At 60.3% G+C, this 56,727-nt stretch carries 53 protein-coding genes (1 of these 53 running past the window's edge); 18 read left to right on the top strand and 35 right to left on the bottom strand.

Annotated features, from left to right (window positions below):
• The 3 genes from clpB to rluD form a co-directional block, all read right to left on the bottom strand.
• Positions 1–1,172: the start of an ATP-dependent chaperone ClpB gene (clpB, locus tag HX814_RS19005; protein ID WP_003215904.1), read on the bottom strand. It extends 1,393 nt beyond the left edge of the window; the window shows 1,172 of its 2,565 coding nt (coding positions 1–1,172); it begins with the start codon at positions 1,170–1,172; its stop codon lies beyond the left edge, outside the window.
• Between the two features lie 151 nt (positions 1,173–1,323).
• Positions 1,324–2,049, bottom strand: a complete 726-nt coding sequence (gene pgeF / locus HX814_RS19000; protein ID WP_134327335.1) for a peptidoglycan editing factor PgeF — start codon at positions 2,047–2,049, stop codon at positions 1,324–1,326.
• Positions 2,046–3,008 (bottom strand): 23S rRNA pseudouridine(1911/1915/1917) synthase RluD, encoded by a 963-nt coding sequence (gene rluD, locus HX814_RS18995; RefSeq protein WP_003215899.1) that lies wholly within the window; start codon positions 3,006–3,008, stop codon positions 2,046–2,048. Before rluD ends, pgeF begins: the two co-directional genes overlap by 4 nt.
• 149 nt (positions 3,009–3,157) lie before the next feature.
• Between rluD and HX814_RS18990 the strand changes: the two genes are divergently transcribed.
• Together HX814_RS18990 and HX814_RS18985 are read left to right on the top strand one after the other, a co-directional pair.
• Positions 3,158–4,183, top strand: coding sequence for an outer membrane protein assembly factor BamD (locus HX814_RS18990; protein WP_008432851.1), 1,026 nt, complete (start codon positions 3,158–3,160; stop codon positions 4,181–4,183).
• 126 nt (positions 4,184–4,309) lie between these two features.
• Positions 4,310–4,543 carry a PP0621 family protein gene (locus HX814_RS18985; protein ID WP_026078011.1) on the top strand — a complete coding sequence of 78 codons (234 nt, stop codon included), beginning with the start codon at positions 4,310–4,312 and terminating at the stop codon, positions 4,541–4,543.
• Here the strand turns inward: HX814_RS18985 and thiO are convergent.
• The 5 genes from thiO to pilV all read right to left on the bottom strand — a co-directional run bounded on the left by thiO (position 4,530) and on the right by pilV (position 7,831).
• Positions 4,530–5,639 (bottom strand): glycine oxidase ThiO, encoded by a 1,110-nt coding sequence (thiO, locus tag HX814_RS18980; RefSeq protein ID WP_008432849.1) that lies wholly within the window; start codon positions 5,637–5,639, stop codon positions 4,530–4,532. The two genes, HX814_RS18985 and thiO, sit on opposite strands and share 14 nt — an antisense overlap.
• A gap of 62 nt (positions 5,640–5,701) precedes the next feature.
• Positions 5,702–6,103, bottom strand: a complete 402-nt coding sequence (locus HX814_RS18975) for a type IV pilin protein (protein ID WP_003215892.1) — start codon at positions 6,101–6,103, stop codon at positions 5,702–5,704.
• Between the two features lie 12 nt (positions 6,104–6,115).
• Entirely contained in the window at positions 6,116–6,643 is a 528-nt protein-coding gene (locus HX814_RS18970) for a PilX N-terminal domain-containing pilus assembly protein (RefSeq protein ID WP_087695242.1), read from the bottom strand.
• Positions 6,644–6,650: 7 nt separating this feature from the next.
• Complete coding sequence (locus HX814_RS18965; protein WP_177008711.1) at positions 6,651–7,358, bottom strand: PilW family protein; 708 nt, start codon at positions 7,356–7,358, stop codon at positions 6,651–6,653.
• Positions 7,355–7,831 carry a type IV pilus modification protein PilV gene (gene pilV, locus HX814_RS18960; RefSeq protein ID WP_177008710.1) on the bottom strand — a complete coding sequence of 159 codons (477 nt, stop codon included), beginning with the start codon at positions 7,829–7,831 and terminating at the stop codon, positions 7,355–7,357. Before pilV ends, HX814_RS18965 begins: the two co-directional genes overlap by 4 nt.
• 218 nt (positions 7,832–8,049) lie before the next feature.
• Here pilV and HX814_RS18955 point away from each other — a divergent pair, with 218 nt between their 5' ends.
• Positions 8,050–8,631 carry a GspH/FimT family pseudopilin gene (locus HX814_RS18955; RefSeq protein WP_177008709.1) on the top strand — a complete coding sequence of 194 codons (582 nt, stop codon included), beginning with the start codon at positions 8,050–8,052 and terminating at the stop codon, positions 8,629–8,631.
• Here HX814_RS18955 and ispH read toward each other — a convergent pair.
• The 6 genes from ispH to murJ form a co-directional block, all read right to left on the bottom strand.
• Positions 8,585–9,532 (bottom strand): 4-hydroxy-3-methylbut-2-enyl diphosphate reductase, encoded by a 948-nt coding sequence (ispH, locus tag HX814_RS18950; RefSeq protein ID WP_003215881.1) that lies wholly within the window; start codon positions 9,530–9,532, stop codon positions 8,585–8,587. The two genes, HX814_RS18955 and ispH, sit on opposite strands and share 47 nt — an antisense overlap.
• Before the next feature lie 116 nt (positions 9,533–9,648).
• Positions 9,649–10,086, bottom strand: a complete 438-nt coding sequence (fkpB, locus tag HX814_RS18945; RefSeq protein ID WP_003215879.1) for an FKBP-type peptidyl-prolyl cis-trans isomerase — start codon at positions 10,084–10,086, stop codon at positions 9,649–9,651.
• Between the two features lie 7 nt (positions 10,087–10,093).
• The gene (lspA, locus tag HX814_RS18940; protein WP_003215877.1) at positions 10,094–10,603 is read right to left on the bottom strand and encodes a signal peptidase II; all 510 of its coding nucleotides are present in this window, start codon (positions 10,601–10,603) and stop codon (positions 10,094–10,096) included.
• Positions 10,596–13,427 (bottom strand): isoleucine--tRNA ligase, encoded by a 2,832-nt coding sequence (gene ileS / locus HX814_RS18935; protein ID WP_008432838.1) that lies wholly within the window; start codon positions 13,425–13,427, stop codon positions 10,596–10,598. The genes lspA and ileS overlap by 8 nt, the downstream gene beginning before the upstream one ends.
• Before the next feature lie 13 nt (positions 13,428–13,440).
• Positions 13,441–14,379: a bifunctional riboflavin kinase/FAD synthetase gene (gene ribF, locus HX814_RS18930; RefSeq protein WP_003215874.1), complete on the bottom strand. Its 939-nt coding sequence runs from the start codon at positions 14,377–14,379 to the stop codon at positions 13,441–13,443.
• Between the two features lie 118 nt (positions 14,380–14,497).
• Positions 14,498–16,036: a murein biosynthesis integral membrane protein MurJ gene (murJ, locus tag HX814_RS18925; RefSeq protein WP_008432837.1), complete on the bottom strand. Its 1,539-nt coding sequence runs from the start codon at positions 16,034–16,036 to the stop codon at positions 14,498–14,500.
• Positions 16,037–16,290: 254 nt separating this feature from the next.
• Here murJ and rpsT point away from each other — a divergent pair, with 254 nt between their 5' ends.
• Positions 16,291–16,569, top strand: coding sequence for a 30S ribosomal protein S20 (rpsT, locus tag HX814_RS18920; protein ID WP_003215870.1), 279 nt, complete (start codon positions 16,291–16,293; stop codon positions 16,567–16,569).
• A gap of 100 nt (positions 16,570–16,669) precedes the next feature.
• Here rpsT and HX814_RS18915 read toward each other — a convergent pair whose 3' ends face one another.
• The 5 genes from HX814_RS18915 to rplU form a co-directional block, all read right to left on the bottom strand.
• The gene (locus HX814_RS18915; RefSeq protein ID WP_008432835.1) at positions 16,670–17,134 is read right to left on the bottom strand and encodes a CreA family protein; all 465 of its coding nucleotides are present in this window, start codon (positions 17,132–17,134) and stop codon (positions 16,670–16,672) included.
• A gap of 18 nt (positions 17,135–17,152) precedes the next feature.
• Positions 17,153–18,271 carry a glutamate 5-kinase gene (proB, locus tag HX814_RS18910; protein WP_017477809.1) on the bottom strand — a complete coding sequence of 373 codons (1,119 nt, stop codon included), beginning with the start codon at positions 18,269–18,271 and terminating at the stop codon, positions 17,153–17,155.
• Positions 18,272–18,394: 123 nt separating this feature from the next.
• On the bottom strand, positions 18,395–19,618 hold the full coding sequence (gene cgtA / locus HX814_RS18905) for an Obg family GTPase CgtA (RefSeq protein ID WP_003215864.1): 1,224 nt from the start codon (positions 19,616–19,618) through the stop codon (positions 18,395–18,397).
• A 193-nt stretch (positions 19,619–19,811) separates the two neighbouring features.
• Complete coding sequence (gene rpmA / locus HX814_RS18900; protein ID WP_003215862.1) at positions 19,812–20,087, bottom strand: 50S ribosomal protein L27; 276 nt, start codon at positions 20,085–20,087, stop codon at positions 19,812–19,814.
• Between the two features lie 34 nt (positions 20,088–20,121).
• Positions 20,122–20,436, bottom strand: coding sequence for a 50S ribosomal protein L21 (rplU, locus tag HX814_RS18895; protein WP_003176051.1), 315 nt, complete (start codon positions 20,434–20,436; stop codon positions 20,122–20,124).
• A 239-nt stretch (positions 20,437–20,675) separates the two neighbouring features.
• Here rplU and HX814_RS18890 point away from each other — a divergent pair, with 239 nt between their 5' ends.
• The 3 genes from HX814_RS18890 to HX814_RS18880 all read left to right on the top strand — a co-directional run bounded on the left by HX814_RS18890 (position 20,676) and on the right by HX814_RS18880 (position 22,628).
• Positions 20,676–21,644 (top strand): polyprenyl synthetase family protein, encoded by a 969-nt coding sequence (locus HX814_RS18890; protein ID WP_003215860.1) that lies wholly within the window; start codon positions 20,676–20,678, stop codon positions 21,642–21,644.
• A gap of 187 nt (positions 21,645–21,831) precedes the next feature.
• On the top strand, positions 21,832–22,173 hold the full coding sequence (locus HX814_RS18885; RefSeq protein WP_003215858.1) for a zinc ribbon domain-containing protein YjdM: 342 nt from the start codon (positions 21,832–21,834) through the stop codon (positions 22,171–22,173).
• 197 nt (positions 22,174–22,370) lie between these two features.
• Positions 22,371–22,628: a hypothetical protein gene (locus HX814_RS18880; protein ID WP_003215856.1), complete on the top strand. Its 258-nt coding sequence runs from the start codon at positions 22,371–22,373 to the stop codon at positions 22,626–22,628.
• Positions 22,629–22,682: 54 nt separating this feature from the next.
• Here the strand turns inward: HX814_RS18880 and HX814_RS18875 are convergent, their stop codons facing one another.
• Complete coding sequence (locus HX814_RS18875) at positions 22,683–23,300, bottom strand: FKBP-type peptidyl-prolyl cis-trans isomerase (protein WP_003215854.1); 618 nt, start codon at positions 23,298–23,300, stop codon at positions 22,683–22,685.
• Positions 23,301–23,413: 113 nt separating this feature from the next.
• Positions 23,414–23,902 (bottom strand): TIGR00645 family protein, encoded by a 489-nt coding sequence (locus tag HX814_RS18870; protein ID WP_003215853.1) that lies wholly within the window; start codon positions 23,900–23,902, stop codon positions 23,414–23,416.
• A gap of 166 nt (positions 23,903–24,068) precedes the next feature.
• On the opposite strand from HX814_RS18870, the gene HX814_RS18865 reads away from it, so the two are divergent.
• Entirely contained in the window at positions 24,069–25,904 is a 1,836-nt protein-coding gene (locus HX814_RS18865) for a hypothetical protein (protein ID WP_177008708.1), read from the top strand.
• Between the two features lie 51 nt (positions 25,905–25,955).
• Here HX814_RS18865 and HX814_RS18860 read toward each other — a convergent pair whose 3' ends face one another.
• Positions 25,956–26,282, bottom strand: a complete 327-nt coding sequence (locus tag HX814_RS18860) for a hypothetical protein (RefSeq protein ID WP_003215849.1) — start codon at positions 26,280–26,282, stop codon at positions 25,956–25,958.
• A gap of 200 nt (positions 26,283–26,482) precedes the next feature.
• Positions 26,483–28,921, bottom strand: a complete 2,439-nt coding sequence (locus HX814_RS18855) for a Lon protease family protein (RefSeq protein ID WP_003215847.1) — start codon at positions 28,919–28,921, stop codon at positions 26,483–26,485.
• Between the two features lie 267 nt (positions 28,922–29,188).
• Here HX814_RS18855 and HX814_RS18850 point away from each other — a divergent pair, with 267 nt between their 5' ends.
• From HX814_RS18850 to HX814_RS18835, 4 genes are all read left to right on the top strand, one after another.
• Positions 29,189–29,677 carry a DUF3015 domain-containing protein gene (locus HX814_RS18850; RefSeq protein WP_003215845.1) on the top strand — a complete coding sequence of 163 codons (489 nt, stop codon included), beginning with the start codon at positions 29,189–29,191 and terminating at the stop codon, positions 29,675–29,677.
• A 94-nt stretch (positions 29,678–29,771) separates the two neighbouring features.
• Positions 29,772–31,625 (top strand): DUF4105 domain-containing protein, encoded by a 1,854-nt coding sequence (locus tag HX814_RS18845; RefSeq protein WP_087695249.1) that lies wholly within the window; start codon positions 29,772–29,774, stop codon positions 31,623–31,625.
• 389 nt (positions 31,626–32,014) lie between these two features.
• A complete protein-coding gene (locus tag HX814_RS18840; protein ID WP_003215838.1) occupies positions 32,015–32,371 on the top strand; it encodes a hypothetical protein in 357 nt (118 codons plus the stop codon).
• A gap of 70 nt (positions 32,372–32,441) precedes the next feature.
• Complete coding sequence (locus HX814_RS18835) at positions 32,442–32,939, top strand: GreA/GreB family elongation factor (protein WP_003215837.1); 498 nt, start codon at positions 32,442–32,444, stop codon at positions 32,937–32,939.
• Here HX814_RS18835 and gdhA read toward each other — a convergent pair.
• Both gdhA and ettA read right to left on the bottom strand, forming a co-directional pair.
• The gene (gene gdhA, locus HX814_RS18830) at positions 32,936–34,273 is read right to left on the bottom strand and encodes an NADP-specific glutamate dehydrogenase (RefSeq protein ID WP_003215835.1); all 1,338 of its coding nucleotides are present in this window, start codon (positions 34,271–34,273) and stop codon (positions 32,936–32,938) included. The two genes, HX814_RS18835 and gdhA, sit on opposite strands and share 4 nt — an antisense overlap.
• A gap of 349 nt (positions 34,274–34,622) precedes the next feature.
• Positions 34,623–36,287 (bottom strand): energy-dependent translational throttle protein EttA, encoded by a 1,665-nt coding sequence (gene ettA, locus HX814_RS18825; RefSeq protein WP_003215833.1) that lies wholly within the window; start codon positions 36,285–36,287, stop codon positions 34,623–34,625.
• Positions 36,288–36,572: 285 nt separating this feature from the next.
• On the opposite strand from ettA, the gene HX814_RS18820 reads away from it, so the two are divergent.
• Both HX814_RS18820 and glyA read left to right on the top strand, forming a co-directional pair.
• Positions 36,573–40,424, top strand: coding sequence for a bifunctional diguanylate cyclase/phosphodiesterase (locus HX814_RS18820; RefSeq protein WP_102369934.1), 3,852 nt, complete (start codon positions 36,573–36,575; stop codon positions 40,422–40,424).
• A gap of 241 nt (positions 40,425–40,665) precedes the next feature.
• Positions 40,666–41,919: a serine hydroxymethyltransferase gene (gene glyA, locus HX814_RS18815; RefSeq protein WP_008432824.1), complete on the top strand. Its 1,254-nt coding sequence runs from the start codon at positions 40,666–40,668 to the stop codon at positions 41,917–41,919.
• Between the two features lie 197 nt (positions 41,920–42,116).
• Here glyA and yjiA read toward each other — a convergent pair whose 3' ends face one another.
• The 3 genes from yjiA to HX814_RS18800 form a co-directional block, all read right to left on the bottom strand.
• Positions 42,117–43,076: a GTPase gene (gene yjiA / locus HX814_RS18810; protein ID WP_003215828.1), complete on the bottom strand. Its 960-nt coding sequence runs from the start codon at positions 43,074–43,076 to the stop codon at positions 42,117–42,119.
• A 147-nt stretch (positions 43,077–43,223) separates the two neighbouring features.
• Complete coding sequence (locus tag HX814_RS18805; RefSeq protein WP_003176208.1) at positions 43,224–43,421, bottom strand: YbdD/YjiX family protein; 198 nt, start codon at positions 43,419–43,421, stop codon at positions 43,224–43,226.
• Between the two features lie 15 nt (positions 43,422–43,436).
• Positions 43,437–45,503 (bottom strand): carbon starvation CstA family protein, encoded by a 2,067-nt coding sequence (locus HX814_RS18800; protein ID WP_003215826.1) that lies wholly within the window; start codon positions 45,501–45,503, stop codon positions 43,437–43,439.
• Between the two features lie 173 nt (positions 45,504–45,676).
• Here HX814_RS18800 and HX814_RS18795 point away from each other — a divergent pair, with 173 nt between their 5' ends.
• Complete coding sequence (locus tag HX814_RS18795; protein ID WP_102369935.1) at positions 45,677–46,045, top strand: PilZ domain-containing protein; 369 nt, start codon at positions 45,677–45,679, stop codon at positions 46,043–46,045.
• A gap of 115 nt (positions 46,046–46,160) precedes the next feature.
• Here HX814_RS18795 and radA read toward each other — a convergent pair whose 3' ends face one another.
• The 3 genes from radA to katB form a co-directional block, all read right to left on the bottom strand.
• The gene (gene radA, locus HX814_RS18790; RefSeq protein ID WP_003215821.1) at positions 46,161–47,528 is read right to left on the bottom strand and encodes a DNA repair protein RadA; all 1,368 of its coding nucleotides are present in this window, start codon (positions 47,526–47,528) and stop codon (positions 46,161–46,163) included.
• A 35-nt stretch (positions 47,529–47,563) separates the two neighbouring features.
• Positions 47,564–48,103, bottom strand: coding sequence for an ankyrin repeat domain-containing protein (locus tag HX814_RS18785; protein ID WP_177008707.1), 540 nt, complete (start codon positions 48,101–48,103; stop codon positions 47,564–47,566).
• Between the two features lie 92 nt (positions 48,104–48,195).
• Positions 48,196–49,737, bottom strand: coding sequence for a catalase KatB (gene katB / locus HX814_RS18780; RefSeq protein ID WP_177008706.1), 1,542 nt, complete (start codon positions 49,735–49,737; stop codon positions 48,196–48,198).
• A 286-nt stretch (positions 49,738–50,023) separates the two neighbouring features.
• On the opposite strand from katB, the gene mscL reads away from it, so the two are divergent.
• Entirely contained in the window at positions 50,024–50,440 is a 417-nt protein-coding gene (gene mscL / locus HX814_RS18775; protein ID WP_003215816.1) for a large-conductance mechanosensitive channel protein MscL, read from the top strand.
• 40 nt (positions 50,441–50,480) lie between these two features.
• Here mscL and HX814_RS18770 read toward each other — a convergent pair whose 3' ends face one another.
• The gene (locus HX814_RS18770; RefSeq protein ID WP_177008705.1) at positions 50,481–51,257 is read right to left on the bottom strand and encodes a ferredoxin--NADP reductase; all 777 of its coding nucleotides are present in this window, start codon (positions 51,255–51,257) and stop codon (positions 50,481–50,483) included.
• Positions 51,258–51,662: 405 nt separating this feature from the next.
• Here HX814_RS18770 and HX814_RS18765 point away from each other — a divergent pair, with 405 nt between their 5' ends.
• Together HX814_RS18765 and HX814_RS18760 are read left to right on the top strand one after the other, a co-directional pair.
• Complete coding sequence (locus HX814_RS18765; RefSeq protein WP_003215813.1) at positions 51,663–52,373, top strand: LuxR family transcriptional regulator; 711 nt, start codon at positions 51,663–51,665, stop codon at positions 52,371–52,373.
• A gap of 128 nt (positions 52,374–52,501) precedes the next feature.
• Positions 52,502–53,626, top strand: coding sequence for a methyltransferase (locus HX814_RS18760; RefSeq protein WP_177008704.1), 1,125 nt, complete (start codon positions 52,502–52,504; stop codon positions 53,624–53,626).
• Positions 53,627–53,667: 41 nt separating this feature from the next.
• Here the strand turns inward: HX814_RS18760 and HX814_RS18755 are convergent, their stop codons facing one another.
• From HX814_RS18755 to HX814_RS18745, 3 genes are read right to left on the bottom strand one after another with little or no spacing between them, the layout of a single operon-like run.
• The gene (locus HX814_RS18755; RefSeq protein ID WP_003215809.1) at positions 53,668–53,835 is read right to left on the bottom strand and encodes a DUF2474 domain-containing protein; all 168 of its coding nucleotides are present in this window, start codon (positions 53,833–53,835) and stop codon (positions 53,668–53,670) included.
• A gap of 12 nt (positions 53,836–53,847) precedes the next feature.
• On the bottom strand, positions 53,848–54,855 hold the full coding sequence (gene cydB, locus HX814_RS18750) for a cytochrome d ubiquinol oxidase subunit II (RefSeq protein WP_008432810.1): 1,008 nt from the start codon (positions 54,853–54,855) through the stop codon (positions 53,848–53,850).
• Positions 54,856–54,858: 3 nt separating this feature from the next.
• On the bottom strand, positions 54,859–56,298 hold the full coding sequence (locus HX814_RS18745) for a cytochrome ubiquinol oxidase subunit I (RefSeq protein ID WP_008432808.1): 1,440 nt from the start codon (positions 56,296–56,298) through the stop codon (positions 54,859–54,861).
• Positions 56,299–56,727: the final 429 nt, after the last annotated feature.

Here is a 56,727-nt window from a genome sequence, read left to right as displayed (position 1 = left end):
ATGGCCTTGTCCGGCAACTGCCGATCAGTGATGTAGCGATGGCTCAATTTCGCCGCCGCGATGATCGCACCGTCGGTGATCGCGACTTTATGGTGGACCTCATACCGCTCTTTCAAGCCACGCAGGATCGCGATGGTGTCTTCTTCGCTCGGTTCTTCCACCAATACTTTCTGGAAGCGACGCTCAAGGGCCGCGTCCTTCTCGATGTACTGGCGGTATTCGTTCAGCGTGGTCGCACCCACGCAATGCAACTCGCCCCGCGCCAGTGCCGGCTTGAGCATGTTGCCCGCGTCCATCGAGCCTTCGCCTTTACCGGCGCCGACCATGGTGTGCAGTTCGTCGATAAACAGAATGATCTGCCCTTCCTGCTTCGACAGTTCGTTCAGCAGGGATTTGAGGCGCTCTTCGAACTCGCCACGGAACTTGGCGCCGGCAATCAGCGACCCCATGTCCAGGGATAGCAGGCGCTTGCCTTTAAGGCCGTCCGGCACTTCACCATTAATGATGCGCTGGGCCAGGCCTTCGGCAATCGCGGTTTTACCCACGCCAGGTTCGCCGATCAGCACCGGGTTGTTCTTGGTGCGACGCTGCAGGACCTGGATGGTGCGACGAATTTCGTCGTCACGACCGATCACCGGGTCAAGCTTGCCTTCTTCGGCGCGCTTGGTCAGGTCGACGGTGTATTTGTCCAGGGCCTGGCGGGACTCCTCGTGGTTAGGGTCATTTACCGCCTCGCCGCCGCGCAGGTTGTTGATGGCGTTTTCCAGGGCTTTTTTGCTCACGCCCTGGCCCAGCAACAATTTGCCGAGTTTGCTGTTGTCGTCCATCGCGGCGAGCAGCACCACTTCACTGGAGATGAACTGGTCACCCTTTTGCTGCGCCAGTCGATCCGCCTGGTTAAGCAGACGCGCCAGATCCTGGGACATGTTCACGTCGCCAGTCGGGTTTTGGATTTTCGGCAGTTGGTCGAGCTCTTTGCTCAACTCCTTGCGCAGGCTGTTGACGTCGAAGCCCACCTGCATCAGCAAGGGTTTGATAGAACCGCCTTGCTGCTCCAGGAGCGCTTGCATCAAGTGCGCAGGCTCGATGGCCGGATGATCCAGGCCAACCGCCAAAGATTGGGCGTCAGATAAAGCCAACTGCAATTTGCTGGTTAAACGATCAATACGCATTAGTCACCTTCCTTTTGAGCAGGCCGGAGCTATGAACAAACACATCCTGAATGAAGAAACCTGCCAGATACCCTTATAGATGGGGTGGATTCTGGAAGATTCAAGCGGGCGACCGCTGACTTGCGTCAGGATTGACCCAAGTCAAAGGAGTCTAGCGTTCAAGCCAGACAAGGGAGGCGAACCGACCGGTGCGCGGGCTGCGACGGTAGGAATAGAAGCGGGGATCCGTCACGGTGCACAAGCCACCACCGTACACGGCAGTGACGCCGCGGGCGGCAAGCCGCAGGCGAGCCAGTTGGTAAATGTCGGCCATGAACTTGCCCGGGTTCTGACTGGGCACGAACGCCTCAATCGTTTCCGGAAGTTGCTGCATAAAGGCTTCACGCACTTCCGGGCCAACTTCAAAGGCTTGCGGACCGATGGCCGGCCCCAGCCACACCAGTACGTCGGCAGGCTCGGTATCCAGGCTTTCAACGGTCGCTTCCAATACGCCAGCGGCCAGGCCACGCCAGCCGGCATGGGCTGCCGCGACGCGGGTACCGGCGCGATTGCAAAACAAGGCAGGCAGGCAATCAGCCGTCATCGAAGTGCAGGCGATGCCGGGAGTGCTGGTCCAACTGCCATCGGCTTCGGCAGTCCGGCCGGGATCCGCCTCAACGACAACCACACCGTGAACCTGGCGCAACCAGGCGGGCTGGATATTGAAGGCAGCGCAGAGACGACGGCGATTTTCGAGCACGGCTTCGAGGCTGTCCTCGACATGATCGCCGAGATTTAGGCTGTCGAACGGCGCCACGCTGACGCCGCCCGCACGGGTGGTAACGCAGGCTTTCACCCCGGCCGGCGCGGGCCAGTCAGGAATCAGCCAGTCACTCATCCGATAAACGCCTCGCGATCCTGCTTGAGCAGCGACAACAACCAGACAAAATCGTCTGGGAGTGGCGATTCCCAGCTCATCCGTTTACCGCTCGTCGGATGATCCAGCTCCAGGAAGCGTGCATGCAGCGCCTGGCGCGGGAAGGTTTTCAGCGAATCAACCATGGTTGCACTGGCCGCCGGCGGAATGCGGAAGCGCCCACCGTAGGCCGGATCTCCGACCAACGGGAAGTTGATGTGCGCCATGTGCACCCGAATCTGGTGGGTACGACCGGTTTCCAGCTTTACCCGCACGTGAGTGTGGGAGCGGAAACGCTCAAGCACGCGGTAGTGGCTGACGGCTTGCTTGCCGCCTTCCATCACCGCCATGCGCTGGCGCTGCTGGCCGTGGCGGCCGATCGGGGCATTGATTTTGCCACCGGCGGTTACCACGCCGATCACGATGCATTCGTAGATCCGGCTGACGCTGCGGCTCTGCAGTTGTGTGACCAGCTGCGTCTGCGCCTGAATGGTCTTGGCTACCACCATGAGGCCGGTGGTGTCCTTGTCCAGGCGGTGCACGATGCCGCAGCGCGGGACATTGATGATGTCCGGCACGTGGTGCAACAAGGCATTGAGCAGCGTGCCATCAGCGTGCCCGGCGGCCGGGTGAACCACCAGGCCGGCAGGTTTGTTGATCACCAGGATGTCGTCGTCTTCATAGACGATGTCCAGTTCAATGTCCTGGGCGATCCATTCTCCCTGGGCTTCCTGCTCGGCAGTCAGCTCAAGAATCGCACCACCATGGACTATGTCTCGCGGGCGGATAACCGCTCCATCCACAGTCAGGCGGCCGTCTTTGATCCAGGCGGAAAGGCGCGAGCGCGAGTGCTCAGCGAATAATTGTGCGGCGACTTGATCGAGGCGTTGGCCGCCCAATTCGGACGGCACCTCTGCGCGAAGTTCAATTTTATCGGACATGCTCAGACTAGGCGTGGCACAGCCTTTGGTTTCGGCTGCGCGCTTGTGGTTAAATACGGCGTCTTTTGCCCCGAGGCTTTCCAAGGGGCGCTCATCATAACAGGACGGCCCCGCCCAAGACAGCGGCCGTCATAGGGACGCAAGCCGCCATGCAAGTGAAACACCTGCTGCTGATCGCCATCCTCGCCATGACTGCTGCTTGCTCGTCAACAAAGGAAGTCGTCGACGAAAACCTGAGCGAGGTCGAGCTGTACCAACAAGCTCAGACCGACCTGAACAACCACAGCTACACCAGCGCCACGGCAAAACTGAAGGCACTGGAGTCGCGGTATCCGTTCGGGCGTTACGCCGACCAGGCCCAGCTCGAGCTGATCTACGCCAACTACAAGAACGCCGAGCCGGAAGCTGCCAAGTCCGCCGCCGAGCGTTTTATCCGCCTGCACCCTCAGCACCCGAACGTGGACTACGCCTACTACCTCAAGGGCCTGACCTCGTTTGACCAGGACGTTGGCCTGCTGGCGCGCTTCCTGCCGCTGGACATGACCAAGCGTGACCCGGGCGCTGCCCGCGACTCCTACAACGAGTTCGCCCAGCTCACCAGCCGCTACCCCAACAGCCGCTACGCGCCGGACGCCAAGCAGCGCATGATCTACCTGCGCAACCTGCTGGCTTCCTACGAAATCCACGTAGCCCACTACTACCTGACCCGTCAGGCGTACGTTGCTGCCGCCAACCGTGGCCGTTACGTAGTGGAAAACTTCCAGGAAACCCCATCGGTGGGTGACGGCCTGGCCGTGATGACCGAGGCTTACCAGCGCCTGCACCTGGACGCCCTGGCGGCCACCAGCCTGGAAACCCTGAAGCTCAACTACCCGGACCACCCAAGCCTGAAGGACGGCCAGTTCGTACCGCAGGTTGCCGAAGCCGACAACCGCTCGTGGTTGAGCAAGTACACCCTGGGCCTGATCGAGTCCCGTCCACCGCTGCCGCCGGGCGAAACCCGCGCCAACCAGGACATCATCAAGCAGTACCAGGACGCCAAGGATTCGATTCCATCGGACCTCAAGCCGCGTGACGAAAACGGCGACATCATCGAAGAGCAAGGGCCTCAAGCCCTGGGCAATAACGAAGATCGCTCGTGGTTCAGCTACATGACTTTCGGTATCTTTGACTGATTGTTCGCCGCGATGCGAAAAGGGAGCTCTTCGGAGCTCCCTTTTTTATTGCGCTGCATAATTGCGCTGTGCGCCCATCACGTCCTTGGCTAAACTGCGGGATTCCTTGTCGAGAAGCTGCCCACCATGGTTCGTCTACTGTTCTGGATCGCCGTTATTGCTGCCGCGGTATGGTTTTGGCGCAAATTCAAAAGTCCGGCCGCCAAACAGCAGCGGCCCAGCGAACAGGGCCCGATCCAGATGGTTCGTTGCGCCCACTGTGGCCTTCACCTGCCACAGGATCGAGCCTTGAGCCTGCGCCAGGAATGGTATTGCACCCAGGCGCATCTGGAGCAAGGGCCGAAATCTATCCAGCGTTGACTCGGCCTGCCGGCGCATACGGGGCCGGATCAATGATCGGCTCATGTCCCAGCAACAAATCGGCAAACAGTTGGCAGGACGCCGGCGCCAGCACCAGGCCATTGCGGTAATGCCCGCAGTTGAGCCACAGCCCGTCGAAACCTGGCACCTTGCCAATATACGGAATGCCCTCCGGCGAGCCGGGCCGCAAACCGGCCCAATGCCCCACCACTTCGGCATCGGCCAGGGCCGGAATCAACTCGACGGCAGAGGCTTTCAGGCTTTCCAGTGCAGAGTCGGTGGGCGTCTTGTCGAACCCCTCGTGCTCCAGCGTGCTACCAATCAGAATGTGCCCATCCCGCCGAGGAATCGCATAACGCCCCTTGGCCAGGACCATGCACGACAAGAAGTCCGACGCACACTTGTACAAGATCATCTGCCCCTTGACCGGCTCCACGGGCAACTCAAGCCCCAGGCGGCCCAGCAACTCACCGCTCCAGGCGCCGGCGGCCAGCACTACCTGATCGCCATGGATCGGCCCGAGCGCCGTATTCACCCCAACAACCTTGCCGCCCTGCTGAATAAACCCATCAACCGCACACTGCTCGTGAATCGTCACGCCCGGCAGGGCCAACAAGGCCGCCTTGAGGGATTTGACCAACCGCGGATTACGCACATTGGCCACATCCGCCATATAGATCGCCTGGGAAAACCCGGCACCCAGCACCGGCACAGCGTCATGGGCAGCTGAAACATCCACCTTGCTCAGCGGGCGCCCTTCGCGGGCTGCCCAGGCAAGCGCCTCGGTTTCATCATCCAGGTCCAGCCAATACAGGCCGGTGGTGTGAACTTCCGGGTCAATGCCAGTAGCCGCGAACAGACGCTCTGCCAGTTGCGGGTAAAAATCCTGGGACCAGTGCGCCAGGGCCGTCACGGCCGGGCTGTAGCGCCACGGGTAGAGCGGGGAGACAATGCCGCCGCCGGCCCAGGAAGACTCCTGACCGACCGCCGAACGATCCAGCAACACAACCGCTTGCCCTTGGGTCGCCAGGTTGAACGCCGTCAACAACCCGATTACCCCACCACCCACAACCACTACTTGCTGTTGCTTAGCCATTGTTCGATCCAGCCGATAAAAAGAAAAAGGCACGCCCGGCGCCCAATCGTCCAGCTTCCTCATCATTGCCCCCAGCACGCCTTGCGCGTCATATCAGGCGCGGCTCCCGGATTGCTTCGCGCACCGGTACTGCTCAGACTGAAGGCGGCACAGGGATCGCCCGCCATCACCGAGTCAATTGCCGGCGTGGCAAGCAGAACGAAATCCTGAGGGTTCAATGCAGGGGTGATTCTATAGCGATCATTGCCGGCGATGACGCCAGTCGCATCAATAAAAGTGCCGTTCCTCGCGTAATAGCGCTCAAGGTACTGTGCCTGCTCACTCAGCAACCCGGCAATTTCCGCGCGATAGACCTTTTTCATATGGCTGAGATACCCGGGATAGGCGACGCCCGCCAGGAGTCCGACGATCGCCACGGCGATCAGTAATTCGATCAGGGTGAAGCCTGTGCAATCCTTGCCCATCGTGCTGCTCACCTATTGAAGTTGTCGCCACATGATTCGTCGAAAACGCTCGCCGGGCCCACTGCCCACACGGGCATACACAGACTCCAGGACGGAGCGTGAGTGCCCACTGACGCCCACTGATGTCACGCGATAGACCGTGGCCTGGGCCTCTGCCGGGAGCTGAGCCAAACCCGTTCCCGGCCCCAGGTTTTGAATACCGTAGACGCCATCTTTCATCCCTATCCAGGTCACAGTCGATACGGGATTCGTCCCCGGCCCCACTACCGAAACCGATTCGGCAGGTGGCGCGCACGCAGCCGTCGAGTGGCAAGGGCGCAGGGCGAAACCTGACGCCTGCACCAAAGACTCGCCAAGCCTGAGGCCGCTTTCGGCCTGCTGAAACGACTGGTTGCGCTGCCGAAGGCTGCCGGTAATTTTTTCTTGCGAGATTGCTCCCTGCATCGAAGACAATCCGAGGAGTGCCAACAGCAGCAGGAATACCAGGCTGATCAGCAAAACCATGCCTGCCTGCCTCGAACGGGAGAGGTAATAACCCATGGGCACGCTACTCCAGGCGATTACGTAGTGCCGCGACCACGCTGTAGGCCTGGTCTTTCACCAACCCATTTGGATCCTGAAGTGTCAGCAGAATCCGCACGCTGCGGATGAGCGACTCATCGCCGGGGTTGGGGTCATATCGGCTGACAACCGTTGAGCCAAGCTTGTCGGCCACGCCGAAACTGATATCGAATGCCCCCACGTTATCCACCAGCACCGCTTTGCTCGGGGCCGCCAGCGTACTGAACTTCAGCTGTCCGCCCTCAAAGGTGTAGGTCAGCTTGCGCAGTGGGAAGTGGATTTGCCCGGGCGTCGCTGCCGGCGGGCTTCCAACATAGGCGTGGGCAGAGCCGGTGCAATCGGAAAGCACCGTCCAGTCCGGCTTGCTGCCACCCTCCCCGACGTCGGCGGTCACCAGCGTCAGGGACCGGGAACTGCCGGTGGTACTCCATCCAATGGGACGATCAAAACCTGCGGGAGCGTTGCTGATTGATGCAGCGGACAAGCAGCCAAACATGCCCGCCTGGCGTATTTCCTGAATCAGCTTGCCAAGGGCGAACCGTGCATCATCCTGCAACAGCGAAGCCGCACTCTGGCTGGCATAAGTGGTTCGGGAGCTGAGTGCAATCTGGGTCACCCCCAGGATCAACATCAGGCTGAGGGCCAATGCCAGCAGCATCTCCACCAGGCTGAAACCGCACACTGGACCTCTCATGGCAACACCCTCGGGTCGACTGCAACCCGGCTGGTCAGGGTGAATGTTTCCCGGGTGCCTTGAGCCTTCGCTCCACGGGAGTCGTCCCAACTGATGCTGATGGTCACTTCTCGCTGATTGACCGCAACCGCCCCCTTGGCGCTTTCCCCGGCGAACCCGACGATATTCGCTTCAAAGTCGTGCAGGTCCAGATCACGCACACTCGCGACCGAGGTGCTGGAGGGCGCGCGTTCACCCTGGCCCCAGGAGTAATCAGCACCCGAATTGGCGCGGATCCGGTCGAGCATGTCGTAGGCAATGAAACTGGCCTGACTGGTCATCCTGGAACTGTCGGTATATTTCAATGCATTGAGCTGAATGACTGCCGCCCCTAGCAGGCCGACAGCGAGGATCAGCACAGATACCAGGACCTCGATCAGCGTCATTCCGGCCTGGGTCGGTTGCGGGTGGGGCGTTACGGGGAAAGCGTTCATTACCATCGCCATCCATGTCGAAGGTCATCAGAAAGCAGCGCAAACCTGCTGTGCGACGCAAGACTAGCGCCGGTATTGCCTGAGCGCTGCCCCCCGGAACAAAGCGAAATACTTTGGACAGAATGGCCACCATTCGACCCGTCGGACTGGGCGCTATAACTATGTCTGCCATCCGGCACCGACTGAAAAAGCACACCGCGTCCACGGAGGGACGGCCCATGAAACAACGAGGTTTCTCGCTGATTGAACTGATACTCGGCCTGTTCCTGAGCGGCATCCTGGCCAATCTGGCAGTGCCGAGCCTCAAGGGACTGCTCGAGTCGCAACGACGCCAGAGCGCCGCCGAATCCCTTGCCGGCGGACTGCGTCATGCCCGCACAGAAGCCATCGCACGCAATCGCACGGTGGTTATCCATGCATTGGACGATGACTGGAGCCGGGGTTGGAGGGTGATACTGGACCTGAACGGTCGCGGCCATCTGGACGACAAAAACCCGGTGCTGCTGGAGCGCCAGGACAGTGGGCAGATACCGATTGTGGGGAATACGCCGGTGAGAACCCAGATACGCTTCAGCAGCCTGGGTGAACCGCTGCTGTCAGCAGGGGCATTCAGCGCCGGCACCGTCCACGTGTGTGCGACGGACCAGCAACTGAGCCTGTATCAAATAGTGCTGGCCGCCAGCGGGCGTATCAGCCTGCGCAGTAACAAGACCGAGCAGGCTTTGTGCCGGGGCTATGCCGGCACTCTGGGCCTCAGAGCAGCGAACGAACCCGCAGCTCCTTGGGCATGGAGAAAGTGATGTTCTCTTCACGGCCAGCCAGTTCATCAGCGCCCGTGGCGCCCCAGGCCTGCAGTTGCTGAATAACGCCACGCACCAGGACTTCCGGGGCCGAGGCTCCGGCAGTGATGCCAATGCGTTCGACACCGTCGAACCAGCTGCGCTGCATGTCTTCGGCACCATCGATCAGGTAGGCCGGGGTGGCCATGCGCTCGGCCAGTTCGCGCAGGCGGTTGGAGTTGGAGCTGTTGGGGCTCCCCACCACCAGCACAACATCGCATTCGTCGGCCAATTGCTTGACCGCATCCTGGCGGTTCTGAGTGGCGTAGCAGATGTCATCCTTGCGTGGGCCGCCGATGGCCGGGAAGCGCGAGCGCAAGGCATCGATGACGCGGCTGGTGTCGTCCATGGACAAGGTGGTCTGGGTAACGAAAGCCAGCTTTTCAGGGTTGTGCACCTGCAATGCAGCGACGTCTTTTTCGTCTTCCACCAGGTAGATCGCCCCACCATTGCTGCCATCGTACTGGCCCATGGTGCCTTCGACTTCCGGGTGACCGGCGTGGCCGATCAGGATGCATTCACGACCATCACGGCTGTAGCGCGCGACCTCGATATGCACCTTGGTCACCAGCGGGCAGGTGGCGTCGAACACTTTCAGGCCACGGCCTGCTGCTTCGGTGCGTACCGCCTGGGAAACGCCGTGAGCGCTGAAGATGACGATAACGTCGTCCGGCACCTGGTCCAGTTCTTCAACGAAGATGGCCCCGCGGCTGCGCAGGTCTTCGACCACAAACTTGTTGTGGACGACTTCATGGCGCACGTAAATCGGCGGCCCGAAAACTTCCAGGGCGCGGTTGACGATTTCAATCGCCCGGTCCACGCCGGCGCAGAAGCCACGGGGGTTGGCGAGTTTGATTTGCATGCTGTGCCTCGTGTCTTGCCCTGTAGGATCGAGCTTGTGTGGCGAGGGCGCTTGCTCCCGCTGGGCTGCGAAGCAGTCCCAACAAGCTCGCCCCTGCAGTAGGCCGATTTCGTTAGTTACAGCGCTTTAACGTCGATGATTTCAACATCAAAGGTCAAGGTTTTCCCGGCCAACGGGTGGTTGAAGTCGATGGTCACTTGCGCGTCATCAAAGGCTTTCACCACACCCGGCAGCTCGGTATTCGCCGCATCGTTGAAGATCACCAGCAAGCCTTCCGACAGCTCCATGTCCTGGAACTGCGAACGCGGGATGATCTGCACGTTTTGCGGGTTGGGCTGGCCAAAGGCGTTTTCCGGCAGGATCTGCAGGTTGCGCTTGTCGCCGGCCTTGAAACCGAACAGTGCCGCTTCGAAACCCGGCAGCAGGTTGCCGTCGCCGACCTTGAAGGTCGCCGGGGCCTTGTCGAACGTGCTGTCGACCGTGTCGCCATTCTCCAGGCGCAATGCGAAATGCAAGGTGACTTCCGTGTTCTGGCCAATGCGTTGCTCAGCCAATACCTGTTCAGTCATGAACGGTCTCTCCGGTTTTCTTGCTTTTGAACATATCCAACGCCAGCATGATTGCACCGACGGTGATGGCGCTGTCGGCAAAGTTGAACGCCGGGAAGTACCAGCGGTTCTGCCAATGCACCAGAATAAAGTCGATCACATGGCCCAGGGCAATGCGGTCGTACAGGTTGCCCAATGCGCCACCCAGCACCAGCGCCAACGCAACGGCCAGCCAGGTGTCGTTACGCCCCAGGCGCTTGAGCCAGACTACCAGCACGGCACTGACCACCACGGCGATCAGGGCAAACAGCCAGCGCTGCCAGCCGGAGCTGTCAGCCAGGAAGCTGAACGCAGCGCCGGTGTTGTAGGCCAGGGTCCAGCTGAAGTAGTCGGGAATCACCACGATCTGCTGGTACATCTCCAGGGCGCCTTCGAAGTGAGCCTTGCTGAGCTGGTCAATGACCAGCACCAGCACGCTCAACACGAGCAAGCCCAGGCGTCCAAAACGACTGGCTTCAGGCATAGTGACGAACCTCGCCAGCGCCAGAGATGTTGTCGACACAGCGACCGCAGATTTCCGGATGCTCGGGGTTCACGCCGACATCTTCACGGCAGTGCCAGCAACGGGCGCACTTGGCGAAGGACGACTTGACCACCTTGAGCTTGAGACCCGGGACTTCGGTCGCGACTGCGTCTGCAGGCGCCTGGGCAAACGGCGCCAGGCTGGCGGTCGAGGTGATCAGGACGAAGCGCAGTTCGTTGCTCAGCTTGGCCAGGTCGGCAGTCAGGCCTTCTTCGGCAAACAGCGTAACTTCGGCCTGCAGGTTGCCGCCAACGGCCTTCGCCGCGCGCTGCACTTCCAGCTCCTTGTTCACGGCAACCTTGACGGCCATTACGCCTTCCCAGTACTCGCGGCCCAGCTCGAAGTCGGCCGGCAATTCGGTCAGGCCTTCGTACCAGGTGTTAAGCATCACGGACTCGTTCCGCTCGCCCGGCAGGTATTCCCACAGTTCGTCGGCGGTGAATGCCAGGATCGGGGCGATCCAGCGCACCAGCGCTTCAGAGATGTGGTACAGCGCGGTCTGCGCCGAACGGCGGGCCTTGCTGTTGGCGCCGGTGGTGTACTGGCGGTCCTTGATGATGTCGAGGTAGAAACCACCCAGCTCCTGCACGCAGAAGTTGTGGATCTTCGAGTAGACGTTCCAGAAGCGGTATTCGCCGTAGTGCTCTTGCAGCTCGCGCTGCAGCAACAGGGTACGGTCCACAGCCCAACGGTCCAGGGCGAGCATTTCCTCGGCCGGCAGGATGTCGGTGGCCGGGTTGAAACCGGTCAGGTTCGACAGCATGAAGCGTGCGGTATTACGGATCCGGCGGTAGGCATCGGCGCTGCGCTGCAGGATCTGCTCGGAAACGGCCATCTCGCCCGAATAATCGGTAGAGGCAACCCACAGGCGCATGATGTCGGCGCCCAGGGTGTCGTTGACCTTTTGCGGCGCGATCACGTTGCCCAGGGACTTGGACATCTTGCGACCGTTCTCGTCGACGGTGAAACCGTGGGTCAGCAGCTCGCGGTACGGGGCGTGATCGTCGATCGCGCAACCGGTCAGCAACGAGGAGTGGAACCAGCCACGGTGTTGGTCCGAACCTTCCAGGTACAGGTCGGCACGCGGGCCGGTCTCATGGCCCATCGGGTGCGAGCCGCGCAGTACGTGCCAGTGGGTGGTACCCGAGTCGAACCAGACGTCGAGGGTGTCGCTGATCTTGTCGTACAGCGGCGCTTCGTCGCCCAGCAGCTCGGCGGCGTCCAGCTTGAACCAGGCTTCGATGCCCTCTTGTTCAACGCGCTGGGCAACCTCTTCCATCAGCTCGACGGTACGTGGGTGCAACTCGCCGCTTTCCTTGTTCAGGAAGAACGGAATCGGCACGCCCCAGTTGCGCTGGCGGGAGATGCACCAGTCCGGACGGTTGGCGATCATCGAGTGCAGGCGCGCCTGGCCCCACGCCGGAACGAACTTGGTGTCTTCGATCGCCTTGATCGCACGCTTGCGCAGGGTTTCGCCGCTGGTCGGCTCTTTGTCCATACCGATAAACCACTGCGCAGTGGCGCGGTAGATCAGCGGGGTCTTGTGACGCCAGCAGTGCATGTAGCTGTGGGTGATGGTTTCGGTGTGCAGCAGCGCACCGACTTCCGCCAGCTTGTCGACGATCGCCGGGTTGGCCTTGAAGATGAACTGGCCACCGAAGAATTCCAGGGACGGCACGTACACGCCGTTGCTTTGCACGGGATTGATGATGTCGTCGTTGACCAGGCCGTACTGCTTGCAGATCACGAAGTCGTCTACGCCATAGGCAGGCGAGCAGTGAACCACGCCGGTGCCGGCGCCCAGTTCAACGTACTCGGCCAGGTAGATTGGCGACAGACGGTCGTAGAACGGGTGACGGAAGTTGATCAGTTCCAGCGCGGACCCGGTAGTGGTCGCGATCACCGAGCCTTGCAGGTTATAGCGGGCCAGGCACGCCTCCACCAGCTCTTCAGCCAGCACCAGCAGTTTGTCACCGACGTCCACCAGGGCGTAGGTGAATTCCGGGTGCACGTTCAGCGCCTGGTTGGCCGGGATGGTCCACGGGGTGGTGGTCCAGATCACGATGGAGGCTGGCTTGGCCAGGCTCGCCAGACCGAAGGCTTGCGCCAGTTTGGCTTCGTCGGCGATCGGGAAGGCCACGTCGATGGTCGAGGACTTCTTGTCTTCGTACTCGACTTCGGCTTCAGCCAGGGCCGAGCCGCAATCGAAGCACCAGTTCACGGGCTTGAGGCCCTTGAACACGAAACCGCCCTTGACGATTTCGGCCAAGGCACGGATTTCACCGGCCTCGTTCTTGAAGTTCATGGTCTTGTACGGGTTGGCCCAGTCGCCCAACACACCCAGGCGGATGAATTCGGACTTCTGCCCTTCGATCTGCTCGGTGGCGTAGGCACGGCACAGCTCGCGGGTTTTATCCGCGCCCAGGTTCTTGCCGTAGGTCACTTCGACCTTGTGTTCAATCGGCAGGCCGTGGCAGTCCCAGCCCGGGACATAAGGCGCGTCGAAACCCGAAAGGGTTTTCGAGCGGATGATCATGTCCTTGAGAATCTTGTTCAGCGCATGACCGATGTGAATCGTGCCGTTGGCATAAGGAGGGCCGTCGTGCAGGACGAATTTCGGACGATCCTTGCCAATCTCGCGCAACTTTCCGTACAGGCCAATACTGTCCCAGCGCTGCAGGATCTGCGGTTCGCGCTGTGGCAGGCCGGCCTTCATTGGGAAGGCGGTGTCCGGAAGGTTTAGCGTGGCTTTATAGTCGGTCATTTAAGGCTCTTCATTAGCGATGGGCGCTAGGTGCGGCTAGTGCACGGGCGGCGGCGACATCCGCATTGATCGCCGTTTTCAACGCCTCCAGGGAGGCGAAACGCTGCTCTTCACGCAGCTTTTGGTGGAAAGCCACCGTCAAACGCCGGTCATACAAATCACCGGCAAAATCCAAAAGGTGAACTTCCAGGTGGGCTTTGCCATCACCTGCAACCGTGGGCCTGACGCCTATGTTGGCGACTCCGGGCCACGATTGGCCGTCGATGTCGACACTCACCAGGTAAACCCCGGTCAGTGGCACACGACGGCGCTTGAGCTGCACGTTGGCGGTTGGCGTGCCCAGTTGGCGCGCCAGCTTCTGGCCGTGCAGCACCCGCCCGGCAATCCGGAACGGGCGACCGAGCAAACGCTCGGCCAAGGCGAAGTCGGCAGCGGCCAGGGCGTTACGCACCTGGGTACTGCTCACGCGCAGGCCGTCCAGTTCGACGGTTTGCGCGGCTTCGACGGTAAAACCCTGGGTGACGCCGGCCTGCTGCAGGAAATCGAAATCCCCTACCCGGTCGCAACCGAAACGGAAGTCGTCGCCGACCTCCAGATGCTGCACGCCAAGGCCGTCCACCAGGATACGGTCGACGAACTCGGCGGCGCTGAGGCTGCGCAAGCGCTGGTTGAAAGCCAGGCAGAGGACGCGGTCCACACCTTCTTCAGCCAGCAGTTGCAGCTTGTCCCGCAGGCGGGCCAGACGCGCCGGCGCCGTCTGCGGGGTAAAGAATTCGCGCGGCTGTGGTTCAAAAATCACCACGCAGCTGGGCACGCCCAACTCAACCGCACGCTCACGCAGGCGGGCCAGGATAGCCTGGTGGCCACGGTGAACACCGTCAAAGTTGCCAATAGTGGCGACGCAGCCCCGATGCTGGGGGCGCAGGTTGTGGAGACCTCGAACCAGCTGCATAACGCGCTTCTTGCTCATAAAGTGGTCGATTATAACCACACCCGGCCCCAGACGACAGGCAACAGCGCAGGCCATTTGCGCGAATCGATAAAACAACCGTCTTATCGACGAAAAGTCTCTAGCTCAGCGACTTGCGATTGAAATCCCGCAAGCGGAAGCCCATCAGCAGCAACATGCCGAAGTACACCAGCACACCAGCCGCCACCAACGCTCCCAGGCGCATGAAGCGCTCGAGCATATGGCCCTGCTCCCAGGCCGGCATGAAGTGCATCAGGCCCAGCAGTACCGCGGCCATCGTCCCCACCGCCACCACCAACTTGAGCGCAAACGAGCCCCAGCCCGCCTGAGGCTGGAACATTTTCTGTTTACGCAGCTGATAAAACAGCAGCCCGGCGTTGATGCAGGCCCCCACACTGATCGCCAGCGCCAGCCCGGCATGCTTCAGCGGACCGATGAACGCCAGGTTGAGCAGTTGGGTAACCACCAGGGTGAAGATCGCGATCTTTACCGGGGTACGGATGTTTTGTTGAGCATAAAAGCCGGGGGCCAGCACCTTGATCACGATAATGCCCAGCAGGCCGACGGAATAGGCGATCAGCGCACGCTGGGTCATCGAGGCGTCAAACGCAGTGAACTGGCCGTACTGGAACAGCGCGACCGTCAGCGGCTCGGCGAGCAACCCCAGGGCCACGGCACACGGCAGCACCAGCACGAAGCACAGGCGCAGGCCCCAGTCGAGAATCCGCGAATATTCGTGGCGGTCTTTGCTGGCATAGGTGCGCGACAGCGTTGGCAGCAGGATGGTGCCGAGTGCCACGCCGAGCACGCCGGACGGCAATTCCATCAGACGGTCGGCGTAGTACATCCACGACACCGAACCCGAGACCAGCAGCGAGGCGAAGGCGGTGTTGATGATCAGGGAAATCTGGCTGACGGAAACCCCGAGGATGGCCGGCAGCATGTTGCGCATCACCCGCCAGACGCCGGTGTCCTTGAGATTCAAACGCGGCAGCACGAGCATGCCGATTTTCTTCAGGTGCGGCAGCTGGTACAGCAGTTGTGCCAGGCCACCAGCCAGGACCGCCCAGCCGAGGGCCATCACAGGCGGATCGAAATACGGTGTCAGGAACAGCGCAAAAATAATCATGCTGACGTTAAGCAGGGTCGGCACGAAGGCCGGCACCGAGAAACGGTTCCAGGTATTGAGGATCGCCCCGGCCAGGGACGACAGGGAAATCAGCAATATATAAGGAAAGGTCACCCGCAACAGATCAGTGGTCAGGGCGAATTTTTCCGGTGTATTGGCAAAACCGGGGGCCGTGGCCCAGATCACCCAGGGCGCGGCGAGCATCCCGGCTATCGTCACCAGCGTCAGCACCAACGTCAGCAAACCCGAAACATAGGCAATGAAGGTGCGGGTCGCCTCCTCGCCTTGCTGGGCCTTGTACTCCGCCAGAATCGGCACGAATGCCTGGGAAAAAGCCCCCTCGGCGAAGATCCGCCGCAGCAGGTTGGGCAGTTTAAAGGCAATGAAGAAGGCATCCGTGGCCATGCTGGCGCCAAAAATACGTGCCAGCAGCGTGTCACGCACAAACCCCAGAACCCGGGAAATCATAGTGATAGAGCTGACAGCGGCCAACGATTTGAGCAGATTCATTGAAAGAGTTTTTGCCTATAGATAAAGAGCAGGCGAACAAACGGCCCACATATGCGATACTCCGCGCCTGCAACAAGCACAGAGCCAAAGCTCGCGAGTTTACAGGTCAAGCGCCGGAAATAAATCACCCGCCTCTTAAGATCGACCACTCAGCAGTTCGCATCACACGCCCTTGACAAGACTTCAACTCATCGGCATGATTCGCGGCCTATTTTGTTTGCTATTTCCTAAAAAGTCTTTCGAGGAGCTCGACGGTGGCCAACACACCTTCCGCCAAAAAACGTGCAAAACAGGCTGAGAAGCGTCGCAGCCACAACGCCAGCCTGCGTTCCATGGTTCGTACCTACATCAAGAATGTAGTTAAAGCCATTGACGCAAAAGACGCTGAAAAAGCTCAAGCTGCTTACGTTCTGGCTGTGCCAGTTATCGACCGTATGGCCGATAAAGGCATCATCCACAAGAACAAAGCTGCTCGCCATAAAGGTCGTCTGAATGGCCACATCAAGGCTCTGAACCTTGCTGCTGCAGCCTAAGCGATAAGCTTGTTAAAAAACCGACCCCAGGGTCGGTTTTTTATTGCCTGCGATTTGGGAAAGCCAAAAAAAGAGCCGGCATGCCGGCTCTGCTTCAGATTTATTGCGCTGTGGGCCACGGCAGGATCGGAATCGCCGTCACCGCATTCTGCGGGCTGCCTTCGATCAAGCGGTCGCTGTAGACCAGATACACCAGGGTATTGCGCTTCTTGTCGAGGAAACGCACCACCTGCATGGTCTTGAAGACCAGGGACGTGCGCTCCTTGAACACCTCATCCCCATCCTTCAGCTCGCCCTTGAAGCGAATCGCACCTACCTGGCGACAGGCAATCGACGCCTCGGCGCGATCCTCCGCCAGACCCAACCCACCCTTTACCCCGCCCGTCTTGGCGCGAGACAGGTAGCAGGTCACGCCATCCACCTTCGGGTCATCAAAGGCCTCGACCACGATCCGGTCATTGGGGCCGACAAACTTGAACACTGTCGACACCTGGCCAATCTCTTCGGCCGATGCCAGCAACGGCATCGCCAGCAGTAAACCGAGCAACCCCTTCATCACGCGCATCGAGAATTCCTTTTTTGCTTAAACCAGAATCAGGTTATCCCGGTGAACCAGCTCCGGCTCAGCCATGTAACCCAACAGACCGACAATCGCATCAGACGACTGCCCGATGATTTTCTGCGCCTCAAGGGCGCTGTAGTTGGCAAGGCCACGGGCAATCTCACGACCATCCGGCGCCACACACACCACCATTTCGCCACGGCGGAAGCTGCCCTGGACCAGTTTTACACCCACCGGCAACAAGCTTTTGTTGCCTTGGGACAACGCTGAAACCGCACCAGCATCCAACACCAGAGTACCGCGCGTCTGAAGATGCCCCGCCAGCCACTGCTTGCGCGCCGCCAGCATGCCACGCTCAGGCGACAGCAGCGTACCGATGCGCTCGCCCGCCTTGAGACGATCCAGCACCCGCTCAATCCGACCGCCAACGATGATGGTATGCGCGCCGGAACGCGCCGCCAGCCGTGCCGCACGCAGCTTGGTCTGCATGCCACCACGCCCCAGGGCACCGCCGACACTGCCAGCCACCGCATCCAGCGCCGGATCATCGGCACGCGCCTCATAAATCAGCTGGGCCTCAGGGTTATTGCGCGGGTCAGCGTCGAACATGCCGTCACGATCCGTGAGGATCACCAGCAAATCAGCCTCAACCAGGTTGGCCACCAGCGCTGCCAGGGTGTCGTTGTCACCGAAGCGAATCTCGTCGGTCACCACGGTGTCATTCTCGTTGATCACCGGGATCACCTTGAGTTCAACCAGGGCACGCAGGGTGCTGCGGGCGTTCAGGTAGCGCTTGCGGTCGGACAAGTCGTCATGGGTCAGCAGAATCTGCGCCGTGTGGCGCCCGTGCTCGGCAAAGCTGGACTCCCAGGCCTGTACCAGGCCCATCTGACCAATGGCGGCGGCAGCCTGCAGCTCATGCATCGCGCTGGGTCGCGCGGTCCAGCCGAGGCGGCTCATGCCGGCGGCAACCGCCCCGGACGACACCAACACCAACTCGACGCCGGCCTCATGCAAGGCCACCATCTGGTCCACCCAGACACTCATGGCCGCACGATCCAGCCCCTTGCCATCCGCCGTCAGCAGCGCGCTACCGATCTTAACGACCCAACGCTGCGCACCTGTCACCTTGCTCCGCATCATCTTCAACCTTAGATAGAGGGCCGCGCGACCCAGCGCCGCCCATAACGTTATTCGTGACTACCGATTTCCAGATACCAAAACGCCGCTCGATTGAGCGGCGCTTAAGTTTACTGCAACGAATCAGTCGCGCACGTAAATGATTTCCGGACCATCTTCATCATCCACGTCTTCCTCGTCCCAATCATCGTCACCGATATCATGGACCGACTTGACGCCACTGCGACGCAGGGCACGCTGATCATCCAGCGCCTGCAACTGGGCACGAGCCTCGTCTTCGATGCGCTGATCCAGTTCAGCCAGCTCGGCCTTGTAGACAGGGTCGGCGGCCAGGCGATCGGCACGGTCTTCGAGGTAACGCATGATGTCGCGAGTCAGGCGCTCAGTGCCTTCTTTGGCAATGGCCGAGATCACGTAGACCGGACCGGTCCATTCCAGGCGATCAACGATCTCCTTGACGCGCTCTTCGTGCTCTTCCTCGAGGATCTGGTCGCACTTGTTCAGCACCAACCAGCGATCACGCTCAGCCAGGGACGGGCTGAACTTGGTCAGCTCGCTGACGATCACTTCAGCAGCGTCCGGTGCACTGGTGTCATCCAGCGGCGCCATGTCGACGAGGTGCAGCAGCAAACGGGTGCGGGACAAGTGCTTGAGGAAACGGATCCCCAGGCCTGCGCCGTCGGAAGCGCCTTCGATCAGGCCCGGAATGTCCGCAACCACGAAGCTTTTCCAGCGGTCGACGCTGACCACACCCAGGTTCGGCACCAGGGTAGTGAACGGGTAATCGGCGACTTTCGGCTTGGCAGCAGACACCGAGCGAATGAACGTACTTTTGCCGGCGTTCGGCAAGCCCAGCAGGCCCACGTCAGCCAGCACCTTCATTTCCAGCTTGAGGTCACGCTGCTCGCCTGGCTTGCCCGGCGTGGTCTGGCGTGGCGCACGGTTGGTACTGGACTTGAAACGGGTGTTGCCCAGACCGTGCCAGCCGCCATGAGCCACCAGCAGGCGCTGACCGGCTTTGGTCAGGTCACCAATGACTTCCTGGGTTGCGGAGTCGATCACGGTGGTACCAACCGGAACCCGCAGCACCAACTCTTCGCCTTTTTTACCGGTGCAGTCAGTGCTGCCGCCGTTGGAGCCACGCTCGGCATCAAAGTGCCGGGTGTAACGGTAGTCCACCAGGGTGTTGAGGTTTTCGTCGGCGATCATGTAGACCGAGCCGCCATCACCACCATCACCACCGTTAGGACCACCGTTTTCGATGAATTTTTCCCGACGGAAACTCATGCAACCGTTACCGCCGTCGCCAGCTTTTACTCGGATCGAAACTTCATCAACGAACTTCATAACAAAACGCCTCTCGTCGCACGGACGAGCTTAAGAAACCAAGACATAAGACTCTTGCAAAAATGAGCGCAGCGACCTCAAGCAACGACCGCAAATCCACTGCTTTCGCCCATCACAAACAGCTTTGCAAGAGACTCACCCCACAAACGAAAAAGCCCCGTCGCGAGACAGGGCTTTTCCAGCAACTACGTAATTATGCCGCGACGACTTCAGTCTTCGGGACAATGCTCACGTAACGGCGGTTGAAAGCGCCTTTTACTTCAAACTTGATCACGCCGTCGATTTTAGCGAACAGAGTGTGATCTTTACCCATGCCAACACCGTAACCGGCGTGGAATTGGGTGCCGCGCTGACGCACGATGATGTTGCCCGGAATGATAACCTGGCCGCCATACATCTTCACGCCAAGGCGTTTGGCTTCTGAGTCGCGACCGTTACGGGTACTACCACCAGCTTTTTTGTGTGCCATGAGTCAATTCTCCTAGTGAGGAATTAGGCTGAAATTAAGCCTGAATACCGGTGATTTTGATCTCGGTGTACCACTGGCGGTGGCCCATACGCTTCATGTGGTGCTTACGACGACGGAACTTGATGATGCGGACTTTATCGTGACGACCTTGGGAGATCACTTCAGCCACAACGGTAGCGCCTGCAACAACTGGAGCGCCGATGTTCACGTCATCGCCATTGGCGACCAACAGAACGCGATCAAAAGTAACGGATTCGCCAGTAGCGATTTCCAGCTTCTCGATCTTCAGGTATTCACCTGGGGCGACCTTGTATTGCTTGCCACCAGTAACAATTACTGCGTACGACATGGTATTTCTCCGATAATCCTGCTCACCCAGCGCTTTATAAGAAGAGGTATTGGCTGGCATGGCTGCATGGGATGGACGTCCCGAATGCAATTGCGTAAGGCAGGTGCTGCCCAGGAAGTTCAGGGTGCGCGATTGTACGCAAGCTATGGAGGTGTTGCAAGTAGCCGTCTATCGCGCCTTGACACTACGGGACGCGGGTCCTAGCATGCCGCGCAACCCTTCTGGAGCGACTGTCGCTGATGCAACCCCAAGCTTTCTACCGCGCGGTGGCGGACGATTTTAGCGCCGTCGACGGCATCATCAAGAAGCAGCTGACTTCTAAAGTGCCGCTGGTCTCCAAAATTGGCGACTACATTACGTCGGCCGGCGGTAAACGCCTGCGTCCTTTATTAGTGTTGCTGTGTGGCAAGGCCCTGGGCCGCGAAGGCGATGACCTGCGCCTGCTGGCCGCGACCATCGAGTTCCTGCACACCGCCACCCTGCTGCACGACGACGTGGTCGACATGTCCGGCATGCGCCGTGGTCGCGAGACGGCCAACGCGATGTGGGGCAATGCGCCGAGCGTGCTGGTGGGCGACTTCCTGTACTCGCGCTCGTTCGAAATGATGGTCGAGCTGGGCTCGATGCCGGTGATGAAGATTCTTTCACAGGCCACGCGCATCATCGCCGAAGGCGAAGTGTTGCAGCTGTCGAAGGTTCGCGACGCCAGCACCACCGAAGAAACCTACATGGAAGTGATTCGCGGCAAAACCGCGATGCTCTTCGAAGCCTCGACCCACAGCGCCGCCGCCCTGTGCGAAGCGACGCCCGAGCAGAGCGAAGCCCTGCGCACGTTCGGCGATCACCTGGGCGTGGCCTTCCAGCTCGTGGACGACCTGCTGGACTATCGCGGCGACGCCGAAACCCTGGGCAAGAACGTCGGTGACGACCTGGCCGAGGGCAAGCCGACCTTGCCACTGATCTACACCATGCGCGAAGGCACGCCGGAACAGGCCGCCCTGGTGCGCAAGGCGATCCAGAAAGGCGGGATCGAAGACCTGGAAAGCATCCGCGAAGCCGTGGAAGCCTCGGGTTCCCTCGAATACACCGCGCAACTGGCCCGTGACTACGTGGCTCGCGCGATCCAATGCCTGGAAGCCCTTCCAGCCAGCGAATACCGGGACGCCCTGGTTGAGCTGAGTGAGTTCGCGGTCGCCCGTACTCACTGATTCTGCTCTGCTCCATGTAGGAGCTGGCTTGCCTGCGATTGCATCACTGCGGTGTAACAGACAAACCGAGGTGCCTGCATCGCAGGCAAGCCAGCTCCCACAGCGTTCTCTGGCGTTGCTGCCCCCTGCCCGGCTAAAACCCTATACAATGTGCGCTTTTTAGCCATCCTGAAACCAAGGAGCTTTAGTGAGCACGTTGCCACCCTGCCCGAAATGCAATTCCGAATACACCTACGAAGATGGCGCCCAGCTGATTTGCCCGGAATGCGCCCATGAGTGGGCCGTCGGCGGCGAAGCCGAGGCGGCCAGCGATGAATCCGTGAAGAAAGACTCTGTGGGCAACGTCCTGCAGGACGGCGACACCATCACCGTGATCAAGGACCTCAAGGTCAAGGGCACGTCCCTGGTGGTCAAGGTCGGCACCAAGGTCAAGAACATCCGCCTGTGCGATGGCGACCACGATATCGACTGCAAGATCGACGGTATCGGCCCGATGAAACTCAAGTCCGAGTTCGTCCGCAAGGTCTGAATATGCTGCCTCCATCCCGTGCCCTGCACGGGATGGCGCTTCACCCTCCCCGCGTCACTTCCGCACTGGCGGCAAAAGGCCAGGCCTTTTGATCAAAAACAATATCCACACAGAAAAGTCCGGAAATGGCCAATAGGGACTTGCTATTCTACGAATAAGAATTATTCTCATTGAAACCCATCAAGGAGATACTTCCCATGACTTATTTGATCGATGCCTGGCTGGACCGTCCACACCCTTACCTGCGAATCCTCCATCGGGAAACCGGGGAAGTCTGCGCGGTGCTGGAAGAAGAGGCGTTAAGCGAACTGCAGGATCAGGGCGACCTGGACGTCAATGGCCTGAGTTCCAGTGAGCCCGGGGTGCTGAAGGAAGTGGTGAGAAATCTGTTTCTGTTCTGCTATGCCCGAGCGTTGCGCCCGGTGACGGATCTCAATGGCAAGTTTCATCCATGAGCAACCGCGCAAAACACTGCAGGAGCGAGCAGGCTCGCTCCTGCAGGTAAGGTCTTACAGAACGTCGAGCAGCTCGACGTCAAACACCAGAACGCTGTGCGGCGGGATGCTGCCAACGCCTTGAGCGCCGTAAGCCAGTTCGCTCGGCACGTACAGGCGCCATTTGCTGCCGGCATTCATCAGTTGCAGGGCTTCGGTCCAGCCGGCGATCACGCCGCCAACCGGGAATTCCGCAGGCTGGCCGCGCTCGTAGGAGCTGTCGAACACAGTGCCGTCGATCAGGGTGCCGTGGTAGTGAGTCCGCACCTGGTCTTCACGGGTCGGCTTGGCGCCGCTACCTGCAGTCAGCACTTCAAATTGCAGGCCGGAAGCCAGGGTGGTGATGCCGTCACGCTTGGCGTTTTCAGCCAGGAAAGCCAGGCCTTCGCCAGCAGCAGCTTCAGCCTTTGCAGCGGCTTCGGCTTGCATGATTTCGCGGATGACCTTGAAGCTGGCGGCCATTTGCTCCTGGTCCACACGGCTAGGCTTGCCGGCAAAAGCGTCGGTCAGGCCAGCCAGGATCGCGTCCAGGCTCACGCCCGGTGGCGGGTTGTCGCGCAGCTGGTCGCCCAACTGACGGCCAATGCCGTAGCTCACGCGGGTTTCGTCGGTGGACAGATTAACTTCGGACATGGAAAGGCTCCGCTGTAGGACGACACAGGTGCCGTCCAAACTAAAAGGGCGAGCAGACTAGCACACAAGCCACGCCCTTGATGAGCCCCGCGCAGGAGAGCGCCAGGGGCTGATTAATGCTTGGTAACCTTGTCCAGGTAGCCCATGGCAAACGCCGACACCACGAAGGTCATGTGAATGATCACGTACCATTTCAGGTGCTCGGGATCGACGTTCTTGGCGTCCATGAACACCCGCAGCAGATGGATCGACGAAATCGCTACGATGGACGCCGCGACCTTCATCTTCAGCGACGAGGAGTCCATGGTCCCCAGCCAGTTGAGCTTCTCCTTGCTTTCGTCGATGTCCAGCTGGGAGACGAAGTTCTCGTAGCCGCTGATCATCACCATCACCAGCAGGCCGCCCACCAGGGCCATGTCGATCAACGACAGCAGCACCAGGATCACATCCGACTCGCTCATGGTGAACACGATGGGAATCACATGAAACACTTCCTGGAAGAACTTCAGGCCCAGCGCCAGCAGCCCCAGGGACAGCCCGAAATAGATCGGCGCCAACAGCCAGCGTGAGGCATACATTGCATTTTCGATAAAGCGTTCCATTGAATCTCACACAGCTTGGCTAAAAATGGCGGCGAGTATACCAGCCGCACCCAAACCCCAGAAACCGTCGAGAAAACTGATCTGTACGGCATCTGTTAAGGAATTTTTCTGCTAGTGTCGAGCTCATCAACTCGGCTCGATGATGTCGGACAGGAAAACTCAGATAATGGATGTGCGATCCCCTTTGGCCAGCCTTGGCCTGTGTGCGGCGTTGCTGATGGGCAGCGGTTGTTCCCCAAGCGATGAACACAAGCAAGCCAGTCTCGAAGAGAAAACCGCCAAGTTCGAACAATCCCTGGACGCCATCCAGGACCCCAAGCTCAAGGACGCCGTGTCCGAGCTCGGAGGCTCGCTGCTGTTGCTGGAACGGGCGCGCGCCAAGCTCGCCACCAAGCCCATCGAGGCCGAGTACAGCGAAGACGCCCTGGCGCTGCTCAAGCATTACCCTACGCCGCAGGCCCTGGTCGATACCTACATCAATGGCCTGTTTGTCCTGCGCAAGGCGTCCCATTCGGACTACCTGACGGACCTGCAGCCGATCTTCCCGTTCAACTTCAACATGCCCGACCAGTTCCCCTTCCCACACGGCCTGGAATGGCAGTCGGTGACCCTGAGTAACAACAAGGTCATCCCGTTCCAGCCGGAATGGTCGGAAACCGACCCGGGCATCCAGTTGAGCCCCACCAGTTCCAACCTGACCAACCCCGATGACCTGACGGTGACCTACCCGTTCGTCGAAGGCGTCGAGACGGAGAACAAAAGCCAGCCGCAGCCCGTCACCCTCAAGGGCAAGGTGGAAGTGATTGCCCCGCGTAAAGTCTTCACCTTCGACTTGGCGAAAAAGGACGTGGGCCGCAAGCGCACCGAAGAAAACGTCACGGTCACCCTGCTGACCCTGGAAAAGAACTACGCCGAGATCGAACTGACCAACAGCGCCCCGCTGGCGCCGGAAGTCGCGGACGAATCGCCGAACCCGTTGCTGGTGCAGGCTCGTGACACCACCGGGCAATTTCTCTCGCGCTCGGGCTCGATCAACGAAAACGCCGCGCAACTGGCGTTCTACGAGAAGCAACTGGCCGAAATGCAGAAGCAGAAGGCCTGGTCCGACGCCTTCGAGAAACAGCTGGAAGACGAGCAGAAAGCCTTCGAGCTCAAGCAGAACAGCCATTACACCAAGGTGTACTTCAATGGCCTGATCGACAATGTGCAAGTCAGCGTGCTCGACTTTTCCCAGGCCACAGTGACCCGCAAGGACCTGGACCTGCCCGTACGGCGCTTCGACAAGAACAGCCTGGAAAAAACCGTACAGCCGTTGCCGATGCCCGTCACGGTGTATGACGACCAGGCTGCGGATTGGCTCAAGGACGCCACCCTGTCCGAAGACCAACTGAAGAAAAGCGTCACCATCAACCAGTCGGTGGATGACGCCAGTGCGGCGCACGTTGAGTTCGATCACCCCTACACCTTCAACGACGACCTGCTGGGCGAGGACCGCGGCGGCGGCGATGCCCCGGTGACGTTCCTCACCGCCAACGACGAAGGCAAGCTTGGCGAGCCGATCGAACTGCCCGCCGAAGCCTACGAGGTCGACCCGGGGCGCGGCACCATCACCTATGACTTGAACCTGTTTCCTGAAAACCCGGGGTTTGCCGTCGGATCGATGCCGCTGTTCCTGGCGACCATCGAGAAAGGCAGCCTCACTGCCGGGCAACTGCCCAAGGGCCTGGAGCTGAAGGACAACGCGCTGATTGTCGACCAGAAGCTGTTCCCCTCTGACAGCTGGCGGTTCTATGCCAAGGACGCCAGCGGCAACTACCTGAAGGAAATTCTCGGCGTCAGCCACCGCGCCGAGGAATACGGCACGGCGCTGTTCGACGTGCATTACTTCTACGGCCAGCCGACGACATTGGAAACCTACCAGCGCACCGGCCTGGACACGGTGCAGTATGGGTTTGAGGTGAAGCTGGACAAACCCGAGGCGGCCCCTGCCCCCAAGCCATAGCCCCTCCCCCGTAGCAGCTGTCGAGCGCCAGCTGCTACGGGGGGAGTGCGGTCAGCGGATATCGCTTAGCACCGTCTGCCGCCCACCGTTGAGTTGTCGCAAGTGCGCCTGCAGGTGCAGGCACCAGATCTGCGGGTCGTCAGCCAGCTCGTACCCGTGCAGGGTCAGGCTTTCAACAATCGAATCGAGGATGGTTTGTGCCACGAAAGGTCCGTGGAACGGGCCTTGGGACTTGATGGTGGAGGGTTGTTCGCCGGTCATTCCGGCGGCAAACAACAAGGTCCACATCCCGGTATCCCCCGCGAGAGGGCGAATGGAACATTCGATACGGGTGACCAGGCCCAGGCACTGGCGGGTGAGGCAGAGGTTGCGCGACATGGCGGCGACCCTCGGTAGATCCGGTATTCAGCCTCGCAATGCAAGACTGTTTCTATCCAGCGACTCCTGTGGCTATCCCTTGAGCTGAGAATAGAAGAAACCCGGTACAAACCAAGGCTGGGGGACCAACGGACGACTGCCGTCACGACGGCGTCAAAAATATGCCGAAGGGACCTGGAACCAGGCCCCTTCGGCATTGATTACACCGGCTTGGTCTCAGCCAGTGCTTCCTGCGCCAACTCCTTCTCGGCTTCCTTCAGGTCATCTTCACTGATCATCTCGGCGATCGCCCGCAGACGCTCCACCACCCGCGCATTGACGCTGCCTTCGGGGAATTGCCCCTCTTCGTCGGGCGAACCCGCAGGCTCACCCACCAGCAGGCTCAAGGCCTCGTCGGCCTGACGCACGGCATAGACGTGGAATTGCCCCTGCCGCACGGCCTGCAACACCTTCTCATCGAGCATCAGTGTCGCGACGTTGGCCTGGGGAATGATCGCCCCCTGCTCGCCGGTCAGCCCGCGGGCCTCGCAAAGACGGAAGAAACCTTCGATCTTCTCGTTGACCCCGCCGACCGCCTGCACCTCACCAAACTGGTTGATCGAGCCGGTGATGGCAAAGCACTGCTTGAGCGGCGTCTTCGACAGGGCCGAGATCAAGGTGCAGGCTTCGCCCAGGGACGCGCTGTCGCCGTCGACATAGCCGTAGGACTGCTCAAGGGCGATACTCGCCGATATCGCCAACGGGAATTCCTGGGCATAACGGCTGCCCAGGTAACCGGTGAGGATCATCACGCCCTTGGAGTGAATCGGCTGGCCGAGGTTAACTTCACGCTCGATATCGACGATACCGCTGCCGCCCGGGTACACCGTGGCAGAAATCCGCGCCGGCACACCAAACGCCGAGTCACCCACCTCCAGCACCGTCAGCCCGTTGCACTTGCCCACCGCCGCGCCGGCGGTGTCGATCAGGATCACCCCGGCGAGCATGTCGTCGAGAATCCGCGCCGACACCCGCCCGGTGCGCGTGGCCTTGGCCTTGAGTGCGCGCTCGATGTGCCCGGAGTCGGTGCGCTCATCACCGGCCAGGTGACGAATGAAGTCCGCCTCGCTGACCAGCTGGAACAAATCACCGATACGCGCCGACAAGCGGCCCTGGTTCTCCGCCAACCGCGCGCTGTAGGTCGCCAGCCGCGCCACCGCATCGGAGGTCAACGGCGCCATGCCTTCTTCCGAGGTGCGGGTTTTCAGCAACTGGGCGAACTGCTCCAGGCTTTCATCCACCATCGGGATGTCTTCGTCAAAATCCACCAGTACCCGGAACATCTCCTGGAAGTCCGGATCCGCGTCCTGCAACGCGTAGTACAACTGGCGGGAGCCGATGATGATCACCTTGAGCTGCAACGGGATCACTTGCGGGTTGAGGGTCACCGTGGCCAGGCGGCCCAGTTCGCCCAGCGGTGATTCCATCTTCAGCTTGCGCGATTGCAAGGCACGCTTGAGGGCGTCCCATACAAACGGCTCGCTGAGCATCTTCTCGGCTTCAAGGATCAGGAAACCACCGTTGGCACGATGCAGCGCACCCGGGCGCAATTGGCGATAGGTGGTGTAGAGCGCGCCCTGGTCGGTGCTGTATTCAATACGACCGAACAGGTTGTCGTAGGTCGGATGCGGCTCGAAGACCACCGGGGCGCCACCGTTGATCGGATGCCCCACCACCAGGCTCGGGCAGTACTGTTCTTCCAGCAACTTGCGGGCCTGGGCGTCGGTTTTCGCATCGTCCACCAGTTGCTCGACCACGGTTTTCAGCAGGTAGACCTGCATCGCCTGCAAGTAGCCGCAGACGGCCGCGTTCTCCGCATATTTTTCGGACAACGGCGCCAGCAGTGGCTGCAAGGCCAGCGTGATGGTTTCTTCGTTGAACTGGCGCATCTGGTTATTGGACTCGCGCTTCCACTGGGGCAGGCTGGCGAGTTCTTCGTTGAGGCGTTCTTCCAGTTCGGAAATATCGGTGTGGAAACGCTCGCGGTCGGCTTCGGGCAACTGCGAGAACTCGGCCTCGTCCAGGGCCTTGCCGTCGAGCATCGGGGTAAACGCAATGTTGGTGCTGTCACGGTACAGCGCCACGTCTTTTTCCAGGGCCAGGCGCTCGATGACGTCCAGGGCACGGTCGTAACGCTGGTTGAAGGCACGGTCGATGGCGCTTTTGCGCTGTTGATACGTCGGGTGTTCAAACACCGCCGGGAAGGTCGCGACCAGGTTGTCGATCAGGCCGTTGATATCGGAGATGAACGCGGCAGCACCGCCCGCAGGCAGTTCCAGCGCGCGGGGTTCGCGAGGCTCATCGAAATTATTGACGTAGACCCAGTCGGCCGGGGTCTGCAGGCGCTTGCCTTCGGCCTTGAGGTAGCGTTTGACGAACGAAAAGCGCCCGGTACCGGGCTCGCCCATCACAAATACGTTGTAACCGGGGCGTGGCATGGCCACACCAAACTGCAAGGCTTCGACCGCACGTTCCTGGCCAAGCACACCGCGAAAGGGCTCCAAATCATTGGTGGTCGAGAAGCTGAACTGTTCAGCGGAAAAAGGACGAGTCAGCGCTTCGGGCGCTAGACGCAAGCTGGCAGCAACAGGATCAGGCATCGGGCTTCCTTACATCAGGCGGGGCAGATGACGGCATTCTGGCGCCGGGTTGGGCCGGCTGGCAAGGACGGCTTGGGGAAAGCATAGACCCGTGTTCGGGGCTGTAAAAAAACCGAGTGTTTCCGGCTTGTTTCATAAAAAGTCACGGAACCCTTGGATCATGCCTAAACTCCAACCTGCTGCGGGTTGGACTAATAACCGACCCCTAGGGTGCTGTCAGGCACCTGAACCCTTGTCCATTGGTTTGCACACAAAGAGAACAAAGCTATGAAACGGATCCTTCTCGGTACTCTCTTCACCGTCGTCTCCCTCAATGCAATGGCAGAAGCGCCAGGTGGCCCGAACTGCGGTTGGGGCAACATGTTGTTCGAAGGCCAACGCGGCACTCCGGCTCACTTCCTGGCCTCCACCACCAACGGTACCTCGGGTAACGCCACGTTCGGCATGACCTCGGGCACCAACGGCTGCAGCACCAACAGCGCACTGACCTACGGTGGCAAATCGTGGATTGCCATGAATGGCATGATGAACGAGCTGTCCGAAGACATGGCCAAGGGTAACGGCGAAGCGCTGACTACCTACGCTGTAGTACTGGGCGTTGCTCCTGAAGACCGCGAGCACTTTGCCGCTGTGACTCACGAGCACTTCCAGCAAATCTTCAGCAAGGCTGACGTAACCGCTGATGACGTGCACAACAACACCCTGGCTGTACTGAAAAGCGACACCCGTCTGGCGAAATACGCTACCCAGGCTTAAGCTCGACCCGCCCGTGCCTTTCGAGGCACGGGTTTTTATTATTTTTGGACCTGCCTCCCCTTTGGGTCTTTTTATCTCGACTTAAGTTGCCCACATGCTCAAACGCCTTGCCTACCTGGCACTCTTCGCCTGCGCCCCGCTGTATGCGGCGCCGCACCTTGATGATCAACGTTTGCAGCAACTGGCCAACGACCCGTTCTGGCTTTCACTGGGGCACTACGAATCCGGCAAGTTCAAAGGCTGGCGTAGCTATGTCAGCGACAAGAAATTCTTCCTCGCTCCCGATGGCGCCCACCATCCGGACCAGGAGCTGAAGGCCACTGTCGAGGCGCTGTATGCCCCGGCCAGCCTCGGCGAAAAGCACGCCCAATGCGTTTACCCGGCACGTACACGCTGGCTCAAGGACCAGTTGCACCTGAGCGACTTGCCGGCGCTGGACTGCAAGGAGTTCAAGCAATGGTTCAAGGACGTCGCCCCCCACAGCGCGGTGATGATCTTCCCGGCGGCCTACCTCAACAGCCCGTCATCAATGTTCGGCCATACCCTGCTGCGCATCGACCAGGCTGACGTGCAGAGCAACAACACCGCCCTGCTCAGCTACGCGATCAACTTTGGCGCCTATATCGAAGGCTCGGACAACAGCATCCTCTACGCCTGGAAGGGCCTGATGGGCGGCTACCCGGGCCTGTTCGCGCTGGTGCCCTACCAGGAAAAACTCTCGGAATACCGTAGCCTGGAGAACCGCGACCTGTGGGAATACCGCCTCAACCTGACCCAGGTCGAGACCGAGCGCATGGTCGAGCACGTGTGGGAACTCAAGCAGATCCAATTCGACTATTTCTTCTTCGACGAAAACTGCTCCTATCGCCTGCTGGAACTGCTGCAAGTGGCCCGCCCAAGCCTGCGGTTAACCGAACAATTCCCGCTGACCGCGATCCCTACCGACACGGTAAAAGCCGTGAAAGAAGCCGGCCTGGTGGAGAAAATCGATTACCGCCCTTCCCGTGAACGGGAGCTGCTGGAACGCGCCAAGCCGCTGGACAGCGACGAGCAGCAATGGGTGCTGAAGATCAGCGACGACCAGAAACAACTGCAGGACCCGGCGTTCAAGGCCATCGCCAAAGACCGCCAGGCCCTGATCATCGACGCCGCCTACCGCCTTGGCCGCTACCGCGCCAACGGCCTGGAGCGCGACACCGAACGCTCCCAGCGCAGCTTCGAACTGCTGCGGGCGATCAACCAGAACCCGGCGCCGGACCTGAAGATCGAACGCCCCGGCCTGCCCGAAGACGGCCACGAATCCCGCACCTGGCAAGCCGGCATCGGCACCCGGGGCGACAAGGCTTTCGGCGAATACGGCCTGCGCATGGCCTACCACGACCTGAACGACAACGCCGAAGGCTTCCCCTTGGGCGCGCAGATTGAAATCCTGCAAATGAAACTGCGCCAGTACGAAGGCAACCACTGGCAATTGCAGCAACTGGATCTGGCAACCATCCGCTCACTGACCCCACGCAACGAGCTGCTGCAGCCCTGGTCGTGGCAAGTCACCGGCGGCCTGGAGCGCGTACCGGGCAAGCATGACGACGAGACACTCGTCAGCCACGTCAACGGTGGCGCGGGCGGCACCTGGCAACTGCGCGACGACATGCTTGGCTTCGCCCTTGGCACGGTGCGCGTGGAGCACAACAGCGACTTCGGTGAAGCCATCTCCCCGGCTGCCGGGTTCAATACAGGTGTGTTGTGGCGCAACCCGCTGGGCAACCTGAGCCTGGAAGCCAAGGGTGACTTCTTCACCAATGGCGAGGTGCGGCGCAGTATAAGCCTGAATCAACAGTGGGAATTGTCGCGCAACCTGGGGCTGAGACTGAGTGCGCAGCGGGAATACAGCCACCTCGCGACACCGGTGAACGAAGTGATGCTGGAAGTAAAGTGGTATCACTATTAATCCCTGAGCCGTAGATCGTTCCCACGCTCCGCGTGGGAATGCATCCTGTGACGCTCTGCGTCACGACCTTTAAAAGCGGACGCAGAGCGTCCAAAGCGGCATGCCCACGCAGAGCGTGGGAACGATCTCTAATTAGTCCATAAGGAGCTTGCTCCCGTTGGGCTGCGCAGCAGCCCCAAAACCAGACACCTCACCCTCTCTGGAATATCTCAATACCCTGAACAGGGGCCGCTTCGCGCCCCAGCGGGAGCAAGCTCCCTCGCCACAGGGGACGCGTGATCGCCCGAAGCCGCAGCGTCACACGGATTTCTCACATCCGTTTCACATACCCCGAACGAATCCACTCCTACACTTCCCCCATCAGCCGTTCAACGGCCAGGGAGCAAGCGATGTGGCGGTACGCTGTAGTGCTGGGCCTGTTGGCCCTGCTGTCGGGTTGCCAATCAACCCATGAGGATTTGCTGGCCAAGGGTTATCCACCCGCCTTCGCCGATGGCTATGACGACGGTTGCAGCAGCGGCCGCCAGGCTGCCGGGGTGATCACCGGGGAATTTCGCAAGAACGTCCCGCGCTACCTGAAAGACCGCACCTACGCCGAAGGCTGGGATGATGGCTTTCGCCAATGCAAGGCCATGCGCGAGAACGAAGACCTGAACGACTACAAGAATCGCCACTGGGACGACCGCGAACGCGCCTGGCAACAGGAAAAAGACCGCGACGCTGCCAGGGCCTTTCGCTCGCAATAGGTCGCTTCCAGACATCCAGCGAAACTTAACCCCTGCGACCATGGCCCAAACTCCATAGCAGGAGAACGTCATGAGTCGAGCTTTCGTCAACGAAGACAGCGCCGCTGCCCAGGCCAGCCAACCGGTGGAACGCCAGGTCAGCGCGCAACCCAATCACCTCACTGCCCGCGGACTTGCACAATTGCAGGCCAGGGTCGCGCAGTTGCAGCATGAGCACAGCGAAGAATCCGCCAAGGGCGAGCAGGCCGATAAACAGCGCCAGGCCGACCTTGAGCGGGATTTGCGTTACTTCAACCAGCGCCTGCAAAGCGCACAGGTGGTGGCGCCGGCAACCTCCACCGACAAGGTGCAAATCGGCAGTTGGGTGACCTTTGCCAACGAACAGGACGAAGAGCAGCGCATTCAGTTAGTGGGCGAAGACCAGGCCGACGCCACGGTGGGCCTGATCAACTGGGGTTCGCCACTGGGCCGCGCTCTGCTGGGTGCACAGGTGGGCGACGAGGTGCTGTGGAGGCGCCCCGTCGGTGATCAGTTGATCGAAATCCTGCGCATCGAACCCGAGGGTTAAACGATGCCCTGGGCCAGCATTGCATCCGCAACCTTCACGAAGCCTGCAATGTTGGCGCCCTTCACGTAGTTGACCCGGCCGTTCTCTTCGCCGTAGTGCACGCACGCATGGTGGATCGACTGCATGATGTTGTGCAGCTTGCTGTCCACTTCACCGGCGGTCCACAGCAGGCGCATGGCGTTCTGCGACATCTCCAGCCCGCTCACCGCCACCCCGCCGGCATTGGACGCCTTGCCTGGCGCGAACAGGATGCCGGCCTCGATAAAGATATCCACCGCCTCCAGGGTGGTCGGCATGTTGGCGCCTTCGGCCACGCAGACGCAGCCATTGCGCAACAGGGTGCGCGCCGCTTCGGCGTCCAGTTCATTCTGGGTGGCGCAGGGCAACGCGATGTCGCAGGCCAGTTCCCAGGGTGCTTTGCCGGCGCGGAATTCCAGGCCGAAACGCGATGCCAGCTCGCTGATGCGCCCGCGCTGTACGTTTTTCAGTTCAAGCAATGCCGACCATTGTTCTTCGGTCAAACCGCTTTCGCAGTACAGAGTGCCTTCGGAGTCGGACAAGGAAATCACCTTGCCGCCCAGGTCCATGACCTTGCGCGCCGCGTACTGGGCGACGTTGCCGGAGCCGGAGATGGCCACGCGCTTGCCTTCGACCCGCTCGCCGTTGCGCTTGAGCATTTCTTCAGCGAAGTACACGCAGCCAAAACCGGTGGCCTCCGGGCGAATCAGGCTGCCGCCGTAGCTCATGCCCTTGCCGGTCAGCACCGAGGTGAACTGGTTGCTCAGGCGCTTGTACTGGCCGAACAGGAAGCCGATCTCCCGGGCGCCCACGCCAATATCACCGGCGGGCACGTCCACGTCCGAGCCGATATGGCGATACAGCTCGCTCATGAACGCCTGGCAGAAACGCATCACCTCGGCGTCGCTCTTGCCCTTGGGATCGAAGTCGGAGCCGCCCTTGCCGCCGCCCATGGGCAGCGAGGTCAGGGAGTTCTTGAAGGTTTGCTCGAAGGCGAGAAATTTCAGCACGCCCAGGTTCACCGACGGGTGGAAGCGCAGGCCGCCTTTGTAGGGGCCGATGGCGCTGTTCATCTGGATCCGGAACCCGCGATTGACTCGTACCTTGCCCTGGTCATCTTCCCACGAGACCCGGAACACAATCGCACGCTCCGGCTCGCAGATGCGCTCCAGGATGCCCGAGTTCAGGTAGTGGGGATTGGCTTCAAGAAACGGCCACAAACTGCGCAGGACTTCTTCCACGGCCTGGTGGAATTCCGGCTGGTCGGGGTCGCGTTTCTTGAGGCGGGCAAGGAAGGATTCAACGGATTCGATCATGAAAAGTCTCGGCAAATTTATTGTCGTTAAAGGAGATTTGTCCCGGACTTTATCAATTCATGTCGCACCGCGACAGGGCAAAATGTCGCTTTTGTGAATTTAAATGGTGCATTAGATATAAATACAGGCGTTTTTTGCACCTTAATGAGGATTTCAATCCAGGCCTTGCACCAACAGTTAATCCGCTATCGCAGGCAAGCCAGCTCCCACATTTGATCCAGTACATCCATGACAATGCGGTCAACTGTGGGAGCTGGCTTGCCTGCGATGCAGACGACGCGGTCCACCTGAAAACACGCAAAAAAAAGCGGAACCCGAAGGCTCCGCTTGTTCAAACCACCAACCCGGATCAGGCCAGCTTCTTGTGCCGTACACGATGCGGCTGGGCAGCAGCTTCGCCGAGGCGTTTCTTGCGATCGGCTTCGTATTCGGTGTAGTTGCCTTCGAAGAACACCGCCTGGGAGTCGTCTTCGTACGCCAGGATGTGAGTGGCCACGCGGTCAAGGAACCACCGATCGTGAGAGATCACAATGGCGGCGCCCGGGAAGTCCAGCAGGGCTTCTTCCAGGGAACGCAGGGTTTCAACGTCGAGGTCGTTTGACGGTTCGTCGAGCAGCAATACGTTGCCGCCTTCTTTCAGGGTCAGGGCCAGGTGCAAGCGACCGCGCTCACCACCGGACAGGTCCTTGACGAACTTCTGCTGGTCGCCGCCCTTGAAGTTGAAGCGACCCACGTAGGTGCGCGACGGGATTTCGTAGTTGCCGATACGGATCTGGTCGGAACCGTCGGAAATCTGCTGGAACACCGTCTTGCTGCCGTCGAGGTCGTCGCGGCTCTGGTCAACGCAAGCCAGTTGCACGGTTTCGCCGACTTCGATGGTGCCCGAGTCCGGTTGCTCCTTGCCCATCAGCATGCGGAACAGTGTGGATTTACCCGCACCGTTACCGCCGATCACGCCAACGATGGCGCCTTTTGGCATGGAGAACGACAGGTTGTCGATCAACACGCGGTCGCCGTAGCCCTTGCAGACGTTCTTGAACTCGATGACCTTGTCACCCAGGCGCGGACCGGCCGGGATGTAGATTTCGTTGGTCTCGGAACGCTTCTGGAATTCCTGGGACTGCATCTCTTCGAAACGCGCCAGACGGGCCTTGGATTTCGACTGACGCGCCTTGGCGCCTTTACGCACCCATTCCAGCTCGTCTTTCATGGCCTTTTCATGGGCCGACTGTTGCTTGGATTCGGCGGCCAGACGGTCGGACTTGGCTTCCAGCCAACCGGAGTAGTTGCCCTCGTAAGGGATACCGGCGCCACGGTCGAGCTCGAGGATCCAGCCAGCAACGTTGTCCAGGAAGTACCGGTCGTGCGTGATCGCAACCACGGTGCCCGGGAAGTCGTGCAGGAAATGCTCCAGCCAGGCGACGGAATCGGCGTCCAGGTGGTTGGTCGGTTCGTCGAGCAGCAGCATGTCGGGGGCCGACAGCAGCAGGCGGCACAGGGCCACACGACGCTTTTCACCACCGGACAGGTGTTCAACCTTGGCGTCCCACGCCGGCAGGCGCAGCGCGTCGGCGGCGACTTCCAGCTGGCGGTCCAGGTTGTGACCGTCGGCGGCTTGCAGGATGGCTTCGAGCTTGGCCTGTTCTGCCGCCAGTTTGTCAAAGTCGGCGTCTTCTTCAGCGTAGGCCGCGTAGACCTCGTCCAGGCGGGCCTGGGCGTTCTTGATCACGCTGACCGCTTCCTCGACCACTTCACGCACGGTCTTGGTCGGGTCCAGGATAGGTTCCTGTGGCAGGTAGCCGATGTTCAGGTCGGGCATCGGGCGGGCTTCGCCGTCGAACTCGGTGTCGACGCCGGCCATGATTTTCAACAGGGTGGATTTACCCGAACCGTTGAGGCCGAGCACGCCGATCTTGGCGCCCGGGAAGAAGGACAGAGAAATGTTTTTCAGGATTTCCCGCTTCGGCGGAACAACTTTTCCCAGCCGATGCATGGTGAAGACGTATTGAGCCATGGTGAACCTAGCGTCAGTGACTGATGAATTAAGCGGGCGAAACCCGTGCCAGGCCATGCGCCGCGCGGGCCGTTGATGTCTATCAATGCCTGCGTGCGGTAGATGCCTGATTGTCTGGGGCTGGAACGCCCTCGCGTAACCGGCAAAGCTACCTGAATGCGGGTGGGCAGTCCAGCCAGGCGGGGCTGGCACTTTGCCACAACACAAGGCATGCTAGCCGCCCTCCGGGCGTCCGGCTTATAGTGCACGTCGCGCGCCAGTCCAGCCAAACCGCAGGATCACAGTTTGTCCAACGTAACGCCGCCAACTCCCCTGCGCGCCGCTCATATAGCGCCGGGAGCGCCCCTGCACGGAACCCTGAAGGGCGCATTGGCGACGCTGGTCCTGTTGCTGCTCGCGTTATTGTTCTGGCAACTGCTGGACCAGTTGCAGCAAAACCAGAAAAACCAGCAGCAATACACCATCGACTACAGCGCCGACCTGGCCGAACAGATCAGCCTGAACATGGCCCTCAGTGCGCAGATTGCGCTGAACCTGCTGCCGATCGTCGAACCGCCGCGGGACGCCGAACAGCAACAAATCCTGATGCGCACCTTGCAACGCTCCTTGCCGGAGTTGCGCAGCGTCGCCCTGCTCGCCCCCAGCGGCGCGATGATCAGTGACAGCGCCAGCGACAGCCAGGACAGCGCCTGGCTCGAAGAACTGGTCAAGCGCAGCCACGCCCAGTCCTATTACCTGAGCAACAACAACGACGGCACCGTCATCTACCTGCTGCTGCACCAGCCCAGCGGCGGCACCAAGATGTACTGGGCCTTGCGCCTGGCCCCCAATTACCTGGCCAACCTGACCCGCCAGGATGGCCAGGGCCAGCGCCCGATGTGGGTCATCGAAAACCGCCTCAACCACCGGGTGGTCAGCCGTGACAGCGGGATGCCGGCCCAATGGGCCACCGCGTTGACCCCGGACGAGTTGAACAAAAGTGTACTGGTCACGCCCCTGAGCAAGAGCGACTGGCAACTGCGCGGCCTGTTCGACCGCGCCGCCGTGCTGGAGCAACTGCTGCCGGCCTTTATCGGCAAATGCCTGTTGGGCCTGGCCTTCTCGCTGATCCCGGTGATCGTGCTGCTGAACATGCGCCGCCGCCAGCGCCAGGTGCACGAGGGGCGCCGGCGCTACCAGGATATTTTCGAAGGCACCGGCGTGGCGCTGTGCGTGCTCGACCTGTCGGGCCTGCGTGCGTTCTTCGATAGAGCCCGACTGCAAACCCGCGAGCAGTTGCAACAGTTGCTGCAAGACAACCCGGAACAGCGCCAGCAACTGCTCAAGGAACTGCGCATCACCGAGGTCAACCAGGTGGCGGTGCGCCTGCTGAATGTCGCTTCTTGCGAGCAAGCCTGGGAGCGCCTGATCGACGCCTGCCCGTCGAGCCCGACCGCCATCGGCAACCAGGTGATCGACGCGGTGCTGACCCAGCAGAAGCAGCTTGAACTGGAAATCCAGCTCAGCGATATCGAAGGCAACGACCAATACCTGTGGCTGGTGATGCGCCTGCCGGAACAGCAGGACGACTTCAAGGCCGTGATCCTGAGCATCAGTGACATCACCAGCCGCAAGCTGATCGAGTTGTCACTGGTGGAGCGCGAGGGTTTCTGGTCGGACGTGGTGCGCACCGTGCCCGATCACCTGTATGTGCAGGACGTGATCAGCCAGCGGATGATTTTCAGCAACCACCACCTGGGCCACACCCTGGGCTACAACAAGCCCGAGCTGCAGCAGATGGGCGAGTACTTCTGGGAGATCCTGCTGCACCCCGAAGACGCCGAGCGCTACCACGACCTGCGCCTGCAACAGCGCCAAGCCGGCTACCTGAGCCAGTTGCAGTGCCAGTTGCGCTTTCGCCACCGCAACAACCAATGGCGGCGCTTCGACATCCGCGAACAGGCCCTGGCCCGTGACAAGACTGACCAGGTGACGCGCATCATCGGCGTCGCCAAGGACATCACCGACCAGATCGAAGCCAGTGAATCCCTGCGTGACAGCGAACAGCGCTACCGCATGCTGGCGGAAAGCATCAGCGACGTAATCTTCTCCACCGACAGCAAGCTGGCCCTCAACTACGTCAGCCCTTCGGTGAACGCGGTGCTGGGCTATGACGTCGACTGGATCTTCGAAAACGGCTGGCAATCGACCATCGCCAACCCGCAGCAACTGACCGGTATCTACTCCCTGGTGGAGCAAGTCAGCCGCGCCCTGGACCAACCCGAATCCCTCGCGGCCTTGCGCAACGACGTGCAGACCCAGCTGTTCCTGTTCGACTGCCTGCGGGCCGACGGGCGCAAGATCCCCATCGAACTGCGCCTGGTGCTGGTGTGGGACGAACACGGCGCGTTCGAGGGCATCCTTGGCGTGGGTCGCGATATCAGCCAGCAGCGCCGTGCGGAAAAAGACCTGCGCATGGCGGCCACGGTATTCGAACACTCCACCTCGGCGATCCTGATCACCGACCCGGCCGGCTACATCGTGCAGGCCAACGAGGCGTTCAGCCGGGTCAGCGGTTATGCGGTGGCGGACGTGCTCGACCAGTTGCCGAACATGCTCACCGTCGACGAACAGCAGGAAGCCCACCTGCGCTACGTGCTCAAGCAATTGCACCAGCACAGCACCTGGGAAGGCGAAGTGTGGCTCAAGCGCCGCAACGGCGAGCATTACCCGGCCTGGGTCGGAATTACTGCCGTGTTCGATGACGAAGGCGACCTGGCCAGCTACGTGTGCTTCTTCAGTGACATCAGCGAACGCAAGGCCAGCGAACAACGCATCCATCGCCTGGCCTACTACGACGCCCTGACCCACCTGCCCAACCGCACGCTGTTCCAGGACCGCCTGCACACCGCGCTGCAATCGGCGGAACGGCAGAAGTCGTGGGTGGTGCTGATGTTCCTCGACCTCGACCGCTTCAAACCGATCAACGACTCCCTGGGCCACGCCGCCGGCGACCGCATGCTCAAGGAAATGGCCACCCGCCTGCTGGGCTGCGTCGCCGAAGACGACACCGTGGCACGCATGGGCGGCGACGAATTCACCTTGCTGCTGCAACCGCGGGTCAACCGTGAGATGGCGCTGAACCGGGCGATTCACGTGGCCGAGCAGATTCTGGCCAGCCTGGTGAAGCCGTTCGTGCTGGAGGGCCGCGAGTTCTTCGTCACCGCCAGTATCGGCATCGCCCTGAGCCCGCAGGACGGCAACGAACTCAGCCAGTTGATGAAAAACGCCGACACGGCGATGTACCACGCCAAGGAGCGCGGCAAGAACAACTTCCAGTTCTACCAGGCCGACATGAACGCCAGCGCCCTGGAACGCCTGGAGCTGGAAAGCGACCTGCGCCACGCCCTGGAACAGAACGAATTCGTGCTGTATTACCAGCCGCAATTCAGCGGCGACGGCAAACGTTTGACCGGCGCCGAAGCCCTGCTGCGCTGGCGCCATCCGCGTCGCGGGCTGGTGCCGCCGGGGGACTTCATCCCGGTGTTGGAGGAGTTGGGGCTGGTGGTGGACGTGGGTGACTGGGTGATCAGCGAAGCCTGCCGCCAACTCAAGACCTGGCACCAGAACAAGGTGCGGGTACCCAAGGTCTCGGTCAACATTTCGGCCCGGCAGTTCTCCGACGGACAACTGGGCGAGCGCATCGCCACCATCCTCAAGGACACCGGCCTGCCGCCGGCGTGCCTGGAGCTGGAGCTGACCGAAAGTATCCTGATGCGCGAGGTCAACGAAGCGATGCAGATCCTCGCCAGCCTGAAAAACCTCGGCCTGAGCATCGCGGTAGATGACTTCGGCACCGGTTATTCATCGCTGAACTACCTCAAGCAGTTCCCCATCGACGTGCTGAAGATCGACCGTACCTTTGTCGACGGCCTGCCGTCGGGTGAGCAGGATGCGCAGATTGCCCGGGCGATTATCGCCATGGCCCACAGCCTGAACCTGGCGGTGATCGCCGAGGGTGTGGAAACCCATGAGCAGCTGGACTTCCTGCGGGAGCACGGTTGCGATGAGGTGCAGGGCTACCTGTTCGGGCGACCGATGCCGGCGAACCGGTTTGAGGCGCAGTTCAGCAATGATGCGCTGTTCATGTTCGATTGAAATCCTCAGGTGATGCGGATGGCCTCTTCGCGAGCAAGCCCGCTCCCACATTCGACCGTATTCCACCTGAAGGAACCCGATTGAATGTGGGAGCGGGCTTGCTCGCGAAGGGGCCCGAACAAACACCACCTATCCCCAGATGAGCCCCGCTTGTCCGCGACATGATGTCCTTTCATATGCCATCTAAAACCCATTGGGTTAGAATGCGCTTCTTTTCTGCCCCCGATCCTTGAGGACCGCCATGTTCAGCCGTGATTTGACTATTGCCAAGTACGACGCCGATCTCTTTGCCGCCATGGAGCAAGAAGCTCAGCGCCAGGAAGAGCACATTGAGCTGATCGCTTCGGAAAACTACACCAGCCCCGCCGTGATGGAGGCTCAAGGTTCGGTTCTGACCAACAAGTACGCCGAAGGCTACCCGGGCAAGCGCTACTACGGCGGTTGCGAGTTCGTCGACATCGTTGAGCAACTGGCCATCGACCGCGCCAAGGAACTGTTCGGCGCCGATTACGCCAACGTCCAGCCACACGCCGGCTCCCAAGCCAACAGCGCCGTGTACCTGGCCCTGCTGCAAGCGGGCGACACCATCCTGGGCATGAGCCTGGCCCACGGCGGTCACCTGACCCACGGCGCCAGCGTTTCCTCCTCCGGCAAGCTGTACAACGCCGTTCAGTACGGCATCGACGGCAACGGCCTGATCGACTACGACGAAGTCGAGCGCCTGGCCGTTGAGCACAAGCCAAAAATGATCGTGGCCGGTTTCTCTGCCTACTCGCAGATCCTGGATTTCCCACGCTTCCGCGAAATCGCTGACAAGGTCGGCGCCTACCTGTTCGTCGACATGGCCCACGTGGCCGGTCTGGTCGCCGCTGGCGTCTACCCGAACCCGGTGCCGTTCGCTGACGTCGTGACCACCACCACCCACAAGACCCTGCGCGGTCCACGTGGCGGCCTGATCCTGGCTCGCGCCAACGCCGAGATCGAGAAGAAGCTGAACTCCGCCGTATTCCCAGGCGGCCAGGGTGGCCCGCTGGAGCACGTGATCGCCGCCAAAGCGATCTGCTTCAAGGAAGCGCTGCAGCCTGAGTTCAAGACCTACCAGCAGCAAGTGGTGAAAAACGCCAAGGCCATGGCCGGCGTGTTCATCGAGCGTGGTTTTGACGTAGTGTCCGGCGGTACTGAGAACCACCTGTTCCTGCTGTCGCTGATCAAGCAGGACATCTCCGGTAAAGACGCTGACGCCGCTCTGGGCAAAGCCTTCATCACCGTTAACAAGAACTCGGTACCGAACGACCCACGTTCGCCGTTCGTCACCTCCGGCCTGCGCTTCGGCACCCCGGCTGTGACCACTCGTGGCTTCAAGGAAGCAGAGTGCAAGGAACTGGCTGGCTGGATCTGCGACATCCTGGCTGACCTGAACAACGAAGCAGTGATTGACGCTGTGCGTGAGAAGGTCAAGGCCATCTGCAAGAAGCTGCCGGTATACGGCGCTTGATTGCAGTTGCTTGAATGAAAAGCCCGGCTCTTGAGCCGGGCTTTTTTATGCCTGAAAACGCTGCTTTCTCAATTTGAAATGACATCAAATGTGGGAGCGGGCTTGCTCGCGAAAGCGCTGTGTCAGTTGATGCATGGGCTGACTGATACACCGCTTTCGCGAGCAAGCCCGCTCCCACATTTTGACTGCGTTTCAAGTCAGGATTGGTAAACCCGCGCAAAGCCTTCGCGAATCTTCTCTTCCGGCAACTCGTCAGCAATAAACACAATCACACTTTCCCGCGCTTCGCCTTCGGCCCATTCGGTGTCCCAATCGAACCCGTAGAGCTTCAGCACGCCCTGGAACACCATGCGCCGGTCTTCCCCGGCAATGTTCAGCACGCCTTTGTAGCGCAGCAATTGCTTGCCGTGGTCTTCCAGCAGCTCGTTCATGAACTCGCTGAGTTTGTCGATATCCAGCGGCTGGTCAGTGCGCAGCACCAGGCTGGAAATACGATCGATGGACGGCGCCTGGCTCACCGGGCGCAGGCTCATGCCGGCGTTGAGGTTGAAGCCGCGCACATCCAACAGTTCGGCGAGGTCGATCTTGCCGTGTTCCACCACACGAATCGGCGCCCGGCGGTTGATACGAGTCAGGCGCTCGCTGAGGGCGTCGAAGGTGGCATCGTCCACCAGGTCGCGCTTGCTCACCAGCAGGCGGTCGGCAAACCCGATCTGCGCCTGGGCGATGGTCTGGGTCAGGTGGTGCTCGGCGTGGGCCGCGTCCACCAGGGTGATGATACCGTCGAGGATGTAGCGCTCGCGCAGTTCTTCATCGATGAAAAAGGTCTGGGCCACGGGGGCCGGGTCGGCCAGGCCGGTGCACTCGATCACCAGGCGGTCGAACGCGATCTCGCCGCTGTCCAGGCGCTCCAGCAACAGGTACAGGGCCTTGGTCAGGTCAGTGTGGATGGTGCAGCACACGCAGCCATTGGACAGGGTCATGACTTGCACCGGCTCGCTGCCCAGCAATTGGGTGTCGATACCGGCGTCGCTGAATTCATTTTCGATCACGGCGATTTTCAAGCCGTGCTCGGCCTTGAGCAGGTGACGCAACAAGGTGGTCTTGCCAGCGCCGAGGAAGCCGCTGAGGACGGTGACGGGAATGGGAGAGGACAAAGAATTCTCCTTGAAGAAACACAAAACAAATGTGGGAGCGGGCTTGCTCGCGAAGGCGGCGTGTCAGTCAGCACATGCATCACTGAAAGACCGCCTTCGCGAGCAAGCCCGCTCCCACAAGGGATCACCGCAGCCCGAACTACCGGGCTAGCAGCACTTGGGCCCACCCTTGCCGCCGTAACGGGCCTCCTGGCGTTCCCGGAAGAACGCCTTGTAGTCCATCATCGGTTTGTCCGGGTGTTTGGTTTGCATATGCTCGACGTAGGTGTCGTAGTCGGGCATGCCGACCATCAGGCGCGCGGCCTGACCGAGGTATTTACCGAGGCGACTGATGTCATTGAACATGATTGCAATCCTCTATCAAGCGTCCGGGATGGCCTGGTATGGCGCTTCTTTATCCGTACGTTCCTTTTTGCCCCAGGCAGCAATGCCGACCTTGAGCGCATAGAACAGGATGCTGAAGACCACGAACAGGAACAGCGCCGTCAGCGTTGCGTTGGTGTAGGCGTTCCAGATCACGTGTTGCATCTGGTCGATGCTCTTGGCCGGTGCGAGGATCTGGCCGCCGGCCAGGGCATCGCTGTATTTCTTGGCCAGGGACAGGAAGCCGATCGCCGGGTTAGCGTCGAACAGCTTGATGAAGCCTGCGGTCACGGTGCAGATCAGCAGCCAGACAGCCGGCAACATGGTCACCCAGATGTAGCGCTGGCGTTTCATTTTGATCAGCACAACGGTGGCGAGCATCAGCGCGATACCGGCCAGCATCTGGTTGGAGATACCGAACAGCGGCCACAAGGTGTTGATGCCACCCAGTGGGTCGATCACGCCCTGGTACAGCAGGTAACCCCACATCGCCACACAACCTGCGGTAGCGATCAGGTTGGCCGTCCAGGACTCGGTACGCTTGAGCGCCGGCACGAAGGAGCCGAGCAAATCCTGCAGCATGAAGCGACCGGCACGGGTACCGGCGTCGACTGCGGTCAGGATGAACAGCGCTTCGAACAGGATCGCAAAGTGGTACCAGAACGCCATGGTGTTTTCACCCGGCAGGACGCTGTGCAGGATCTGCGCGATACCGACCGCCAGGGTTGGCGCACCACCGGCACGGGCCAGGATGGTGGACTCACCAATGTCATGGGCCACCGCCTGCAACGCTTCCGGGGTAATTGCAAAACCCCAGCTGCTGACGGTTTGCGCCACAGCCACCACGTCACCGCCGACAATCGCGGCCGGGCTGTTCATGGCGAAGTACACCCCTGGCTCGATCACCGAAGCGGCAACCATCGCCATGATGGCCACGAACGACTCCATCAACATGCCGCCGTAGCCGATGTAACGGGCGTGCCCTTCACTGGCCAGCAACTTGGGCGTGGTGCCCGAGGAGATCAGTGCGTGGAAACCCGAGACCGCGCCACAGGCGATGGTGATGAACAGGAACGGGAACAGGCCGCCCTTCCACACCGGGCCGGTGCCATCGATGAACTGGGTCAGCGCCGGCATTTTCAGGTCGGGCATGGTCACCAGGATGCCAATCGCCAGGGCGATGATGGTGCCGATTTTCAGGAACGTAGACAGGTAGTCCCGTGGTGCGAGGATCAGCCACACCGGCAACACGGCAGCCACGAAGCCATAACCCACCAGCATCCAGGTGATCTGGATGCCGGTGAAGCTGAAGGCCTTGGCCCACACCGGGTCAGCGGCAATCTGCCCGCCCAGCCAGATCGAACCCAGCAGCAACAGCACGCCGACAATCGAGATTTCACCGATGCGGCCCGGGCGGATGTAGCGCATGTAGATGCCCATGAACATCGCGATCGGGATGGTTGCCATCACCGTGAAGATGCCCCACGGGCTTTCGGCCAGGGCCTTGACCACGATCAGCGCCAGCACCGCGAGGATGATGATCATGATCAGGAAGCAGCCGAACAGCGCGATGGTCCCGGGCACACGGCCCATTTCTTCGCGGACCATGTCCCCCAGGGAACGGCCGTTGCGACGAGTGGACAGGAACAGGACCATGAAGTCCTGCACCGCCCCGGCCAGCACCACGCCGGCGATCAGCCACAACGTGCCGGGCAGGTAGCCCATCTGCGCCGCCAGTACCGGGCCGACCAAAGGCCCTGCGCCGGCGATTGCCGCGAAGTGGTGACCAAAAAGGATGTGTTTGTTGGTCGGCACATAGTCCAGACCGTCATTGTTCAGCACAGCGGGGGTAGCCCGCAGTGGATCGAGCTGCATCACATGGTTAGCGATGAACAGACTGTAGTAACGGTAAGCAACCAGATAAATGGCCACTGCTGCGACCACGATCCACAAGGCGTTGATCGCCTCGCCGCGGCGCAAGGCCACTACGCCCAGGGCGCACGCTCCTACGATTGCCAGCAGCAGCCAGGGTAGATGGCGTAGCAGGCTATTATTATTTTTCATTTTTATATTCCAGCCAGGGTGGACAGAAAGACAGCCATCCCGAGTTTAGCGCTACTGGCCTCAAAGGCCACCCCCCTACGTTGGTCTAGAGCCTTGCCGGGGCAAAAAAAGCAGAAAAAACCGCCCCATGATGGCGCACGGCTACAATTCCTTTATCCACAGAGGGTTTCACCATGAGCGAACAGCCTTCAGACCGACGCCGTTTCCGACGCATTGCCTTCGATGCCAGGACCGAGCTCACGCAAGACGGCCGTGTCTGGCCGGTGCAATTGGTAGATTTGTCGCTCAAGGGCTTGCTGGTGCAACGGCCGCAAGAATGGCACGGCCATCGCTACGAATCGTTCGATGTGGACATTCATCTGGACGCCGAGACCGACGTAAAGATGCAGGTGCGGCTGACCCATGATGATCATGGGCAGCTCGGCTTTGTGTGCGAGCACATCGACCTCGACTCCATCAGCCACCTGCGGCGGATAATCGAGCTGAACCTCGGTGATCAGGCAGAGCTGGAGCGGGAATTCGCCGCCTTGCTGGAGACCTGAACATGTGGGAGCTGGCTTGCCTGCGATGGCGGTGTGTCAGTTTGCATATCAATCAGCTGATACACCGCCATCGCGGGCAAGCCCGGCTCCTACAGGGGTGATGGGTGGCTGGCGACTATTCGAACAGGGCATCCAGCGCCTGCTCCAGGCGCGTTACCCCGATCACTTGCAGCCCCGGTGGCATTTCTTTCGGCGCATTGCCCTTGGGCACGATGGCGCGCTTGAAGCCGTGCTTGGCCGCTTCCTTCAGGCGCTCCTGGCCGCTGGGCACCGGGCGCACTTCACCCGACAGGCCCACTTCGCCAAACACCAGCAAATCATGGGGCAACGGCCGGTTGCGCAGGCTGGACATCACCGCCGCCATCAACGCCAGGTCAGACGCGGTTTCCAGCACCTTGACCCCGCCCACCACGTTGAGGAACACGTCCTGGTCATGGGTGGGAATGCCGCCGTGGCGGTGCAATACCGCCAGCAACATCGCCAGCCGGTTCTGGTCCAGGCCCAGGGTGACACGACGCGGGTTGGCCAAGTGACTGTCGTCCACCAGCGCCTGGACTTCCACCAGCATCGGTCGGGTGCCTTCCCACGTCGCCATCACCACACTGCCTGGGACTTCTTCCTGGGCGCGGGTAAGAAAAATCGCTGACGGGTTGGAGACCTCTTTCAAGCCCCGGTCAGTCATGGCGAACACACCCAACTCGTTGACCGCGCCAAAACGGTTCTTCACCGCCCGCAACAAACGCAACCGCCCGTCGGACTCGCCTTCGAAATACAGCACGGTGTCGACCATGTGTTCCAGCACCCGCGGGCCGGCCAGTGCGCCTTCTTTCGTCACGTGGCCCACCAGGAAAATCGCCGTGCCGCTCTGTTTCGCATAGCGCACCAGCAGCGCGGCACTTTCCCGCACCTGGGACACGCCACCCGGTGCCGATTGCAGTTGTTCGGTGAAAATCGTCTGGATCGAGTCGATCACCATCACCTTGGGCTTTTCCAGGCGCGCGGTGGCGATGATGCTTTCGATGCAGGTTTCGGTCATCACCCGCAGTTGGTCCTGAGGCAAGCCCAGGCGGCGCGCACGCATGGCCACCTGCTGCTGGGATTCTTCGCCGGTGACATACAACGCCGGCATGCGGCTGGCGATGCTGCACAGGGTTTGCAGCAGGATCGTGGATTTACCGATGCCCGGGTCACCGCCGATCAGTACCACCGAACCATCCACCAGGCCGCCGCCCAGCACTCGGTCCAGTTCACCGGAAGCGGTGGAGAAACGCGGGATTTCTTCGACGCTGACTTCGGCCAGGGTCTTGATCTGGGTTTGTTGCCCGGTCCAGCCGGAACGGCCACTGGGGGCCACGGCGCCGCCGCTCTCGATCATGGTTTCGGTCAGGGTGTTCCACGCACCGCATTCCGTGCACTGGCCGGCCCACTTGGGAAAGGTCGCGCCGCACTCCGTGCAGCCATACATGCGCTTGGCCTTTGCCATTTGAGAACCTCCAACCGAAAAACCGCGATGATAGCTCAGCGCGGCGCCGGGGTACGGATTTCACCGCTGGCCAAACGTGAAGCGCTGTTACCGATCGGGTCTTCGGCATTCAGATCGGCGCCCTTGGCTTTCAGTTCATCCAGCAGTTCCACGCGTTTGAACAGCCCGGCATACATGGCCGCCGTTTGTCCGGCGCCGTTGCGCTGGTCGGGGTTGCAGTCGGTGGCGAGCAGGCGCTGGGCGATTTTCAGCTCACCCTTGAAGATCGCGCCCATCAAGGCGGTGTTGCCGCGTTTGTCCTGCACGCAGGCATCGGCGCCGGCGGCGAGCAATCGGTCCACGTAGGCACTTTCACCGTGATAGGCGGCGAGAATCAGCGCCGTGTAGCCTTTTTCATCCTGGGTGTTCAGCGAATAGCCGGATTCGATGAAGGTGTTGAGCATTTCCACGTTGCCACGGCGGGCGGCGTCGAAGTAGTAATCCTGCAGTTGTGCCTTAAGCGCGGCCGGGGCAGCTTGTTCGGCCAATACGCTGAACGACAAACACGCAAGGACAGCGCCTATAAAGATTCGCATGGCAAATTCTCAATGATGTGCCACCTGTAGGAGCCGGCTTGCCGGCGATGGCGTACTTGTGGCAAGCCGGCTCCTACAGGGAGCGTGGGCGGTTAGTCGGTCAGCTTTTCGGCCAATGCCTTGACGCGGGCCAGGTCGCCCTTGGCAACTTTGGTCACGCCTGTGCCGTACTCCGGATCCGCCTTGTAGAGGAACGACAGGATGATGTGCTTGCTCTCGTCATCGGTGGTGGCCAGGGAGCCGCCGAAGTTGTCGATCAAGTCCTGGCGTTCTTTCTTGTTGAACGAGCGGTACAGGTCGCCGGCCTGCTTGAAGTTCTGCTCACGCTGGATCTTCGCTTGCTGCGTACTGCCCGACAGGGCCGACTGGCTGTACCGCGCGGTTTGCGGCTCTTCCCGTGGCAGCAGGCGGCTTGGCTGGTAGTTCACGCCAGTGGTGGTCTTGCCGAAATTCATCGCGCCGTCCTGGTTACCGTTGTTGACGGTCACCCGGGGTGCGTTGATCGGCAGTTGCAGGGCGTTTGGCCCCAGGCGGTACATTTGCGTATCGGCGTAGGAGAACACCCGGCCTTGCAGCAGGCGGTCTTCCGACGGCTCGATGCCCGGCACCAGGTTGGCCGGCGCCATGGCGACTTGCTCGGTTTCCTGGAAGACGTTGGCCGGGTTGCGGTTCAGCACCATCTGCCCGACTTTGCGCTCCGGCACGTCCGGCCAGATCTTGGTGGCATCCAACGGGTCGAAATCAAACTTGGCCAGGTCTTCCGGTTTCAGCACTTGCACATACAGGTCCCACTTGGGGAAGTCGCCCTTATTGATGTGCATGACCAAATCATTGGTCATATGGCTGTAGTCACGGCCCTGTACTTCAGTCACTTGTTTAGGATCGAGGTTCTTGATGCCTTGCAGGCTCTTCCAGTGGAACTTGACGTAGTGCACTTCGCCCTTGGCGTTAATCAACTTGTAGGCATGTACACCGTTACCGTCCATTTCCCGGTAACTGGCTGGAGTGCCGGAGTCCGAGTACAACTCGGTTAACGTACGAGTGGACTCCGGAACATGGGAGAAGAAGTCAAAGCGACGGGAGTCATCGTCCAGGTTAGTGCGCGGATCTGGTTTAAAGGCGTGAACCATGTCCGGAAACTTGATCGCATCACGAATAAAGAATGTCGGGAAGTTATTACCGACCAGGTCCCAATTACCTTCGGCGGTGTAGAACTTGGTGGCGAAGCCGCGCGGGTCACGCAGGGTTTCCGGCGAATGGTTGCCGTGAACGACCGCAGAGAAGCGCACAAATACCGGCGTGGCTTCGCCGGCGGCAAACACCTTGGCCTTGGTCAGGTCGCTGAGGTTATCGGTGACGGTGAAAGTACCGTGAGCGCCGGTGCCACGGGCGTGCACAACGCGCTCCGGAATACGCTCGCGATCAAAGCGCTGCAACTTCTGGATCAGTTGCACGTCTTGCAACAGGACCGGGCCATTCGCACCGGCGGTTTGCGAGTTCTGATTGTCACCGACCGCCGCGCCATTATCGCGCGTGAGGTTGGCGGCGTGTACGGACAGCGAAAGAAGACTGGCGCTCACTGCAAACAGCACCTGTCGCGCAGAAATAGGCCCGCGGCTAATAGGGTTTTTCATCGAGGTATCCTCTGGTTTTTTTAGTGCACATTGAGTTGTGCTTGCCAGAGGCTAGTGAGCCGCGAGTCAGAAGATAAGTAGAAAAGTCTTACCATGGCGATTGAAAAAATAGTGTGGTAACCCACTGAAATAGCGGGTATTCCGCGCGCGATTGGTGGCACTTTGCAAACTATTTGCGATTTAATGTGTCGATAAAAACGGACACTGTTAGCAGTTGTGTCGAGCAAGCCTCGCCACACTGTCTTACACTGGCTTCTACCTCCTCATCTGTAACAAGGAATAACCTATGGGCGTGTTAAGTGAGTTCAAGGCCTTCGCGGTCAAAGGTAATGTGGTCGACATGGCGGTCGGTATTATCATCGGCGCCGCCTTCGGCAAAATTGTTTCATCCTTTGTAGGCGACGTGGTGATGCCACCTATCGGCCTGTTGATCGGGGGTGTCGACTTCGGCGACCTGGCCGTAACGCTTAAAGCCGCCCAGGGCGATGCGCCGGCCGTCGTACTGGCGTACGGCAAGTTCATCCAGAGCGTGATCGACTTTGTGATCGTTGCGTTTGCGATCTTCATGGGCGTGAAGGCCATCAACCGCCTGAAGCGTGAAGAGGCCGTGGCACCTAGCCTGCCGCCGGTCCCGACCAAGGAAGAAGTGCTGCTGGGGGAGATCCGCGATCTGCTCAAGGCACAGAACAGCAAGCCCGAGTAAGCTCGGCAAAAAGTAAAGGCGCCTGCAGGGCGCCTTTGTTTTACCAGTAGTTTTCTACCGCGACCTGCCCCGGACGGCGGGTCAGGCTCAGTTGCATGTCGCGCTGTTTCAGCAACTGACGCGTGTCGTCGATCATCTGCGGGTTACCGCAAATCATCACCCTGGAATGCTCGGGGGTCAGCTCGATGCCTGCGGCGCGCTCCAATTCGCCGTTCTCGATCAGGGTGGTAATCCGCCCATTCAGCGCGCCCGGATGTTGCTCGCGGGTGACAATGGGAATGTAGGTGAGCTTGTGGGCGTATTCTGCCAGGTACTCACGTTCGCCCAGTTCATGGATCAACGACTGGTAAGCCAGCTCACTTGCTTCGCGGGCACTATAGACGAGGATAATCCGCTCGAATTTCTCCCACACTTCGAAGTCCTGCAGGATCGAGAGAAACGGCGCAATACCGGTCCCGGTGCCCAGCAGCCACAGATCGCGACCATCCACAAACCGGTCCAGGGTCAGAAAGCCCGTGGCCTGGCGTTCTACCAGCAGGGTATCGCCTTCCCGCAGGCGGCTCAGCTCACTGGTGAACTCACCGCCCGGCACCACGATGGAAAAGAAGTCCAGGTATTCATCAAAGGGCGAGGACACCACCGAATAAGCACGCCACACAATGCCGCCATCGGCCTTGGTCACCCCAAGACGCACGAATTGTCCGGCGCGAAAACGAAAACCAGGGTCTCGGGTAGTGCGCAGGGTAAACAGGCTGGGAGTCAGCGATTTCACGTCGAGCAGGGTCTGGCGGGTGTATTTTTCAGCACTGGCCGTCATGGGAAACTCCATTTGCAGAGGCCCCTAGTGTCCCCCAAAGCGCCGCCTGGAAACACCGATGGTTTGTGCTGGCATTGCCGCTGCCCATTGTGGCAACCGCTGGGCGGTACTAAATATTTGGCTATTAGTCGCCTTCCAACAAGCCATTAGATGAGGGAGTGCAACTAAATATTAACAAGGCGCATTTAGAGCAAGTTCTTAAAACTAATGGAAAAAAATCTTATCGAACGCCTGAAACCTGTACACCGTAGCCAGGTTGTACAAATGTTATTGGCCTAACGCCCGCTTGAACATAACCAAATTTTTATTTCGAGCTGTAGCCGTTGTCCTACACTATTTTTTCACGTTGTAACCGGGGGCCTTGGAAGTACCCCATGTAAAAACCGTTCGCATGGAGAGTTACCGATGGTCAACTGGCACAACACTCGCCTGCCCAAACTCGAAGGGGAAAGCGAAATAACCAGTATGTACGAAGCTGCCCTCAACCTTACCTACGAGCTTGGCTTCCAATACTGCGCATTCACCCTTAGTTCCCATCTACCCAACAACCAAACGAAAACTATCAACCTCAACAACTATTCCAATGAATGGAATACGCTGTACAGACAAGAGCACTACTTTGATCTCGACCCTGTGGTTGCGCATTGCAAACGCTCGGTTCTACCGATCGTATGGGACGAGAAAACCTTTTCTTCGGTACCGGACTTATGGGCCCATGCCCAGTCCAACGGACTGAATTTCGGATGGACCCAATCGGTTCATGACTTCCAGGGTGTTTTCAGCATGTTGAGCCTGGGGCGTGCCACCGGCCCAGTGGGCCCTGAAGAACTCTATGAAAAAGCCGGGCAAGTGCTCTGGATTTGCCACGCCATGCACGCGGTGGTGGCCAAAAAATACGCAGACAATCCCAGCCCGCAAGCGCCCAGCAAATTGACCCCGCGGGAAACCGAAATCCTGCAATGGTCGGCCTTGGGCAAGACCGCCTCGGACATCGCCACCATCCTGTGCCTGTCCGAACGCACGGTCGGCTTCCATATCAGCAGTGCGATGAAGAAACTGGGGGTCAGTAACAAGATTGCCGCAGTGATCACGGCAGTCAAATGCGGGTTGTTTTAAACACCGCATGTAATCCAGGGGAAAAAAACGTAACATTTGCGGCCAGTTCCGGGTGATGACGCGAGCCCCTGATGCGCCTCGCGTCGCCGCTCACCCCGATGGTTCGCTTACCCAGAGTCTCCCCCGCCATGCCCCTGCTCGACAGCCCCTTCGCCCAACTCGACCTGATCCGTCAGCCAGAACAGCACAACGACCCGCTGCAAGCGTTTGATGCAGCCGATGAGTATTTGCTCAGCTACCTGGCGGAACAACAGCTGACGACGGCGACCCGCGTACTCGTGCTCAACGACAGTTTCGGCGCACTGGCGGCCAGCCTCGAAGGGCATGTGCAGGTCACCTCCAGTGGTGACTCGTTCCTCGGCGCCCTGGGCCTGGAGAAAAACCTGGCGCGCAACGGCAAGGCTTTCGACGCGGTAACGCTCCTGCCCGCCAGCCAGACACCTGCCGGGCCGTTCGACCGCGTACTGATCCGCGTGCCGAAAACCCTGGCCCTGCTCGAAGAACAACTGATTCGCCTGCAAGGTCAACTGGCACCCGGCGCCGAAGTGATTGCCGGGGCGATGGTCAAGCACCTGCCACGGGCTGCCGGCGAACTGCTGGAGCGCTACATCGGTCCGATGCACGCCTCACTGGCGGTAAAAAAGGCCCGACTGCTGATCGCCACCCTGGCCGATCGGCCACACGCCGTATCGCCCTACCCTACGCGCTACAGCCTGGAAACCCCGGCCATCGAACTGCTCAACCACGCCAACGTGTTCTGCCGCGAAGGCCTGGACATCGGCACCCGGGCCTTCCTGCCGCACCTTCCGGCAAACCTGGGGGACGCCCGGGTAGCAGACCTGGGCTGTGGCAACGGCGTACTGGCAATTGCCAGCGCGCTGCAGAATCCGCAGGCGCAGTACACGCTGGTGGATGAGTCCTATATGGCCGTGCAATCGGCGGAAGAGAACTGGCGCGCGGCGCTGGGCGAACGTGACGTGCTGATTCGTCCCGGCGACGGCCTGGCCGATCAGGAAGCGCAGTCACTGGATGTGGTGCTGTGCAACCCGCCGTTCCACCAGCAGCAAGTGGTGGGAGACTTCCTCGCCTGGCGCATGTTCCAGCAAGCGCGGGAAGCGTTGGTAGTGGGCGGCGCCCTGTACATCGTCGGCAACCGTCACTTGGGTTATCACACCAAGTTGGCGCGGTTGTTCCGTGGCGTCGAGCAAGTGGCGACCACGCCGAAGTTCGTGGTCCTCAAGGCGCGCAAATAAAAAAGCCCTCCATGAAGGAGGGCAATAGTTACAACGGGATGTCAGTGGGTGGTCAGGCCCGCGGCATTCATGAACATGCGCATCAGGCTGGCCACTACGAACAGGGCCAGGACGCTGCCGGTCCAGATCATCGCCAGCCAGCCCAGGCGCTGCCAGAGCGGCTTTTTCTCGGCCTGTTCGATGTCGTGCAACGAAGGTTTGCCGGACATGAGTCAATCCTCCTAGTGATAACCGTCTTCGTGGGTGACCTTGCCGCGGAACACGTAGTAGCTCCAGAAGGTGTAGCCCAGGATGAACGGAATGATGAACAAGGTGCCCACCAGCATGAAGCCCTGGCTTTGCGGCGGTGCGGCGGCGTCCCAGATCGAAACTGACGGCGGGATGATGTTCGGCCACAGGCTGATCCCCAAGCCACTGTAGCCAAGGAAGATCAGCACCAGTGTCAGCAGGAACGGCGTGTAGTGCGCATTGCGGGCCACGGCGCGAATCAGGCCGTACATGGTCACCAACACCAGGATCGGCACCGGCAGGAACCAGAACAGGTTCGGCAGGGTGAACCAGCGCGAGGCGATTTCCGGGTGGGCCAGCGGCGTCCAGAGGCTGACGATACCGATCACCGCCAGCACCACGAAGGCCAGGGGCCGGGCCAGGTTGTGCATCTTCTCCTGCAAGCTGCCTTCGGTCTTCATGATCAGCCAGGTGCAGCCCAGCAGCGCATACGCCACGATCAGGGCCACGCCGCAGAACATCGTGAACGGCGTCAGCCAGTCCAGGGAGCCACCGGCAAACTGCCGGTCGACCACCGGGATGCCATCAATGAACGCCCCCAGCGCCACGCCCTGGAAGAACGTCGCTGCCAGCGAGCCGCCGATGAAGGCCTTGTCCCACAGGTGACGCTTGTCGTCCTTGGCCTTGAAGCGGAACTCAAACGCCACGCCGCGAAAGATCAGCCCGATCAGCATCAGCATCAGTGGCAGGTACAGCGCCGAGAGCACCACCGAATAGGCCAGCGGGAACGCGCCAAACAACGCCGCGCCGCCGAGTACCAGCCAGGTTTCGTTGCCGTCCCACACGGGGGCGACGGTGTTCATCATCACGTCACGGTCGGTCTTGCCCGGGATGAACGGGAAGAGAATGCCGATCCCCAGGTCGAAGCCATCCATGACCACGTACATCATGATGCCGAAGATGATGATCACGGCCCAGATCAGCGGAAGATCAATACCCATGGCTCAGTTCCCCTTGTTCAAGGTGTCGCCGTGATCGGCATCGGCACTGTCATCAGCCGCCGACAACGGACGCGCCGGTGTGCGTTTCTGCCCAGGGCCACCGTGGGTGGGCTCGGTGCTTTCGTGGGTCACCGGCCCTTTGCGCACCAGGCGCATCATGTAGCCCAGGCCCGCGCCGAACAGCGCGAAGTACACCACCACAAACAACACCAACGTAATGCTCATCTGCGCAAAACTGTGGTTGGACGAGGCGTCTGCCGTGCGCATCAGCCCGTAGACCACCCACGGCTGTCGGCCGATCTCGGTGGTGAACCAGCCGGCGAGAATCGCGATCAGGCCGGACGGGCCCATCCACAGCGCCAGGTACAGGAACGGCTTGGACGTGTACATCTTGTCGCCACGGCGCAGCCAGAGGCTGAACAGGCCGGTGAAGATCATCAGGAAGCCCAGGCCCACCATGACCCGGAACGACCAGAACACGATGGTCGAATTCGGACGATCCTCAGGCGGGAACTCCTTGAGGGCCGGCACCTGCTTGTCCAGGGAGTGGGTCAGGATCAGGCTGCCCAGGTATGGGATTTCCACCGCGAACTTGGTTTTTTCAGCCTTCATGTCCGGCCAGCCGAACAGGATCAGCGGCGTGGGCTCGTTGCCGATATTTTCCCAGTGGCCTTCAATCGCGGCGATCTTCGCCGGCTGATGCTTGAGGGTATTCAGGCCGTGGAAGTCACCGATGACCGCCTGGATCGGTGCAACGATCAGCGCCATCCACATTGCCATCGACAGCATGGTGCGGATCGCCGGGTTGTCCTTGCCGCGCAGCAAGTGCCAGGCCGCCGAGGAGCCGACGAAGAACGCGGTAGCGACGAACGCGGCCGTGGCCATGTGCATCAGGCGGTAGGGGAACGACGGGTTGAAGATCACGGCCAGCCAATCGGTTGGAATCACCCGGCCATCAATGATTTCAAAGCCCTGTGGCGTCTGCATCCAGCTGTTGGAGGCAAGAATCCAGAAAGTCGAGATCAGCGTGCCGACGGCCACCATCACCGTGGCAAAGAAGTGCAGCTTGCGTCCGACCTTGTTCCAGCCGAACAGCATGACCCCAAGGAAGCCGGCTTCGAGGAAGAACGCCGTGAGCACCTCATAAGTCAGCAACGGCCCGGTGACGGCACCGGCGAAGTCCGAGAAGCGGCTCCAGTTGGTGCCGAACTGATAGGCCATGACCAGGCCGGAGACCACGCCCATGCCGAAGTTGACGGCAAAGATCTTCGACCAGAAATGGTAGAGGTCACGGTAGGTGTCATTGTGGGTCTTGAGCCACAGGCCTTCCAGCACCGCAAGGTAACTGGCCAGGCCGATGGTGATGGCCGGGAACAGGATATGGAATGAGATGGTGAACGCGAATTGAATTCGGGCGAGATCTAGCGCCTCCAAACCGAACATAAGTCTTCCTCTGTCAGGTAATACCGAATGCTGGCTGGAGGCCTGCACCCACTGCCCCCACGGATATGGAGTGTGGCGAATTCAAATTCGTTTCTTTTTATAACCAACCACGCAGGGATTCTGGCCTTGCGGCCGCCAGAGCAATCCCGGCGAAGGTTTTGATCTGGGTCAAGCATTGCTGAAAGAGTAGTCCCATTTTCGCGAGAGCAAGGCGTGGTCTTTTGCCGCGTGACAGGTTGCCTCAGTGGTCACTGGGTGTTGTCTTTGGTGAGATTGGGCGTGTTTTGGGTGTATATCCGTTATTTGGGTGATGGCTGGTATTGGTTCCGCTCTTACAGCGGCTCACTTTTGAAAAGCGCAAAAGTAAGCAAAACGCTCTTGCCCCACCACTCGGCTCCTCGCCTAGGCTCGGAGTGCCCTCACTCCGGC

The organism is Pseudomonas sp. C8002, assembly GCF_013385765.1.
In the GTDB taxonomy this organism is placed as follows: Bacteria; Pseudomonadota; Gammaproteobacteria; order Pseudomonadales; family Pseudomonadaceae; genus Aquipseudomonas.
This window is presented reverse-complemented; position numbering and strand designations above follow the sequence as displayed.

Excerpts from the sequence above, each read along its gene's own strand:
- pgeF (WP_134327335.1), bottom strand. The coding sequence starts at position 2,049 with ATGAGTGACTGGCTGATTCCTGACTGGCCCGCGCCGGCCGGGGTGAAA.
- rluD (WP_003215899.1), bottom strand. The coding sequence starts at position 3,008 with ATGTCCGATAAAATTGAACTTCGCGCAGAGGTGCCGTCCGAATTGGGC.
- HX814_RS18990 (WP_008432851.1), top strand. The coding sequence starts at position 3,158 with ATGCAAGTGAAACACCTGCTGCTGATCGCCATCCTCGCCATGACTGCT.
- HX814_RS18985 (WP_026078011.1), top strand. The coding sequence starts at position 4,310 with ATGGTTCGTCTACTGTTCTGGATCGCCGTTATTGCTGCCGCGGTATGG.
- thiO (WP_008432849.1), bottom strand. The coding sequence starts at position 5,639 with ATGGCTAAGCAACAGCAAGTAGTGGTTGTGGGTGGTGGGGTAATCGGG.
- HX814_RS18975 (WP_003215892.1), bottom strand. The coding sequence starts at position 6,103 with ATGGGCAAGGATTGCACAGGCTTCACCCTGATCGAATTACTGATCGCC.
- HX814_RS18970 (WP_087695242.1), bottom strand. The coding sequence starts at position 6,643 with ATGGGTTATTACCTCTCCCGTTCGAGGCAGGCAGGCATGGTTTTGCTG.
- HX814_RS18965 (WP_177008711.1), bottom strand. The coding sequence starts at position 7,358 with ATGAGAGGTCCAGTGTGCGGTTTCAGCCTGGTGGAGATGCTGCTGGCA.
- pilV (WP_177008710.1), bottom strand. The coding sequence starts at position 7,831 with ATGAACGCTTTCCCCGTAACGCCCCACCCGCAACCGACCCAGGCCGGA.
- HX814_RS18955 (WP_177008709.1), top strand. The coding sequence starts at position 8,050 with ATGAAACAACGAGGTTTCTCGCTGATTGAACTGATACTCGGCCTGTTC.
- ispH (WP_003215881.1), bottom strand. The coding sequence starts at position 9,532 with ATGCAAATCAAACTCGCCAACCCCCGTGGCTTCTGCGCCGGCGTGGAC.
- lspA (WP_003215877.1), bottom strand. The coding sequence starts at position 10,603 with ATGCCTGAAGCCAGTCGTTTTGGACGCCTGGGCTTGCTCGTGTTGAGC.
- ileS (WP_008432838.1), bottom strand. The coding sequence starts at position 13,427 with ATGACCGACTATAAAGCCACGCTAAACCTTCCGGACACCGCCTTCCCA.
- ribF (WP_003215874.1), bottom strand. The coding sequence starts at position 14,379 with ATGCAGCTGGTTCGAGGTCTCCACAACCTGCGCCCCCAGCATCGGGGC.
- murJ (WP_008432837.1), bottom strand. The coding sequence starts at position 16,036 with ATGAATCTGCTCAAATCGTTGGCCGCTGTCAGCTCTATCACTATGATT.
- HX814_RS18915 (WP_008432835.1), bottom strand. The coding sequence starts at position 17,134 with ATGCGCGTGATGAAGGGGTTGCTCGGTTTACTGCTGGCGATGCCGTTG.
- proB (WP_017477809.1), bottom strand. The coding sequence starts at position 18,271 with ATGCGGAGCAAGGTGACAGGTGCGCAGCGTTGGGTCGTTAAGATCGGT.
- cgtA (WP_003215864.1), bottom strand. The coding sequence starts at position 19,618 with ATGAAGTTCGTTGATGAAGTTTCGATCCGAGTAAAAGCTGGCGACGGC.
- rpmA (WP_003215862.1), bottom strand. The coding sequence starts at position 20,087 with ATGGCACACAAAAAAGCTGGTGGTAGTACCCGTAACGGTCGCGACTCA.
- rplU (WP_003176051.1), bottom strand. The coding sequence starts at position 20,436 with ATGTCGTACGCAGTAATTGTTACTGGTGGCAAGCAATACAAGGTCGCC.
- HX814_RS18890 (WP_003215860.1), top strand. The coding sequence starts at position 20,676 with ATGCAACCCCAAGCTTTCTACCGCGCGGTGGCGGACGATTTTAGCGCC.
- HX814_RS18880 (WP_003215856.1), top strand. The coding sequence starts at position 22,371 with ATGACTTATTTGATCGATGCCTGGCTGGACCGTCCACACCCTTACCTG.
- HX814_RS18875 (WP_003215854.1), bottom strand. The coding sequence starts at position 23,300 with ATGTCCGAAGTTAATCTGTCCACCGACGAAACCCGCGTGAGCTACGGC.
- HX814_RS18870 (WP_003215853.1), bottom strand. The coding sequence starts at position 23,902 with ATGGAACGCTTTATCGAAAATGCAATGTATGCCTCACGCTGGCTGTTG.
- HX814_RS18865 (WP_177008708.1), top strand. The coding sequence starts at position 24,069 with ATGGATGTGCGATCCCCTTTGGCCAGCCTTGGCCTGTGTGCGGCGTTG.
- HX814_RS18860 (WP_003215849.1), bottom strand. The coding sequence starts at position 26,282 with ATGTCGCGCAACCTCTGCCTCACCCGCCAGTGCCTGGGCCTGGTCACC.
- HX814_RS18855 (WP_003215847.1), bottom strand. The coding sequence starts at position 28,921 with ATGCCTGATCCTGTTGCTGCCAGCTTGCGTCTAGCGCCCGAAGCGCTG.
- HX814_RS18850 (WP_003215845.1), top strand. The coding sequence starts at position 29,189 with ATGAAACGGATCCTTCTCGGTACTCTCTTCACCGTCGTCTCCCTCAAT.
- HX814_RS18845 (WP_087695249.1), top strand. The coding sequence starts at position 29,772 with ATGCTCAAACGCCTTGCCTACCTGGCACTCTTCGCCTGCGCCCCGCTG.
- HX814_RS18840 (WP_003215838.1), top strand. The coding sequence starts at position 32,015 with ATGTGGCGGTACGCTGTAGTGCTGGGCCTGTTGGCCCTGCTGTCGGGT.
- HX814_RS18835 (WP_003215837.1), top strand. The coding sequence starts at position 32,442 with ATGAGTCGAGCTTTCGTCAACGAAGACAGCGCCGCTGCCCAGGCCAGC.
- gdhA (WP_003215835.1), bottom strand. The coding sequence starts at position 34,273 with ATGATCGAATCCGTTGAATCCTTCCTTGCCCGCCTCAAGAAACGCGAC.
- ettA (WP_003215833.1), bottom strand. The coding sequence starts at position 36,287 with ATGGCTCAATACGTCTTCACCATGCATCGGCTGGGAAAAGTTGTTCCG.
- glyA (WP_008432824.1), top strand. The coding sequence starts at position 40,666 with ATGTTCAGCCGTGATTTGACTATTGCCAAGTACGACGCCGATCTCTTT.
- HX814_RS18805 (WP_003176208.1), bottom strand. The coding sequence starts at position 43,421 with ATGTTCAATGACATCAGTCGCCTCGGTAAATACCTCGGTCAGGCCGCG.
- HX814_RS18800 (WP_003215826.1), bottom strand. The coding sequence starts at position 45,503 with ATGAAAAATAATAATAGCCTGCTACGCCATCTACCCTGGCTGCTGCTG.
- HX814_RS18795 (WP_102369935.1), top strand. The coding sequence starts at position 45,677 with ATGAGCGAACAGCCTTCAGACCGACGCCGTTTCCGACGCATTGCCTTC.
- radA (WP_003215821.1), bottom strand. The coding sequence starts at position 47,528 with ATGGCAAAGGCCAAGCGCATGTATGGCTGCACGGAGTGCGGCGCGACC.
- HX814_RS18785 (WP_177008707.1), bottom strand. The coding sequence starts at position 48,103 with ATGCGAATCTTTATAGGCGCTGTCCTTGCGTGTTTGTCGTTCAGCGTA.
- katB (WP_177008706.1), bottom strand. The coding sequence starts at position 49,737 with ATGAAAAACCCTATTAGCCGCGGGCCTATTTCTGCGCGACAGGTGCTG.
- mscL (WP_003215816.1), top strand. The coding sequence starts at position 50,024 with ATGGGCGTGTTAAGTGAGTTCAAGGCCTTCGCGGTCAAAGGTAATGTG.
- HX814_RS18770 (WP_177008705.1), bottom strand. The coding sequence starts at position 51,257 with ATGACGGCCAGTGCTGAAAAATACACCCGCCAGACCCTGCTCGACGTG.
- HX814_RS18765 (WP_003215813.1), top strand. The coding sequence starts at position 51,663 with ATGGTCAACTGGCACAACACTCGCCTGCCCAAACTCGAAGGGGAAAGC.
- HX814_RS18760 (WP_177008704.1), top strand. The coding sequence starts at position 52,502 with ATGCCCCTGCTCGACAGCCCCTTCGCCCAACTCGACCTGATCCGTCAG.
- HX814_RS18755 (WP_003215809.1), bottom strand. The coding sequence starts at position 53,835 with ATGTCCGGCAAACCTTCGTTGCACGACATCGAACAGGCCGAGAAAAAG.
- cydB (WP_008432810.1), bottom strand. The coding sequence starts at position 54,855 with ATGGGTATTGATCTTCCGCTGATCTGGGCCGTGATCATCATCTTCGGC.
- HX814_RS18745 (WP_008432808.1), bottom strand. The coding sequence starts at position 56,298 with ATGTTCGGTTTGGAGGCGCTAGATCTCGCCCGAATTCAATTCGCGTTC.